53 protein-coding genes, 3 tRNA genes and 2 pseudogenes (2 of these 58 running past the window's edge) are annotated in these 54,643 nt (G+C 74.6%); 23 read left to right on the top strand and 35 right to left on the bottom strand.

The features are described from left to right. Positions 1 to 278, top strand: partial view of an ammonia-dependent NAD(+) synthetase gene (gene nadE, locus EQG70_RS03120; RefSeq protein WP_035925543.1) — the end only. 547 nt of this gene lie to the left of the window's left edge; 278 of the gene's 825 nt are visible here — the last part of the coding sequence; its start codon lies off the left edge, out of view; the stop codon is at positions 276 to 278. A 114-nt stretch (positions 279 to 392) separates the two neighbouring features. After that, positions 393 to 2,135 (top strand): HNH endonuclease signature motif containing protein, encoded by a 1,743-nt coding sequence (locus tag EQG70_RS03115; RefSeq protein WP_109221786.1) that lies wholly within the window; start codon positions 393 to 395, stop codon positions 2,133 to 2,135. 264 nt (positions 2,136 to 2,399) lie between these two features. Here the strand turns inward: EQG70_RS03115 and EQG70_RS03110 are convergent, their stop codons facing one another. The 4 genes from EQG70_RS03110 to EQG70_RS03095 form a co-directional block, all read right to left on the bottom strand. Continuing rightward, positions 2,400 to 3,692, bottom strand: a complete 1,293-nt coding sequence (locus tag EQG70_RS03110) for a CAP domain-containing protein (RefSeq protein WP_109268551.1) — start codon at positions 3,690 to 3,692, stop codon at positions 2,400 to 2,402. A 138-nt stretch (positions 3,693 to 3,830) separates the two neighbouring features. Beyond that, on the bottom strand, positions 3,831 to 4,556 hold the full coding sequence (locus EQG70_RS03105) for a hypothetical protein (protein WP_109221788.1): 726 nt from the start codon (positions 4,554 to 4,556) through the stop codon (positions 3,831 to 3,833). Between the two features lie 13 nt (positions 4,557 to 4,569). Beyond that, a complete protein-coding gene (locus tag EQG70_RS03100) occupies positions 4,570 to 5,493 on the bottom strand; it encodes an ATP-binding cassette domain-containing protein (protein ID WP_109268552.1) in 924 nt (307 codons plus the stop codon). Next, entirely contained in the window at positions 5,490 to 5,888 is a 399-nt protein-coding gene (locus EQG70_RS03095) for a GntR family transcriptional regulator (protein ID WP_017833036.1), read from the bottom strand. The genes EQG70_RS03100 and EQG70_RS03095 overlap by 4 nt, the downstream gene beginning before the upstream one ends. 112 nt (positions 5,889 to 6,000) lie before the next feature. Between EQG70_RS03095 and EQG70_RS03090 the strand changes: the two genes are divergently transcribed. From EQG70_RS03090 to EQG70_RS03070, 5 genes and pseudogenes are all read left to right on the top strand, one after another. Then, positions 6,001 to 6,807, top strand: coding sequence for an exodeoxyribonuclease III (locus tag EQG70_RS03090; RefSeq protein WP_017833035.1), 807 nt, complete (start codon positions 6,001 to 6,003; stop codon positions 6,805 to 6,807). A 6-nt stretch (positions 6,808 to 6,813) separates the two neighbouring features. After that, a complete protein-coding gene (locus EQG70_RS03085; RefSeq protein WP_229587641.1) occupies positions 6,814 to 7,686 on the top strand; it encodes a DUF8083 family protein in 873 nt (290 codons plus the stop codon). A 313-nt stretch (positions 7,687 to 7,999) separates the two neighbouring features. Next, the gene (locus tag EQG70_RS03080) at positions 8,000 to 8,305 is read left to right on the top strand and encodes a DUF4193 domain-containing protein (RefSeq protein WP_035925540.1); all 306 of its coding nucleotides are present in this window, start codon (positions 8,000 to 8,002) and stop codon (positions 8,303 to 8,305) included. 60 nt (positions 8,306 to 8,365) lie between these two features. Continuing rightward, positions 8,366 to 9,613, top strand: coding sequence for an MFS transporter (locus tag EQG70_RS03075; RefSeq protein ID WP_109268553.1), 1,248 nt, complete (start codon positions 8,366 to 8,368; stop codon positions 9,611 to 9,613). 60 nt (positions 9,614 to 9,673) lie between these two features. Next, a pseudogene (locus EQG70_RS03070) lies at positions 9,674 to 10,624 on the top strand (Gfo/Idh/MocA family protein); the annotation flags it as partial. Here EQG70_RS03070 and EQG70_RS03065 read toward each other — a convergent pair. After that, positions 10,567 to 12,093: a carboxylesterase family protein gene (locus EQG70_RS03065; protein WP_081994317.1), complete on the bottom strand. Its 1,527-nt coding sequence runs from the start codon at positions 12,091 to 12,093 to the stop codon at positions 10,567 to 10,569. The pseudogene EQG70_RS03070 and the gene EQG70_RS03065 overlap by 58 nt on opposite strands. Before the next feature lie 233 nt (positions 12,094 to 12,326). On the opposite strand from EQG70_RS03065, the pseudogene EQG70_RS03060 reads away from it, so the two are divergent. Next, a pseudogene (locus EQG70_RS03060) lies at positions 12,327 to 13,332 on the top strand (DMT family transporter). Between the two features lie 70 nt (positions 13,333 to 13,402). After that, positions 13,403 to 15,109, top strand: coding sequence for a glycoside hydrolase family 13 protein (locus tag EQG70_RS03055; RefSeq protein ID WP_109268554.1), 1,707 nt, complete (start codon positions 13,403 to 13,405; stop codon positions 15,107 to 15,109). A 142-nt stretch (positions 15,110 to 15,251) separates the two neighbouring features. On the opposite strand, the gene EQG70_RS03050 is transcribed toward EQG70_RS03055, so the two are convergent. The 6 genes from EQG70_RS03050 to EQG70_RS03030 all read right to left on the bottom strand — a co-directional run bounded on the left by EQG70_RS03050 (position 15,252) and on the right by EQG70_RS03030 (position 16,901). Beyond that, positions 15,252 to 15,749, bottom strand: a complete 498-nt coding sequence (locus EQG70_RS03050; RefSeq protein ID WP_109268555.1) for a hypothetical protein — start codon at positions 15,747 to 15,749, stop codon at positions 15,252 to 15,254. Further along, positions 15,746 to 15,904 (bottom strand): hypothetical protein, encoded by a 159-nt coding sequence (locus EQG70_RS18075; RefSeq protein WP_017833025.1) that lies wholly within the window; start codon positions 15,902 to 15,904, stop codon positions 15,746 to 15,748. The genes EQG70_RS03050 and EQG70_RS18075 overlap by 4 nt, the downstream gene beginning before the upstream one ends. A gap of 66 nt (positions 15,905 to 15,970) precedes the next feature. Then, entirely contained in the window at positions 15,971 to 16,432 is a 462-nt protein-coding gene (locus tag EQG70_RS03045; protein WP_109268556.1) for a hypothetical protein, read from the bottom strand. Positions 16,433 to 16,539: 107 nt separating this feature from the next. After that, positions 16,540 to 16,612, bottom strand: a tRNA-Phe gene (locus tag EQG70_RS03040). Positions 16,613 to 16,675: 63 nt separating this feature from the next. Further along, a tRNA-Asp gene (locus tag EQG70_RS03035) sits at positions 16,676 to 16,749 on the bottom strand. 79 nt (positions 16,750 to 16,828) lie between these two features. Further along, positions 16,829 to 16,901 (bottom strand) — tRNA-Glu (locus EQG70_RS03030). Between the two features lie 165 nt (positions 16,902 to 17,066). On the opposite strand from EQG70_RS03030, the gene EQG70_RS03025 reads away from it, so the two are divergent. Beyond that, the gene (locus EQG70_RS03025; RefSeq protein ID WP_172604431.1) at positions 17,067 to 17,411 is read left to right on the top strand and encodes a metallopeptidase family protein; all 345 of its coding nucleotides are present in this window, start codon (positions 17,067 to 17,069) and stop codon (positions 17,409 to 17,411) included. 10 nt (positions 17,412 to 17,421) lie between these two features. Here the strand turns inward: EQG70_RS03025 and EQG70_RS03020 are convergent, their stop codons facing one another. Continuing rightward, on the bottom strand, positions 17,422 to 18,501 hold the full coding sequence (locus EQG70_RS03020) for a universal stress protein (RefSeq protein ID WP_017833022.1): 1,080 nt from the start codon (positions 18,499 to 18,501) through the stop codon (positions 17,422 to 17,424). A gap of 180 nt (positions 18,502 to 18,681) precedes the next feature. On the opposite strand from EQG70_RS03020, the gene EQG70_RS03015 reads away from it, so the two are divergent. Beyond that, entirely contained in the window at positions 18,682 to 20,043 is a 1,362-nt protein-coding gene (locus tag EQG70_RS03015) for a D-arabinono-1,4-lactone oxidase (RefSeq protein ID WP_017833021.1), read from the top strand. A gap of 107 nt (positions 20,044 to 20,150) precedes the next feature. Here the strand turns inward: EQG70_RS03015 and EQG70_RS03010 are convergent, their stop codons facing one another. The 8 genes from EQG70_RS03010 to EQG70_RS02975 all read right to left on the bottom strand — a co-directional run bounded on the left by EQG70_RS03010 (position 20,151) and on the right by EQG70_RS02975 (position 29,370). Then, positions 20,151 to 21,578, bottom strand: coding sequence for an FAD-dependent oxidoreductase (locus EQG70_RS03010; RefSeq protein WP_017833020.1), 1,428 nt, complete (start codon positions 21,576 to 21,578; stop codon positions 20,151 to 20,153). A gap of 99 nt (positions 21,579 to 21,677) precedes the next feature. Continuing rightward, a complete protein-coding gene (locus tag EQG70_RS03005; protein WP_109268557.1) occupies positions 21,678 to 22,661 on the bottom strand; it encodes an ABC transporter permease in 984 nt (327 codons plus the stop codon). Continuing rightward, positions 22,651 to 23,424 (bottom strand): ABC transporter ATP-binding protein, encoded by a 774-nt coding sequence (locus EQG70_RS03000; protein ID WP_017833018.1) that lies wholly within the window; start codon positions 23,422 to 23,424, stop codon positions 22,651 to 22,653. Before EQG70_RS03000 ends, EQG70_RS03005 begins: the two co-directional genes overlap by 11 nt. Next, positions 23,421 to 24,557 (bottom strand): ABC transporter substrate-binding protein, encoded by a 1,137-nt coding sequence (locus EQG70_RS02995; RefSeq protein ID WP_017833017.1) that lies wholly within the window; start codon positions 24,555 to 24,557, stop codon positions 23,421 to 23,423. The genes EQG70_RS03000 and EQG70_RS02995 overlap by 4 nt, the downstream gene beginning before the upstream one ends. Before the next feature lies 1 nt (position 24,558). Further along, positions 24,559 to 25,950 carry a sulfate adenylyltransferase subunit 1 gene (locus EQG70_RS02990; protein WP_229587927.1) on the bottom strand — a complete coding sequence of 464 codons (1,392 nt, stop codon included), beginning with the start codon at positions 25,948 to 25,950 and terminating at the stop codon, positions 24,559 to 24,561. A gap of 2 nt (positions 25,951 to 25,952) precedes the next feature. Beyond that, positions 25,953 to 26,885 (bottom strand): sulfate adenylyltransferase subunit CysD, encoded by a 933-nt coding sequence (gene cysD / locus EQG70_RS02985; RefSeq protein ID WP_031282790.1) that lies wholly within the window; start codon positions 26,883 to 26,885, stop codon positions 25,953 to 25,955. A 26-nt stretch (positions 26,886 to 26,911) separates the two neighbouring features. Beyond that, on the bottom strand, positions 26,912 to 27,679 hold the full coding sequence (locus tag EQG70_RS02980; RefSeq protein ID WP_109268558.1) for a phosphoadenylyl-sulfate reductase: 768 nt from the start codon (positions 27,677 to 27,679) through the stop codon (positions 26,912 to 26,914). Further along, positions 27,676 to 29,370 carry a nitrite/sulfite reductase gene (locus EQG70_RS02975; RefSeq protein WP_017833013.1) on the bottom strand — a complete coding sequence of 565 codons (1,695 nt, stop codon included), beginning with the start codon at positions 29,368 to 29,370 and terminating at the stop codon, positions 27,676 to 27,678. The genes EQG70_RS02980 and EQG70_RS02975 overlap by 4 nt, the downstream gene beginning before the upstream one ends. A gap of 288 nt (positions 29,371 to 29,658) precedes the next feature. On the opposite strand from EQG70_RS02975, the gene EQG70_RS02970 reads away from it, so the two are divergent. After that, positions 29,659 to 31,128, top strand: a complete 1,470-nt coding sequence (locus EQG70_RS02970; RefSeq protein WP_017833012.1) for an NCS2 family permease — start codon at positions 29,659 to 29,661, stop codon at positions 31,126 to 31,128. After that, positions 31,125 to 31,514, top strand: coding sequence for a YchJ family protein (locus EQG70_RS02965; protein ID WP_109268559.1), 390 nt, complete (start codon positions 31,125 to 31,127; stop codon positions 31,512 to 31,514). Before EQG70_RS02970 ends, EQG70_RS02965 begins: the two co-directional genes overlap by 4 nt. Before the next feature lie 10 nt (positions 31,515 to 31,524). On the opposite strand, the gene EQG70_RS02960 is transcribed toward EQG70_RS02965, so the two are convergent. From EQG70_RS02960 to EQG70_RS02950, 3 genes are all read right to left on the bottom strand, one after another. Next, positions 31,525 to 31,890 carry a VOC family protein gene (locus EQG70_RS02960; RefSeq protein WP_017833010.1) on the bottom strand — a complete coding sequence of 122 codons (366 nt, stop codon included), beginning with the start codon at positions 31,888 to 31,890 and terminating at the stop codon, positions 31,525 to 31,527. Between the two features lie 9 nt (positions 31,891 to 31,899). Then, positions 31,900 to 32,784: an SDR family NAD(P)-dependent oxidoreductase gene (locus tag EQG70_RS02955; RefSeq protein ID WP_017833009.1), complete on the bottom strand. Its 885-nt coding sequence runs from the start codon at positions 32,782 to 32,784 to the stop codon at positions 31,900 to 31,902. A gap of 111 nt (positions 32,785 to 32,895) precedes the next feature. Then, a complete protein-coding gene (locus EQG70_RS02950) occupies positions 32,896 to 33,921 on the bottom strand; it encodes an AraC family transcriptional regulator (protein ID WP_109268578.1) in 1,026 nt (341 codons plus the stop codon). Positions 33,922 to 33,990: 69 nt separating this feature from the next. On the opposite strand from EQG70_RS02950, the gene EQG70_RS02945 reads away from it, so the two are divergent. Then, on the top strand, positions 33,991 to 35,538 hold the full coding sequence (locus tag EQG70_RS02945; RefSeq protein ID WP_109268560.1) for a flavin-containing monooxygenase: 1,548 nt from the start codon (positions 33,991 to 33,993) through the stop codon (positions 35,536 to 35,538). Continuing rightward, positions 35,535 to 36,470 (top strand): alpha/beta fold hydrolase, encoded by a 936-nt coding sequence (locus EQG70_RS02940; protein ID WP_109268561.1) that lies wholly within the window; start codon positions 35,535 to 35,537, stop codon positions 36,468 to 36,470. Before EQG70_RS02945 ends, EQG70_RS02940 begins: the two co-directional genes overlap by 4 nt. A gap of 330 nt (positions 36,471 to 36,800) precedes the next feature. Here EQG70_RS02940 and EQG70_RS02935 read toward each other — a convergent pair whose 3' ends face one another. The 6 genes from EQG70_RS02935 to EQG70_RS02910 form a co-directional block, all read right to left on the bottom strand. After that, positions 36,801 to 37,676, bottom strand: coding sequence for a helix-turn-helix domain-containing protein (locus EQG70_RS02935; RefSeq protein ID WP_095649856.1), 876 nt, complete (start codon positions 37,674 to 37,676; stop codon positions 36,801 to 36,803). Between the two features lie 43 nt (positions 37,677 to 37,719). Next, positions 37,720 to 38,619 carry a macrolide 2'-phosphotransferase gene (locus EQG70_RS02930; protein ID WP_109221803.1) on the bottom strand — a complete coding sequence of 300 codons (900 nt, stop codon included), beginning with the start codon at positions 38,617 to 38,619 and terminating at the stop codon, positions 37,720 to 37,722. Further along, a complete protein-coding gene (locus EQG70_RS02925; protein WP_017833003.1) occupies positions 38,609 to 39,508 on the bottom strand; it encodes a spermidine synthase in 900 nt (299 codons plus the stop codon). The genes EQG70_RS02930 and EQG70_RS02925 overlap by 11 nt, the downstream gene beginning before the upstream one ends. After that, positions 39,505 to 39,855 carry a GNAT family N-acetyltransferase gene (locus EQG70_RS02920; protein WP_017833002.1) on the bottom strand — a complete coding sequence of 117 codons (351 nt, stop codon included), beginning with the start codon at positions 39,853 to 39,855 and terminating at the stop codon, positions 39,505 to 39,507. The genes EQG70_RS02925 and EQG70_RS02920 overlap by 4 nt, the downstream gene beginning before the upstream one ends. Before the next feature lie 188 nt (positions 39,856 to 40,043). Next, on the bottom strand, positions 40,044 to 40,361 hold the full coding sequence (locus tag EQG70_RS02915; protein WP_017833001.1) for a thiamine-binding protein: 318 nt from the start codon (positions 40,359 to 40,361) through the stop codon (positions 40,044 to 40,046). 132 nt (positions 40,362 to 40,493) lie between these two features. Next, entirely contained in the window at positions 40,494 to 41,063 is a 570-nt protein-coding gene (locus EQG70_RS02910) for a rhodanese-like domain-containing protein (protein WP_035925495.1), read from the bottom strand. Positions 41,064 to 41,185: 122 nt separating this feature from the next. Here EQG70_RS02910 and EQG70_RS02905 point away from each other — a divergent pair, with 122 nt between their 5' ends. From EQG70_RS02905 to EQG70_RS02890, 4 genes are all read left to right on the top strand, one after another. Further along, a complete protein-coding gene (locus EQG70_RS02905) occupies positions 41,186 to 41,443 on the top strand; it encodes a metal-sensitive transcriptional regulator (protein WP_017832999.1) in 258 nt (85 codons plus the stop codon). A gap of 81 nt (positions 41,444 to 41,524) precedes the next feature. After that, positions 41,525 to 43,618: a phosphate acetyltransferase gene (gene pta / locus EQG70_RS02900; RefSeq protein WP_109268562.1), complete on the top strand. Its 2,094-nt coding sequence runs from the start codon at positions 41,525 to 41,527 to the stop codon at positions 43,616 to 43,618. Positions 43,619 to 43,685: 67 nt separating this feature from the next. After that, positions 43,686 to 44,843 carry an acetate/propionate family kinase gene (locus EQG70_RS02895; RefSeq protein WP_017832997.1) on the top strand — a complete coding sequence of 386 codons (1,158 nt, stop codon included), beginning with the start codon at positions 43,686 to 43,688 and terminating at the stop codon, positions 44,841 to 44,843. A gap of 143 nt (positions 44,844 to 44,986) precedes the next feature. Continuing rightward, complete coding sequence (locus tag EQG70_RS02890; protein ID WP_109268563.1) at positions 44,987 to 45,490, top strand: hypothetical protein; 504 nt, start codon at positions 44,987 to 44,989, stop codon at positions 45,488 to 45,490. A 31-nt stretch (positions 45,491 to 45,521) separates the two neighbouring features. On the opposite strand, the gene EQG70_RS02885 is transcribed toward EQG70_RS02890, so the two are convergent. The 3 genes from EQG70_RS02885 to EQG70_RS02875 are packed head-to-tail and all read right to left on the bottom strand — an operon-like array spanning position 45,522 to position 47,877. Next, positions 45,522 to 46,001, bottom strand: coding sequence for a MarR family winged helix-turn-helix transcriptional regulator (locus EQG70_RS02885; protein WP_232035245.1), 480 nt, complete (start codon positions 45,999 to 46,001; stop codon positions 45,522 to 45,524). Continuing rightward, entirely contained in the window at positions 45,998 to 46,693 is a 696-nt protein-coding gene (locus tag EQG70_RS02880; RefSeq protein WP_109268564.1) for a CE1759 family FMN reductase, read from the bottom strand. The genes EQG70_RS02885 and EQG70_RS02880 overlap by 4 nt, the downstream gene beginning before the upstream one ends. Next, complete coding sequence (locus tag EQG70_RS02875; protein WP_017832993.1) at positions 46,690 to 47,877, bottom strand: LLM class flavin-dependent oxidoreductase; 1,188 nt, start codon at positions 47,875 to 47,877, stop codon at positions 46,690 to 46,692. The genes EQG70_RS02880 and EQG70_RS02875 overlap by 4 nt, the downstream gene beginning before the upstream one ends. A gap of 126 nt (positions 47,878 to 48,003) precedes the next feature. Between EQG70_RS02875 and EQG70_RS02870 the strand changes: the two genes are divergently transcribed. After that, entirely contained in the window at positions 48,004 to 50,418 is a 2,415-nt protein-coding gene (locus EQG70_RS02870; RefSeq protein WP_109268565.1) for a glycoside hydrolase family 31 protein, read from the top strand. Positions 50,419 to 50,488: 70 nt separating this feature from the next. On the opposite strand, the gene EQG70_RS02865 is transcribed toward EQG70_RS02870, so the two are convergent. Then, positions 50,489 to 51,046 carry a hypothetical protein gene (locus EQG70_RS02865; RefSeq protein WP_109268566.1) on the bottom strand — a complete coding sequence of 186 codons (558 nt, stop codon included), beginning with the start codon at positions 51,044 to 51,046 and terminating at the stop codon, positions 50,489 to 50,491. Between the two features lie 126 nt (positions 51,047 to 51,172). Between EQG70_RS02865 and EQG70_RS02860 the strand changes: the two genes are divergently transcribed. Beyond that, entirely contained in the window at positions 51,173 to 51,637 is a 465-nt protein-coding gene (locus EQG70_RS02860; protein ID WP_109268567.1) for an OsmC family protein, read from the top strand. On the opposite strand, the gene EQG70_RS02855 is transcribed toward EQG70_RS02860, so the two are convergent. Continuing rightward, entirely contained in the window at positions 51,634 to 52,629 is a 996-nt protein-coding gene (locus tag EQG70_RS02855) for an IS481 family transposase (protein ID WP_126346899.1), read from the bottom strand. The two genes, EQG70_RS02860 and EQG70_RS02855, sit on opposite strands and share 4 nt — an antisense overlap. Positions 52,630 to 52,893: 264 nt before the next feature. Between EQG70_RS02855 and ppk2 the strand changes: the two genes are divergently transcribed. Both ppk2 and EQG70_RS02845 read left to right on the top strand, forming a co-directional pair. After that, the gene (gene ppk2, locus EQG70_RS02850) at positions 52,894 to 53,829 is read left to right on the top strand and encodes a polyphosphate kinase 2 (protein WP_095649865.1); all 936 of its coding nucleotides are present in this window, start codon (positions 52,894 to 52,896) and stop codon (positions 53,827 to 53,829) included. A gap of 10 nt (positions 53,830 to 53,839) precedes the next feature. Further along, positions 53,840 to 54,283, top strand: a complete 444-nt coding sequence (locus EQG70_RS02845) for an anthrone oxygenase family protein (RefSeq protein WP_109269243.1) — start codon at positions 53,840 to 53,842, stop codon at positions 54,281 to 54,283. A 94-nt stretch (positions 54,284 to 54,377) separates the two neighbouring features. Here EQG70_RS02845 and ppc read toward each other — a convergent pair whose 3' ends face one another. Further along, positions 54,378 to 54,643: the 3' end of a phosphoenolpyruvate carboxylase gene (gene ppc / locus EQG70_RS02840; RefSeq protein WP_109269242.1), read on the bottom strand. 2,551 nt of this gene lie beyond the right edge of the window; the window shows 266 of its 2,817 coding nt (coding positions 2,552-2,817); its start codon lies off the right edge, out of view; it ends in the stop codon at positions 54,378 to 54,380.

The following is a 54,643-nucleotide window of genomic DNA, read 5'->3' as shown; positions in this document are numbered from 1 at the left end:
TGTTCGGGCTCGACAAGCGGCAGAACCGGCTCCTCGCGAAGACCCTCGGCGCCGAGGAGCGGCTGTGGGCGAAGGCCCCCACCGCCGACCTGCTCGACGACGCCCCGGGCCAGACCGACGAGGCCGAGCTCGGGCTGTCCTACGACGACATCGACGACTACCTCGAGGGCCGCGAGGTCGCCGACGCCGTGGCCGAGCAGATCGAGCACCGCTGGCGCATCACCCGGCACAAGCGCACGACCCCCGCCACGATCCTCGACGACTGGTGGCGCTCCTGACGCCCGAAGCACCCGCACCACCACGGAGCCGCGCACCCCGATCGGGGTGCGCGGCTCCGTCGTCGTCGGGGCCCGTCGGCTTAGCGAGTCTGAGGTGCTGGGGAGAATGGTTCCATGACGGCGACGGCGCAGCGGCGGACCCGGACCCCGGTGGCCGGGGAGGAGTCTCCGGCGCGGCCGGTGCTCGCCGAGGTGCACGACACCGCGGTGCAGGGCGCTCCCGGGCCTGCCGCCGAGGTGCGGGCTGCCGCGGCGGGCCTGGTGGAGGCCGCGGCGGCGGAGGCGCGGGCGGTGGGCGCACAGGTGCGCTGCATCCACCGGTTGTGGCTGGCCGGGCAGGCGGCGCGCACGGCGGCCCGGTTCCAGGCGATGGCGCAGGCCGAGGCCGAGATCGCCGCCGGCGGGTTCCTCCGCCCGGACCCGCTGAGCCCGCTGGCCGAGGCGGAGCACCAGCTGCTCGTGGACGTCGCGGCCGAGGTCGGTCCGGCCCTGCGGCTGCCGGCGGGCACGGCCCGGCGGCGGGTGGAGGACGCCGTGCTGCTGGCCGAGATGCTCCCGGAGGTCCTCACCGCCCTGGAGGAGGGCCGGATCGGCTCGCCCCAGGCCGCGGTGCTGGTCGAGCAGTGGCGTGAGCTGATCACCCAGGCCCCGACCTGGGCCCCCGGCCGGTGCGACCCGCCGCCGGTGGCGGCCGTCGGCCGGCTGATCGCCGAGCTGCTGGACCGGGCCCCGCACGCCACCGCCGCGCAGCTGCGCGCGACCGCCCGCACCCGGCGGGCCGTGCTCGTGGCCGGCGCCGAGGAACGCGCCCGCCGCGCCGCGCGCAGGGCCCGGGCGGTGTGGGTGGAGCCGGCCGCCGACGGCACGGCCTGGCTGCACGCCCTGCTGGAGGCCCCGGTGGCCCTGGCCGTGCACGACCGGCTCGAGGACCTGGCCCGGCTGCTGGGCCAGGACGTCCCGGACCCCGCACGATCGGGGCGGCCGGGACCGCAGGATCAGGAAGAGTCCGTGCCGCGCTCGGTGTCGGAGCTGCGGGCCGACGTGCTGGCGGACCTGCTGCTGGACGGGGTCCTGCCGGAGGAGCCGGGCTTTCCGCGCGGGGTGCGGGCCCGGGTGAGCGTGCTGGTCCCGGTCTCGGTGCTGACGTGCGCCGGCACGGCCGGGGGCGAGTCGGCCGGGGACGGGGTTCCGGTGCTGTCGGGCTACGGGCCCATCAGCGCGGAGGTGGCCCGTCAGCTGGCCGCCGGGGCCGGGGCGTGGCACCGGGTGTTGACCCACCCCGTGACCGGAGTGGTCCTCGACCACGACCGGACCGTCTACGCCGTGCCCCGGGACCTGCGCCGGCTGGTCGAGCTGCGCGACGGGACCTGTCGCTTCCCCGGGTGCCGGCGCCGGTCCGAGGCCTGCGATCTCGACCACACGGTGGCCTGGGCCCGGGGCGGGCCCACGGCCGAGCACAACCTGGCCGCCCTGTGCCGCCACCACCACCGGGTCAAGCACCGCCACGGCCACCTCGGAGCCTGGTCGGTGCGGCGGATCACCCCCGGCCCGCACGACGGCACCGCCCCGGGCACGGACGGCAGCCCGCCCGGAGGAACGGCCGGGGGCGCGGCCGGGCACGCCGCGGTCCTGGAGTGGACCTCACCGGGCGGGCTCGTGCACCGCACCGCACCCGAGCACACGGCTGCCCGCCCCGAACCCGAGCACACCGCTGCCGGCACCGCACCCGACCGCCGGAGCGCCCCGGCCACCGGCCGGCCGCCCGGCAACCCTCCGCCCGTGGGTCCGGCCGCTGATCCTCCGCCCGGCGGCCTCCGGCTCGACGACCTCCCGCCCGATGACCCCCCGCCGTTCTGAGACCGGCGAGCCCGCGGCCTCCTGGGCCCGGCTCCCCGAGGCCGGTGTCGTGGTGAGGTGGTCCGGACCGGCCGCGCGAGCGCGCCTGTTGCCCACGGCCGGGAACGACCCGCAGCCGTTTCCCCTGAGCATCTCCTCAGGTCACCGGGGCCGGAACCGCGGTGGAACCGCCGGACGATCCGACGAACCGTGCGCGCCACGTCGGAACACCCCCGGCTCGGCCGGTCCCACCGCACGGAGAGACCGACCTCGACAGCTTCGGTCTCAGCGGGTGACCCAGGTGCGCCCCGCGGCGTAGTGGACGGTGACGCCCTTCGAGAAGCGCTGGCGCACCTCGGCGCCGTAGCGGTACTCGTCGGTGACGGGGAAGCCCCAGCCGCGCTCGGAGCCGGCGGCCTTCCAGGCCCGCCCGATGGCCCCGTACTGCTTGACCGCGCGGGAGCCCGTCCCGGGACTCCACAGGAGCATGGTGGAGCGACCGTCGCGGCGGAAGACCTGGTACGCCCCACCGGTGGCCGGGCGCTCGTCCGTGACGGGCAGGCCGAAGTGGTGCTCCCGGCCGGCCGCGACCCACCGGCCGCCGATGGATCCGTAGTTCTTCACGGCCATCGCGCCGTAGCCGGGGGCCCAGTAGACGGTGGTGGTGCGGGTGCCCTTCCGGAACTGCTGGTAGACGCCGCCCTCGATCAGGCCGCCGCGCTCGTTCATGGTGGGCTCCCCGAGCACGGCCGCCCCGCCCAGACGGTGGTACTTGGTGCCGATCGCCCCCCGGACGGCGTAGGACGGCGCCGTCACCGGGGGTGCGGTCACCGGCGGCACGAACCCCTGCGCCGGGCTCGCGACCGTCCCGGGCACGGCCTGCCCGGCCGGATAGGCGTAGTAGTAGATCGTCAGGTAGGTCTCCCACCCGGGACCGCCCGAGCCCGACGTGGCGACGTGACTCACCCCGACCCCGAGATGGGTCAGGTCCCGGGCGAACTGGTCGGTCCCGTTGCGGGGGAAGAAGTCCAGCAGGTAGTGCGCGAGCGCCTCGACCGCCTCGACGCCCTCGAAGGGGCCGGTGAAGACGCCCTTCCCGTAGTACTGGTCCATCCGGATCCCGCCGGCAGGGGCGCCCGCCCAGGGGTCCGGGTTGCGGGACTCCTTGCGGGCCCCGGCCATGGTCTCCGCCCACTGCTGGGCGTTGCGGGACAGCGCGGTGTTGTAGACCAGCGGGGCGCGCCTCGCCTGGCCGCGGTGGTCGTTGACGATCTTGAAGGCCTCGGTGATGTCCTCGACCGTGGTCGGGTGGGCGCCGGCCGACGCCGCCCCGGCCAGGCCGCCGGCGGCCCGGTCCTCCGCGGCCGCCGGCGCCGGAACCCCGGCCGGGGCGGCGTCGGTGCCCGAGCCGCCGTGCAGACTCAGGGCGGGCGCGCCCGCGGTGGCGGCCGGCTCGGCCGGACCGGACAGCTCGGGCAGATCGGCCGGAGGAGTCGGGGCTGCGAGCGCCGCCGGGACTCCGCCGAGGAGGAGGGCGAAGGTGGTGGACACGACGAGCGCGGTCCGTGCGAGGTTCATGGGGGTCTCTCCCTGCTGGGGGCGGCGCCGCCGGGGGCACGGGCCAGCAGGAAATTAGCATGTGCAACCACCCGGTGGAAGGGCGCGCGGGGAAACCCCTGGTCCCCCGGCGCGGCGGCGCTGGCCGCGCCGGGGTGCTCAGCGGACGGAGACCCGGCGGTACAGGCCCCAGCCCAGCAGCGCGAGCAGCACGGGCGCCGCCGCGGCCAGGAGCACGAGTCCCGCCGGGACCCCCGCGGAACCCGCGCCGACGGCCGCGGCGGAGCCCGCTCCGGTCGCGGCGGCCCACACCAGCACGGCCAGGGTCGTCACGACGGTCCCGATGATGGACAGCGTCAGCGCCACGGGGCCGCCCCGGACGTACACCGTGGCGAAGACCGCCCCGACCAGCTGCGCCCCGAGGTAGACCAGGAACGCCACGAGGAGGGCCCACGCCGGGGACCCTCCGGCGAAGACGCGGATGTCGAAGGCGGGCAGGCCCAGGAACCAGCCGCCGGTGGCGCGCTCCAGGAGCAGGAACACGGTGAGGACGGCCGCGGCCAGCAGGGCGTGGAGCACGAACGTCAGCACCGAGCCCCACCACATCGACCGGCGGGTGGCCCCCAGCGCCAGGGCGAGGGGCGTGCTCGTGCCGATCACCTGGGCGGCGTGGACGAGCAGGGCGATCCCGGGCCACCAGAGCAGGACCTGGTTGTAGCGCAGGCCCTCGGCCACGGCGCCCAGCGGGGCGCCCAGGACCACGTGCAGCACGACCCCGGCGAGCAGGCTGAGCAGCCCGGACACCGTGATCACGCCCACGACCATCCAGACCCCGGCGGACCGGTTGACGGTGTTGAGCTTGAGGACAGGGGTGAGTCGTGACATGGCGGAGGTCCTCTCAGGCGTTCTGGAGCTGGTCGGCGGGCACCGGGACGAGCCCGTGGGCGGCCACGGCCGACTGCAGGGAGACGGCGTCGATCTCGATCCCGTGGCGCGCGGCGGCCGCCCGGGCGTCGTCGTCGTGGGGCGCCGCCACGGTCACGGTGCGCAGCGCCCCGATCCGCTGCTCGCGGGAGACCTGCTGCTCGAGGCGCCGCTCGGCCAGGTAGCCGGCGACGTCGGCGGCGGGCCCCGCGACCGTGTGGGCGCTGGCGCGGGCGGTCTCGAGACCGGCGTCCAGCACGAGCCGCCCGCGGTCGAGGAGCAGGACGTGGTCGAGGAGGTTGGCGACCTCGTCGACCAGGTGCGTGGAGATCACCACGGTGCGCGGGTGCCGCGCGAAGTCCTCGAGGAGCCGGTCGTAGAACAGCTCCCGGGCCACCGGGTCCAGCCCGCCGTAGGGCTCGTCCAGCATCGTGAGCTCCGCGCGGGACGCGAGGCCCAGGACGATGCCGAGGGCCGTGTGCTGACCCGTGGAGAGCTTCTTGATCCTGGTCCGCGACGGGAGCCGGAGGTCCTCGGCGAGACCGCGGGCGAGCTCCTCGTCCCAGCCGGGGTAGAACGCCGGCGCGGCGTCGAGGACGTGGCGGACCCGGAACTCCTCGGGGTAGCGCTGCCGGTCCCGCAGCAGCACCGTGCGGGAGAGCGCCTCGGGGTTCTCCCACCCGGGGCGGCCGAACAGCTCGACCCGCCCGCCCCGGTCGGGGCGGACCTGCTGGCCGATCACGGACAGCAGGGTGGTCTTGCCGGAGCCGTTGCGCCCCACGAGTCCGTAGATCCGGTCCGGGGCGAGGTCGAGGTCGACGCCGTCGAGGGCCCGGGTCTCCCGGTAGGTGCGGGAGACGCCGCGCAGGGCGACGACGGGGGCTGGCGTGCCGTTCATGGGGTGGACTCCTGACGGGTCGGTGCGGCGGCCTCGGACCGGCCGAGGGCGGAGCGGACGAGGTCGAGGACGTCCCCCGGCGGGAGCCGGAGGGAGTGCGCCTCGGTGACGAGCGGTGCCACGTAGCGGTCGGCGAACTCCTGCCGCCGCTGCTCGAGGAGCCGTTCCCGGGCGCCGGCGGCGACGAACATGCCGATGCCGCGGCGCTTGTAGAGGATCCCCCGGTCCACGAGCCGGTTGACGCCCTTGCCGGCGGTGGCCGGGTTGATCCGGTAGAAGGCGGCGAACTCGTTGGTGGACGGGACCTGGGTCTCCTCCGGATAGGCGCCCGCGAGGATGTCGGCGCAGATCCGTTCGGCGATCTGCTGGAAGATCGGGCGGTCGTCGGCGATCACGGCCCTCCCCCTCACTGGTTCATTAGTTATGTAACTAACCATGTCACCTGGACCGGTGCTGCGCAAGGGGTGCTGAAAATTCCCGTCCGGGGCAGCCGGTAACGTGGGGCCCATGAGGATCGCCACCTGGAACGTGAACTCCGTCCGCGCCCGCGCCGACCGTGTGGAGGCGTGGCTGCAGCGCTCGGACGTGGACGTCCTGGCCATGCAGGAGACCAAGGCGAAGGACGACAACTTCCCCTGGGAGCTCTTCGAGTACATGGGCTACGACGTCGCCCACTTCGGCCTCAGCCAGTGGAACGGCGTGGCGATCGCCTCCCGGGTGGGCCTCGAGGACGTCGAGCGCACCTTCCCGGACCAGCCGGCCTTCGGCAAGCCCGGCGAGGAGCCCGTGCAGGAGGCCCGGGCGATCGGCGCCACGTGCGCCGGCGTGCGCGTCTGGTCCCTCTACGTCCCCAACGGCCGCGGCCTGGAGGACCCGCACATGCCCTACAAGCTGGAGTGGCTGCGCGTGCTCAAGGACCACGCCAAGCAGTGGGTCGACGAGGACTCCACGGCGCAGGTCGCCCTGGTGGGCGACTGGAACGTGGCCCCGCAGGACGAGGACGTGTGGGACATGCAGTTCTTCCTCGACAACGGCCTGACCCATGTCAGCGCGCCCGAGCGCGCCGCCTTCCGCGCCTTCCTCGAGGAGGCCGGCTACCTGGACGTGGTCCGCCCCCGGCACCCCGGCCCGGGCGTCTACACGTACTGGGACTACAAGGGCCTGCGCTTCCCGAAGAAGGAGGGCATGCGCATCGACTTCCAGCTCTACTCCCCCGCCCTGGCCGGCCGCGTCACCGACGCGTCGATCGACCGCGAGGAGCGCAAGGGCAAGGGCGCCTCGGACCACGCCCCCGTCGTCGTCGAGATCGCCTGAGCCGCCGTGGCCCAGCTGCTGCAGGTCGGCCGGACGTTCCGCTCGGCCACCGGGATCCCCCACCAGTTCGCCCTGCGGGTGTACGTGCCCGCCGAGGAGCTCGACGCCGTGTACGCCCCGCTGGTGCCCCGGGCCCTGTCCCCCGAGGAGGCCGGGGTCAACGAGCTGACCGAGCAGCTCGCCCGCCTGGCCGAGCCGGGCCAGGAGCCCCTGCCCCCGGCCGTGGAGCCGCTGTGGACCCTGCCGTTCTCCGCGGCGCCCCGGGGCCGGGACATGCTCGCGGCGGGGGTCGGGGACTTCCCCGTCTACCACCCCCCGCAGCGGCTGCGGCGCTCGCTGCGGCTCGTGGCGCTCGCCGAGGAGGAGGGCGGCCAGCCCCTGCCCAACCTGCTCATCCCCGAGGACGCCGTCCGGGCCGCGGGCGATCGCGTGAGCCGGGAGCACTTCGTGCCCGTCCACGCGCGCCAGTCGGCGTTCACCGTCCCCATGGCGTGGTTCTCCCTCTTCACCGCCCAGGACCACACCGAGAGCTTCCACCACGGCAACCGCGTGCACCGGTGCGCGGTGCCGGTGGACCTCGCGACCCGTCGCGTGGTGCGCGCCGCGCAGGTGGTGGAGGACGCGGGCGGCGAGGACCTCGAGGACCTCGCCGAGGACCTCACGCACCTGGGCCGGTGGCTCGGGGCGTTCTCCGCCAACTCCCTCGTGGTCCTGCACTACGGCTCGCTCGCTGACCCGTTCCAGCCGGACGAGAGCCCGCAGGACTTCTCGGACGCCGTGGAGCTGCTGGCCGCGCGGGACGCCCACGGCGCCGCCGTGGCGTTCCGCCGGCTCATGCACCGCTGGCTGCGCCTCGCGCACCTGGAGAGCGCCAGCTGACACCGGACCAGGGCCGGGCGGCGTCCTGCGCGGCGCGCCGGATGGCGTGCAACGCACCCAGGGCCATCTCGTCGAAGTGGCCCTGGACGGCGGTGAGGAGGTCACGGACGCTGAGCGGGTGCTCCGTGCTCGGCGCACCAGGGACCGATCCGGGCCCCTCCGGGGTGCGACGAGGATCACGCCCGAGACGCCGCACTTCGCCGGGACGCGCGGGGACTCGACAGTTGCCCATGTCGTAGGGGTACACTCTGGTCCTTCCGTGCAGGGCACCCTCTGCACAGCACCACCCCGTTCCAGGAGGACGCACCACATCATGGCCACCGATTACGACGCCCCGCGCACCCGGCCCGAGGACGAGCCGGCCAACGAGTCCCTGGAGGCGATCCAGGTCCAGCGCAGCGCCACCACCCAGACCGCGGTCATCGACGCCGAGGACTTCGACACCGCCGAGGGCATCGACCTGCCCGGCGCCGACCTCTCCCACGAAGAGCTCACCGTGGCCGTCATCCCGGAACAGGTCGACGAGTTCACCTGCGCCTCCTGCTTCCTGGTCCGGCACCGCTCCCAGCTGGCCCGCCAGTCCGGCGAGACGCGGTACTGCACCGACTGCGAGGGCTGAGCGGACCGCTCCGTCCGGCCCGCGCCCCGGTGCCGCCGCACCCCGTGATAGAACAGGCCGGTGCGCCCGTCCACCCCGCCCCCTGACCGTTCCGCCGTCCCGCCCCGCGTGCCGGGGTGGCTGGTGGTGCTCGCGGTGGCGGTCGTGGCGGTCAATCTCCGCCCCGGGGCCACCTCCGTGGGGCCCGTGCTCGCGGAGGTGCAGCAGGGACTGGGGCTGAGCCCCACGATGGCCGGGGTGCTGACCGCCCTGCCCGGGCTCACGTTCGCCGCGGCGGGGGCGTGCGCGGCCGCGCTCTCGCGCAGGACCGGCATCAGCGGTGCCGTCACCGCCGGTCTGGTCCTGGTCGCCGCCGGGCTGCTGGCCCGGCCGGTCACGGGATCGGTGCCGGTGTTCCTGCTCCTGTCCGTGCTGGGCTTCGCCGGCATGGCCGTCGGCAACATCCTGGTGCCGGCGTTCATCAAGCGCCACGGGGGCCGGCGCACGGCGGCGCTGAACTCCCTCTACACGACCGGCCTGGCCGTCGGCGCCACGCTGCCCCTGCTGGCGGCCGGGCCGCTGGCCGCGAGCGGGCCCGACGGGTGGCGTGCCGCACTGGGCCTCTGGGGCCTCGTGGCCCTGGCCGCCGTGGTCCCCTGGGTCCTGGTCACCGTCCGCGACCGGCGCGAGCCCGCCACGACCCCCGGCCGCGCCCTGCGTCCCGGCCGCGGCACCTCGATCCTCCGCTCCCGCACCGCCGTGGCGCTGTGCGTCTACTTCGGCATCCAGTCGATGCACGCCTACGTCCAGTTCGGCTGGGTGGCCCAGATCTACCGCGACGGCGGCCTGGGCCAGGCCCAGGCCGGGCTGATGGCCGCCCTCATCGCCGCCATGGGCATCCCGGGAGGGCTCCTCATGCCCGTCCTGGTGGCCCGCTCACCGCGCCTGCGGCGGTGGATCGTGGGCCTGGGCGTCTGCATGGTCGCCGGCTACTCCGGCCTGCTGCTGGCGCCCGCCACCACACCCTGGGCCTGGGCCCTGCTCCTGGGGGTGGGCGGCTTCGCGTTCCCCACCGCCCTGGCGCTGCTCACGGCCCGCTCCCGGGACCCCCGGGTGACCGCGCAGCTGTCCGGGTTCACGCAGCCGGTGGGCTACCTGCTCGCGGCGGCCGGGCCCTTCGCCGTCGGCGCCCTGCACGAGGCCACCGGCAGCTGGACCGCTCCCCTGCTGCTGCTGATGGGCACCGCGGTGCTCCTCGTCGTCGCCGGCGGCGTCGCGGCCGCGCCCCGCTTCGTCGACGACGAGATCGCGGGCCCGGACGGGCCGTAGCGGCCCGGTGCGGCCCGGTGCGGCCCGGTGCGGCCCGGTGCCAGGGGCTATCGTGACCGCATGACTGATCAGGGTGCAGGACGAGTGCTCACCGCCGGACTCGTCGGGTACGGCATGGCCGGGCGGGACTTCCACGGGGACCTGCTGCGGCGGGCCGGCGGGCGGGTCACCGACGTCGTCACCGGCGACCCGGAGCGGGCCGCCCGCGCGGGCGCCGACTGGCCCGGGGTGCAGGTGCACCGGGACCTGCCCGGGCTGCTCGAGCGCTCGCGGCCCGACGTGCTGGTCGTCGCCTCGCCCACGGGGCTGCACGTGGAGCACGCGCTGGCCGGCCTGGAGGCCGGGATCCCTGTGGTGGTCGACAAGCCGCTGGCCATGGACCACGAGGGCGCGGTGGCCGTGGTCCGCCGCGCCGAGGAGACCGGGACCCCGCTGACGGTCTTCCACAACCGGCGCTGGGACAGCGAGCAGCTGACCCTGGCCCGGGTGCTCGCCGAGGGGCACCTCGGGGACGTGCACCGGTTCGAGCGCCGCTGGGAGCGGTGGCGCCCGGTGCCCAAGGACCGGTGGCGGGAGAACGCGGTCGGCCGGGGCGGCGGGCTGCTGCTCGACCTCGGTCCGCACCTCGTGGACGCGGCGATCCAGCTGTTCGGGCCGGTGGCCGCGGTGCGGGCCGAGCTGCGCGCGCTGACGACCCCGGCCGAGGACGACGTCTTCCTGGCCCTGGACCACGCCTCGGGCACGATCAGCCACCTGTGGGCCGGGAGCCTCGTGGGGGCGCCGGGGCCCCGGACCCGGGTGCTCGGCTCGGCCGGCGCCTACCTCGTGGCCGGGCACGCCGACAGCCCCGGCCCCTTCGACCTGCTGGACCCCGGGGAGGGCATGACGGGTCTGCTCGTCCGGGGCACCGGGACCGACCCCGTGCCCACCGCCCCCGGCGAGCCCGCCGACTTCTACCGGGCCGTGGCCCGGTGGCTCCTCGGCGACGACGAGGCCCCCGTGGACCCGTGGGACGCCGTGGCCGTCGCCGCCGTGCTGGACGCGGCCCGGCGCAGCGCCCGCACCGGGGCGCGGGAGGTGCCCGCAGCGCCCTGAGCGCGGCGCACCGCGCCGAGGACACAGCCGAGGACGCGCTCGAGGGGTCGTGCACCCGTGGCCGCGCGGTAGCGCAGGACGCCGGGGACCGCCCCGGCGTCCGCCAGCGGCTCCCCACGGGCGAAGCCGGCCCACAGCCGCCGGAGGCGCCGGCCGTGGCCCTGGACGCCCTCCCACGGGGCCCCGGCGAGCAGCCCGGTGCCGGCCCATGCGGCCTCGTCGCCGAACAGGAGCGGGAGGTCGACCGTGTGGGCGGATCCGTACGGGCTGCCCGGCGCGCTCCAGGTGAGCAGGTAGGTGTGGGCGCGGCCTCCGGCCCGGGCGTGCCGGGCGGCGAACCGGCGGACGGCCCGGCCGTGGACGGCCGCGGTCACCTGCCCCACGACGGCGCGGCGGAGCACGGGGCCGAGCAGCGGGACGCGGGTGACCCGGTGGAGGAGGGGCAGCGTGGGCAGGTAGAGCCGGGCCTCCTCGGCGGTGTGGCCGATGAGCACGTCGATGTGCGGGGCCACGCGGTCCCAGGCCGCCTCGACGCCCTCCTCGGCGGGCAGGGGGTGGTGGCCGTACTGGGTGCCGAACGGCATCCGGCCCCGGAGCCCGAAGGAGGACGCACCGGCCTCGACCTCGGCCTGCAGCGCCACCACCTCCGCGGCCGGCGTCCCCGCGGTGACGGCACCGGCCGCGCCCGCCATCGCCGCGGTCATCGCCGCCCGGCCGCGGGCGATGCCCAGCGGAGGGCTCTGCAGGATGGCCCGGCGGAACAGCAGCTCCGCGCCCGGGACGGCCATGAGATGGGCCACGGCGTCGCCCCCGGCGGACTGGCCGAACACGGTCACCCGGTCCGGGTCGCCGCCGAAGGCCGCGATGTTGCGCCGCACCCAGCGCAGGGCCTCTAGCTGGTCGAGCAGACCGAGGTTGGCGGGGCGGCCCCGGCCCGCGCCGAGGTAGCCGAACAGTCCCAACCGGTAGGTGACGCTCACGACCACGACCCGCTGCTCGGCGACCAGGGGGCGGGGATCCATGATCGGGGCGTCCCCGGCCCCGGTGGTGTAGGAGCCGCCGTGGATCCAGACCATCACTGGCAGCCGTTCCGCCGGCCCCCGCTCGAGGGGCAGGGTCACCGACAGCCGCTGGCAGTGCTCGTCCCGCGGGAGCCCGGCGAGGGTGTCGCCGAGGACCCCGGTGAGGAAGGGTGAGTGCGCCTGGGGGCAGGCCGGGGCCGGGCGGGTGGCGTCGAACGGTTCCTCCCGGTCCGCGACCGGGACGGGCGCGGCGAACCGGTCCGCCGTGGCGTACGGGATCCCGGTCGCCCGGACGACGTCGCCGTCGACCCGGCCGCGCACCGGCCCGCAGGGAGGCGCGAACGCGCGCGTCGGAGTGGTCATGCCCTCTTCTACCACGCGGCCCGCCCGGGACGGGGGCGGGCCGGCTTCCGCGAACGCGGCTGCGCCCGGCGCACCGCGCCCGGGGCGCCCGTCGCCCGCCCTGGGTAGATTGGACCGTCGACCAACAGGAACCCGCCCATGACCGCACACCCGCAGCGCCCGGCGCCGCTCCGCGTCCGCGCGCACGCCCGCACGACGACCACCGACGTGCCGGTCGCACCGTGAGCGGCACCGTGAACGGCACCGTGAGCCGCGCCGTGGGGCGCACGGGGCGCCACGCCGGCCTCGGCGTCGCGGCCATCCTGCTCACCGCGGTCCTGTGGGGGCACGACCGGGACCGCGGCGACCTTCGCCCCCGGCGCGGGTCCGCTGGCGATCGGGGCCGCCGCCCTGGGCGTGGGCGGGCTGCTGCAGGCGGCGATCGCCCTGCCCGCCCTGCGCCGCTCGCGGCGGTCGCTGCGCTCGCACGCCGGGCTGGTGGCGGCCGGGGCTGCGGCCGTGGCCGTCTATCCGCTGGCGTTCTACAGCTCGATGCACCTGGGCGGCGTCGCGATCGGCACGGTCGTCTCCCTGGCCTCCGCGCCGCTGGCCTCGGGCGTCCTGGAGCGCGTCCTCGAGCGCCGCCCCCTGAGCCGGTGGTGGATGACCGCCGCGCTCCTGGGCGTCCTCGGCAGCGGCCTGCTGTGCCTGTCGAGGGACGGCCGGTCCGGGGCCTCGGCCGCGGACACCGCCGCCGGCATCGGGCTCGGACTGGTGGCCGGGGCGACGTACGCGCTCTACTCGTGGGTGGTGCACCGGCTGATGGGCCACGGGGTGGGGCGCGCGGCCTCGATGGGCGCCGTCTTCGGCGCCGGCGGGGCGCTCCTGCTCCCGGTCCTCGCCCTCACGGGGGCGCCCCTGCTGGCCTCGGGGCAGGCGTTCGCCGTGGCCGCGTACATGGCGCTGGTGCCGATGTTCCTCGGGTACTTCCTGTTCGGCGTGGGACTCGCCCGGGTGCGCCCGAGCACGGCGACGACCCTCACCCTGACCGAACCGGCCGTCGCGGCGGTCCTGGCCGTCGTCGTCGTCGGCGAACGGCTGACGGGCGCCGGCTGGACCGGGCTGGCGGTCCTCGCCGCCGCGCTCGTCGTCCTGGCCCTCGCCCCCACCAACGTGGTCGTGCACCGGCCGGGCGGTCCCGGCCGGACACCGGCCGCCCCAGCGCCGGCCGCCGTGACACCGCGCCCGGGGACTGACTAGGTTGGGGACGCCCCCGCACCGGAGCCGCCCGCACCGGACACCCCCGACGAAGCACCCGAGGAGCACCCCCATGACGCAGCAGGTCAGCCAGTCCCCCACCACCGAGGAGGGCGAGTGGTGGCGCTCCGCGGTGATCTACCAGATCTATCCCCGGTCCTTCAACGACTCCGACGGTGACGGTCTGGGCGACCTGCCCGGGATCGTCGACCGGCTGGACTACCTCGCGGACCTCGGCGTGGACGCCCTGTGGCTGTCCCCGTTCTACGTCTCGCCGCAGCACGACGCCGGCTACGACGTCTCCGACTACCGGGACGTCGACCCCCGCTTCGGCACCCTGGAGGACTTCGACCGGATGCGCGCCCGGATGGCGGAGCTCGGGATGCGGCTGATCGTGGACCTGGTGCCCAACCACACCTCGAGCGAGCACGAGTGGTTCCGGGCCGCCGTGGCCGCCGGGCCCGGCAGCCCGGAGCGGGACCGGTACATGTTCCGGGACGGCCGGGGCGAGCACGGGGAGCTGCCGCCGAACAACTGGCGCTCCGTGTTCGGCGGCGAGGCCTGGACCCGGCTGCCGGACGGGCAGTGGTACCTGCACCTGTTCGACAGCACCCAGCCGGACCTCAACTGGGAGAACCCGGAGGTGTGGGAGGAGTTCCGCTCCGTCCTGCGCTTCTGGCTGGACCGGGGCGCGGACGGCTTCCGCGTGGACGTGGCCCACGGCCTCGTGAAGGCCGAGGGGCTGCCGGACTGGGACCACCAGGTGCACATGGTCGAGGGCGAGCACGACGCGCGGGAGCACGACGCCCCGGACACCCCGCTGAGCACCGGCAGCCCCTACTTCGACCAGGACGGCGTGCACGAGGTCTACCGCGACTGGCACCGGGTGCTCGCCGAGTACGACGGCGACCGGATGCTGGTGGCCGAGGCGTGGGTCGAGCCGGCGCACCGGCTGGCGATGTACGTCCGCTCCGACGAGATGCACCAGGCGTTCAACTTCGACTTCCTGGTGGCCGGGTGGGACTGGGCCCGGATGTCCCGGGCCATCGAGGACTCTCTGGCGGAGTCGGCGAACGTCGGCGCGCCCACCACGTGGGTGCTGTCCAACCACGACACCGTCCGGCACGTCTCCCGCTTCGGGCTCACGGATCCCATCGCCTACCCCAAGGGGATCGACGCGGACGGCGAGCAGCCGGACCACGAGCAGGGCCTCGCCCGCGGCCGCGCCGCCGCGCTGGTGGAGCTGGCCCTGCCCGGCTCCGCCTACCTGTACCAGGGGGACGAGCTGGGCCTGCCCGACCACACGCGCCTGCCCGCCGAGCTGCGCCAGGACCCGGCGTTCGCCCGGACCGGGGGCGAGGAGATCGGCCGCGACGGCTGCCGGGTCCCGCTGCCCTGGGCCGCGGGAGAGCCCGGCCACGGCTTCGGGGCCGACCCGTGGCTGCCGCAGCCCGAGGAGTTCGCGCAGCTCGCGGCGGACCGGCAGGTGGGGGTCCCCGACTCCACGCACACGGTGTACCGCACGGCGCTGCGGGTGCGCCGGGAGCTCGGTCTCGGCCGCGGCTCCTTCGCGTGGCACGCGAGCCACGACGCCGCGACGGGCCGGCTGTCCTTCGTGAACACCACCGGCGCCGGGGAGCGGGTCCTCGTGGCGGCGAACCTGGGCGGCGCCCCGGTCCCCCTGCCCGCCGGAGAGCCGCTCGTGCTCAGCAGCCGGGACGCCGTGCAGGACGGCGTCCTGCGGCCCGAGCGGGCCGTGTGGTGGCGTCTGGCCCCCTGAGCCGTCCTGCCGGCCCTCGGGGCCCCGGCCTCGGGGGCCCCGGCCTCGGAGATCCCGGCGGTCCTGGCGCACGGCGTGCGGCGCCGCACGCCGGCACGCCGCGGACGACCGCTCGTCGCGGACGCCCGGTCCGGCGCGCCGGTCAGTGGCTGGTGCGCCCCCGGCCCGACACGAGCACCGGCGCCACCAGCCGGTCCGCGAGCACGCCGGTGACCACGGAGTACACCGTCTTGTGCAGGACGTCCACGGCCTGCTCACCGGCCGGCCAGGTCGACGGCGGGGCGCCGACCCCCGTCGCGTTCTCCACGGTCTGGTCGAAGGCCAGCCGCACCACCGTGTGCCAGGCGTTCGCGTGCGGACCCCGGATGCCGGTCACGGCCCACACGCCGCGCAGGGCGCCGAGGGCGGCGCCCGTGCCGTAGTGCATGGCGGAGTTCCAGCCCGTGGGCTGCTCGCGGTCCCCGGGGTGCCGCCCCAGCAGGGTGAGCAGGGCGCGCGCGGGGACGTAGGAGTCCGGCCGGTGGGTGAGCGCCTGCTCCGCCTTCTCCCCCAGCACCATCAGAGCGGCCCCGGCGATCCCCGCCGCGGCGCCGGTCGCCGCGGCCCGTCCGAGCGCGCTCGTCCGCGCGGGGCCGGTCACGGCCGCCCCTGCTCGTCGCCGGGCCGCTCGGCACCCAGTCCCTGCTGCTCCAGGTCGCGGTCGAGCTCGGCGCCGGGCTCGACGACCACGCCGTCCTCGCGCTGGTCGTCGACCGGCCCGTGCCCCGGTTCCTGCTCGCGTCGGTGCTCGGTCATGTCGGCTCCTCCCGTCGGGGCCACCCGGGCCGGGCGACCTGCCCCCCAGTCCAGGCAGGCTGCTGATCAGTTCGAGGGGGTGGGCTCCGCGCACGCCCGGCGGAGCCAGTCGCCGACCGGCGCGAGCGTCCGCTGCAGATCGGCCAGCTCGGCGGGCTGCACGGACGGGCCCGCGGCGTCCAAGGCGGCCACGGCGTCCTCGAACGCGGGGCGCAGCTCGGCGGGCAGCCGGGAGGTGAGGTCCCGCACGGAGGCAGCCGCCCTCTGGGGGCGGAAGTGGGGGTCCGGCTCGTCGCCGGACAGCGGCACGAGGGTCAGCGCCGTGTAGGCACTCGCCACGTCGAAGCAGGCCTCCGGTTCCGCGGTGGGCCCGGCCGGCACCGGGGCGGGCGAGCCCGCGGTCGGCTCGAGGACGAGCCCGGAGGACTGCGGGCCGGCGCCGCAGCCAGTGAGCGCCAGCAGGCTCAGGGCGGTCAGCGCGGCCGCTGCTGCCCCGCGGGGGCTCGGGCGACGGGGATACCGGATCACGGCTCCCAGGGTAGGGAGCGAACCTCCGTGTCCGCTGGCAGCGGGCGGCAGGACCTCCCGGCACGAAGAAACCGCCGGCCCCTCGAGGGGACCGGCGGTTTCCGCAGTGGCTCCGACCGGCGTCGATCCGGTGACCTTACGATTTTCAGTCGTACGCTCTACCAACTGAGCTACAGAGCCCCGGCACATCCGCAGCGGATATGCCGCGACGGCGCCGCATCGACTCGATGAACGCCGTCTGAGCGACCCTGACGGGACTTGAACCCGCGACCTCCGCCGTGACAGGGCGGCACGCTAACCAGCTGCGCTACAGGGCCTTGCTGTTTCCAACGAGGACTGATCTTACCAGCATTCCTCGCCGGTTGTGCAAATCGGCGGGCGGACCCTCTGATCGCGTACCCCCAACGGGATTCGAACCCGTGTCGCCGCCGTGAAAGGGCGGTGTCCTAGGCCACTAGACGATGGGGGCCGGACACCCGCGTCGACGACCACGACCTCGGGGACCGAGGACCGTGACACGGGAGAAACCGAGTACAGCTTAGAGGCTCGCGCGGATCCCGCACAATTCCCGGCCCGCTCCCGGGGACCCAGCCGGCGCCCGGGCTCGTGGGGTAGGAAGGGGAGCGTGATCGAGATGACCCGCGAGGAGTTCGACGGCGCCGTCGACGACGCCATCGACCTGATCCCGGACGCGCTGTTCCGGGCGATGGACAACGTGGTGATCCTGGTCGAGGAGGAGCCGCCGGAGCACTCCCCCGGGCTGCTCGGCCTCTACGAGGGCGTGCCCCTGACCGCCCGGGACGGCGGGTGGGGTGCCGGCTCCCTGCCGGACCGGATCTTCGTCTACCGGGGTCCGCTGCAGCGCATGTGCGCGGAGCGCGAGGAGCTCGTGGAGGAGATCACGGTGACCGTCATCCACGAGGTCGCCCACCACTTCGGCATCGACGACGAGCGCCTGCACGAACTGGGGTGGGGCTGAGCCGGCCCGCTCAGGCGTCCCAGGGGCGGATGTCGTCGGAGTCGAAGTCCTTGCGGGTCTCGATCCGCTCGTCGTAGCGGTCCGGGACGATCAGCACGGGTCCCGCGGCGTTGTGCAGCACGCCCTGCGAGGTGGAGCCCAGGAGCATCCCCGCGAAGCCGCCCCGGCCGCGCGTGCCCATCACCACGAGCCCGTTGCGCCGGGTCTGCTCGACCAGCACCTGCACCGGCGCGCCGTCCGCGAGCTCCGAGCCGATCTGCAGGTCGGGGAACCAGCTCTCGAGCCAGGCGACGCCGCCGTTGAGCGCCCGCGCGACGTCGTCGTACATCACCTCGAAGTCCACCGCCGTGGGCATCCACGCGAGCGCCCCGCTCACGGGCGGGAGCGCGCACAGCACCGTCAGGGGCACGCCGAGCAGGCGCGCCTCCTCCGCGGCGTAGAGCATGGCCGCCCGGGCCTGGGTGGAGCCGTCCGAGCCGACGACCACGCGGTCCACGAGGGCCCGGGTGCTCGTGAGCTCCTCCGCGCCCAGGTGCTGCTGCGCCCACGGCAGGGGGACCACGCCCGTGGGGCACTTCGAGTGCGCCGGCACCGCCGTGGAGACCGTGCCGAGCAGCCGGCCCAGCAGACCGCCCCGGCCGCGGGAGCCGAGGACCAGCAGCTCCGCCGTGCGGCTCAGCTCGAGCAGGGCCCCGGAGGGGTCCCCGGTCTCGACGGTCGCCCGCAGCTCGACCCCCACGTCACGGACCTGGTCCGCCGCGTGGTTCAGCAGCTCCTCGACGCCCTGGGTGAGGGCGGCCTCGTCCACGGTGGCGTAGCCGGTGTCGAACCCAGAGCCGGAGAACACGGGCAGGCTGTACGCGGTGACCAGCCGCACCGGACGACCGCGGCGGCGGGCCTCCCGGGCCGCCCACCGCAGCGCCCCGAGGCTCTGCTCGGAGCCGTCGATGCCCACGACGATCTCCCCCGTGGCGTCGAGGGACCGGCTCTGCCCGCCGCCCGAGGGGACGCGGTCGCGCACCGCCTCCTCGCCCAGCGTGGTCTCGTGGGGCTCCTCGCGCTCCCGGTCCGGGGACGGGTGGTCGGTCATGGTGCTGCCTCCTGTGCGCGTCCTCGGTCCGCGGTGCTCCGGATCCCGCCGCGGGCTTCGCCTCCGATGGTACGCGCGGCGGGGCCGCAGGACGGGGTCGTCGAGGGCGCCGGAGCGCCCTCGGGATGACATGATGAGGGCGCACTGTGCACCTGCCTGCGAGGAAGGACGGTCCCGCCGATGAGCGAGGTCTCGCTGCCCGACGCCCTGCCCGGCGAGACCGGGACGAGAGAGTGGGCCACGTGGGGCAGGACGCACTCCGTCACCCCCCGGCACGTGCTGCGCCCCACCTCCGTCCCGGAGCTCGCGGAGGGCGTCGCCGCCGCCGTGCGCCGCGGACTGGGCGTGCGCGCGGTGGGCTCCGGGTGCAGCTTCTCGGCCCTGCCCCTGGCCCCCGACGTCATGGTCGACCTCTCCGGGCTGTCCGGGCTGCCGGCCGTCGACCGGGAGAACCAGCGGGTCACGGTCCTCGCGGGCACCACGATCCGTGACCTGAACCAGGAGCTGGACGCCCACGGGCTGGCCGTGACCAACCTGCCGGACAGCGACTGGCAGACGGTCGCCGGCGCCGTCTCGACCGGCACCCACGGGACCGGCTTGGCCTTCGGCTCCCTCTCCCAGCAGGTGGTGGCCCTGAGCCTGGTCACGGCCGACGGCGAGCTGGTGGAGTGCTCCGCCGAGCAGCGCCCCGAGCTGTTCCAGGCCGCGCGCGTGGGCCTGGGCGCCATGGGGGTCCTCGCGAGCGTCACCCTGGTGTGCGAGCCGACGTTCCGGCTGCACGCGGCGGAGCTCAAGGAGCCCCTCGGCCAGCTCGTGGACACCCTGGGCAGCCGGATGGCCGGGGCCGACCACTTCGAGTTCTTCTGGACGCCGGGCACCGCCACCGCCCAGACCCGGATCCTCACGCGCCTGCACAAGCTCCCGGACTCCTACACCCGGCCCGGCTCCCCCGTGGCCCGCACCGTGCGCCGGCTCGACGACGCCCTGCTGCGCAACACCCTCACCGCGGGGCTCAACCAGCTGGCCACGGCCCTGCCGCGCTCCACGCCGGGGCTCAACCGGCTCGACGCCCTCACGAACAGCCCGCGGCAGTACAGCGACCTGTCCTTCCGGGTGTTCACCGTGCCGCGCCGGACCCGGTTCGTCTCCTCCGAGTACGCCCTGCCGGTCGAGGAGCTCGTCGTGGCCTTCCGGGAGCTGCAGACGCTCATCGAGCGGCGCGACTACTCGTTCTCGCTCCCGGTGGACGTGCGCTGCGCCGCGGCCGAGGACGCCTGGCTCGCCCCCGCCCACGGCCGGGAGACCGGCTGGATCGCGCTGCGGCAGTACTGGCGCCGGTACGACCCGAAGGTGTTCGCCGCGGCCGAGGAGATCTTCGTGGCCCACGGCGGCCGCCCCCACTGGGGCACCGTGCACACGCAGGACGCCGAGTACCTGCGCTCCGTGTACCCGCGGTTCCAGGACTTCCTCGACGCCCGGGCGTCCGTGGACCCGGACGGGGTGTTCCTCAACGACCACGTCCGCGGGCTGCTGGGCCTGTAGGCCCGGAGTCCGGCGGCGCGAGGGATCCGGCGGCGCGAGGGGCCGCGTCCGGCAGGACGCGGCCCCTCGCGGCACGGCGGCGCGGTGCCGCGGTGCGGTGCTGTGGCTCAGACGGGCGAGGAGACCGGCTCCGCCACACCCTCGCGGGAGACGCTGACCATCTCCTCGCGCTCGACCACCTTGACGCGCTCGCGCGGGTTGCCCTCGGCGTCGTGCGAGGACTGGCCGAGGCCCTGCTCGTACTCGTCGAGGGCCAGCCATCCCTCCCAGGTGGTGTACTCGACGCCGCGGGCCTCGAGCACGTCGTTGACGGACGCGGGGTCCGGGCGGGTGGCGCCCGGCAGCACGGCGCGGTCCTCCAGGAGGTGGGTGACCGTCTCGAGGGCGTCGGACTTGGTGGCGCCGATCAGCCCGACCGGACCGCGCTTGATCCACCCGGTCGCGTAGAGGCCGTGCAGCACGGTCCCGTCCTCGGCCAGCACGCGGCCCTCGGCGTTGGGGATCACGCCGCGGCCGTCGTCGAACGGCAGCTCGGGCAGGCGGGAGCCGAGGTAGCCCACCGCGTGGTAGACGGCCTGCACCGGGTAGTCGACGTACTCGCCGGTCCCGGACACGGAGCCGTCGCCGTTGAGGCGCGTCCGCTCCATGCGCAGCCCCGTGACCCGGCCGTCCTCCCCCAGCACCTCGCGGGGACTCTGCAGGAAGTGCAGGTGCAGCCGCCGGGAGGCGGTCTTCGGGGAGTCGTCGGCCCGCCACTTCTCGAGGGTCTTGACCATGACCTTGACCTGGTTGTTCTCGGCGATCGCCAGCTCGGAGCCCTCGTCGTACTGGAAGTCCTCGTCGTAGACGACGATGTCGACGTCCCGCGACTTGGCGAGCTCGCGCAGCTCGAGGGGGGTGAACTTCACCTGGGCGGGGCCGCGGCGGCCGAAGATGTGCACGTCCGTGACCGGGGACGCCTTGAGCCCCTGGTAGACGTTGCCGGGGATCTCGGTGAGGAGCATGTCGTCGGCGTGCTTGGACAGCACGCGGGCGACGTCGAGGGCCACGTTGCCGTTGCCGATGACCGCGATCTCGCGGGCCTCGAGCGGCCAGGTGCGCGGGAAGTCCGGGTGGCCGTCGTACCAGGCCACGAACTCGGCGGCCCCGTGCACGCCCCGGAGGTCGTTGCCGGGGATGTTCAGCGGGGCGTCGTAGACGGCTCCGGTGGCGAAGATCACGGCGTCGTAGTGGGCACCGAAGTCGGCGAGGGTCAGGTCCCGGCCGAACTCCACGTTGCCGAAGAAGCGGATGTCACCGCGCCCCAGGATGGCGCGCAGCGCGGTGATGATGCCCTTGATCCGGGGGTGGTCGGGGGCCACGCCGTAGCGGATGAGGCCGAACGGGGTCGGGTAGCGGTCGAACAGGTCGATGCTGACCTCGAGCTCCCCGTTCTTCACGGGCTCGGACTTGGTGAGCATGTCCGCGGCGTAGATGCCGGCCGGACCGGCGCCGATGATGGCGACGCGCAGGGGGCGGGTGGTGGTGTCAGCCACGTGGCTTCCTTTCGATTGCGCGCACGGCGTCCGCCGCGCGCATCGTAGACCGGGTACAAGGGTAGTGAATCCGGCGCAGAATCTCCTGGGTGCGGAGGCTCACGAGCGGTGGCCGAGCAGCCCTCGCCCGCGCAGCAGGCGCCGTTCCACGGGGTTGAAGAACAGCAGCTCCACGAGGATGCCCACGACGAGGATGGACAGCACGGCGACCATCACCACCGCCATGTTGGAGACCGTCCGGCCCTGCTCCAGCAGGGAGCCGAGGCCGAACCCGATGGAGCCGCCGATCGCGATGAGCTCGGCGCCCATGAGCGAGCGCCAGGAGAAGGCCCACCCCTGCTTGAGCCCGGCGAGGTACCCGGGCAGGGCGGCGGGGAGCACGACCTTGCTGGCCATGGTCCACCCCCGGGCGCCGAGCACGTGCCCGGCGCGGCGCAGCTGCGGCGGGATCTGGTCCACGCCCGCGAGCATGCCGTTGATGATGGAGGGGATGGCGCCCATGAGCACCACGAAGTACACCGTGGCGTCGGACAGGCCGAACCAGATGATCGCGGCGGGCACCCAGGCGATCGAGGGCAGCACCTGGAGCCCGGAGATGATCGGGCCCACGGCGTCGCGCAGCCCTCGCCACTGGGCGATGAGCAGCCCCAGCGGCGTGGCGACCGCCGCCGCCACCAGGAAGCCGCTGATCCCCCGCCACAGGCTCGTTCCCAGGGCGCCCAGCACGGTGCCGTCGCCGACCAGCGCGCCGAACTGCCGCGCGACGTCCAGCGGGCCGGGCACGACGTCGGGGCGGGTGCCCAGGAGCGCGACGAGCAGCTGCCACAGCAGCAGGCCGGCCACCAGGGCGACCAGGGGCGGGGCGACCTTGGTGCGCAGCACTTCGCCCACCGAGGTCTTCCGGGTGCGCTCGGTCTGCAGCGCGTCGAGTCCGGCGAGCTCCTCACCGGTCCCGGCCGGGTCGCCGGACCGGTCCGGGGCGGGTCCGGGGACGGCCCGTTCCGCGCCGCGGCGGGGTGCCGGGGGCGCGGGCGCCACCGGCGGCGCGGCCGGGACGCCGGACAGGGCGGTGTCATTTCGCATGGCGGCTGATCTCCTCGCGCAGACGTGCGGTGATGGTGCGGGTCAGCTCGCCGAGGGTGTCGTCGAGCGACTGCGCGCTGCCCTCGAAGCCGTAGGACTCGGGGTCCTTCCACGGGCGGGTGTCCCACTCCTGGACCACCTGACCGGGGCGGGAGGACATCAGCAGCACCCGCTGGCCCAGCCGCACGGCCTCGGCGACGTTGTGCGTGATGAACACGATCGTCCGGCCGGTGGTGCGCCAGACGCGCAGCAGCTCCTCGTGCAGCAGGTCCCGGGTGATGGCGTCGAGCGCGGAGAACGGCTCGTCCATGAGCAGGACCTCCCGGTCCTGGGCCAGGGCCCGGGCCAGGGCCACCCGCTGGCGCATCCCCCCGGAGAGCTCGTGCGGGCGCTTGTCCGCCGCGTGCGGCAGCCGGACCAGCTCGAGCAGCTCCCCGGCCTGGTCCCGCCGCCGGGCGGTGGGGACCCCGCGCAGCTCGAGGGCCAGCTCGACGTTGCGCCGCGCCGTGAGCCAGGGGAACAGCGCGGCGTCCTGGAACATCAGGGCCGCGCCCTCCGCGGGGACCGTCACGGAGCCCTCCGTCGGCTCCTCGAGGCCCGCGACGATGTTCAGCAGGGTGGACTTCCCGCAGCCGGAGGCGCCGAGCAGCGCGACGAACTGCCCGCGCTCGACGTCGAGGTCCACGTCCTGCAGGACGGGGCCGTCCTCGGGGGCGAAGCTCTTGCCGAGGCCGCGGAGCCGGATCGCGGTGGTGGTGCTCATGCGCCCCCCTCCGAGCCGGCGCGGACCCGGTCCAGGACCGTGGTGTCCACGAGCCCCTCGAGCGGGGCCTCCTCCGTGGTCCCCGCCGCCACGCCGTCGGCGAGCAGCTGCGGGTAGGTGTCCGCGAGGGGGTCGGTGGTCCACTCGACGGCCTCGAGCGCACCCGCGACCGTCGCCTCGGGCAGCGTCTCGGTCTGCGCGCTCTCCAGGCCCTCGTTCAGGGTGGAGGCCAGCAGCTCGGGCTCCGCCTCGTGCTCGTGCAGCCAGTCCACGGACCGCTGCAGACCGCGCACGAGCTCCTCGACGGTCTCCGGGTGGCGCTCGAGGTAGTCCTTGCGCACCACCAGGACGGTCGTGGGATAGCGCCCGTCCGCCCAGAGGTCCCGCTCGTCCACGAGGACCCGGGCGCCGTCCTGGACGGCACGGGTGGCCCAGGGCTGGGGCAGCCAGGCGCCGTCCACGCGGCCCTGCCGGAGCATCGAGATGGTCTGGCCGTTGGCCATGGGCGTGATCGCCACGGCGCGGTCCCCCTCGCCGTCGGCGTCGTACTCCTGCTCGGCGAGCCAGGTGCGCAGGGCCACGTCCTGGGTGCCGCCGAACTCGGGACTCGCCACGGTGCGCCCGGCCAGGTCCTCCGGGCCCGTGACGGCGGGGCGCACCACGAACTGCGCGCCGCCGGAGGCGGCGCCCGCGACCACGGCCAGCGAGCGGCCCTGGGAGCGGACGAAGGAGTTGATCGCCGGGTTGGGGCCCACGAACGCGGCGTCGATCGACCCGGCGTTCATGGCCTCCACCGCTGTGGGGCCGCTGTTGAAGACCTGCGCGGACAGCGCGGTGTCCCCCAGCTCCTGGGCGAAGTAGTCGTTCTCCAGTCCGACGAGGGCGGGGCCGTGCGTGAGGTTGCCGAAGTAGCCCAGCCGCAGCTCGGCGGCGTCCGAGGTCTCGACCGCGTCCGCCTCCCAGGCCGCGAGCGTCCCGTTGTCGCGCAGCGCGGTGGCGGCGACCGTCAGGGCGGCCAGTAGCGCCAGCGCGGTCAGCACCAGCGGCCATCCCCGGCGGCGGCGGCCCGAGGCGGCGCGCCCTCCGTCACCGGCGGTCACCGTGACGAGGGCGGGCGGCTGCTGCCCGCCCACCTCAGGCGTCCTGCACGAGCCCGGCGGCGAGCGTGTTGCCCGTGGCCGGGTCCACGACCAGGAAGGCGCCGGTGCGCCGCAGCCGGTCGTAGGGGTCGACGGGCAGCGGGGAGGCCAGCCGCAGCCGGACCCGCCCGATGTCGTTGAGCTCGAGGGTGCCGGCGTCCCGCAGCACCAGCTCCTCGAGGTCCAGCCGCCCCTCGAGCTCGACGACCATGGCCTGGACCGTGGCGGCGCCGTGCTTGACGAGCACGCGGGCGCGGGGCTGCAGGGGCCGCTCGCCCAGCCAGGCCACGGAGGCCACGAGGTCCCGGACGGGCTCCGGCAGCTCGTCGTCGGCGCTCGCGACGAGGTCGCCGCGGGCGATGTCGATGTCGTCGGCCAGCCGCAGCGTCACGGACAGCGGCGCCGCGGCCTCCGTGAGCTGCTCGCCGGGCAGGGGCGCTCCGGGGGCGGGCGCGGTGCCCGCCACGTCGATGCCGGTGACCGTGGTGCGCCGGCCCGCGGGCAGGACCACGACCTCGTCCCCGACCGCCACGGTGCCCGAGGCGATCTGGCCCGCGTAGCCGCGGTAGTCCCGCAGCCGCTCGGCGTCCGCGCCCGGGGCCGTGCCGCCCTGGGGGCGGATGACGTACTGGACGGGGAAGCGGAAGGGGCGGGCGGTGCCGCGGCCGGACTCGTCCACCGTGGGCAGCTCCTCGAGCACCCGCAGCAGCGGCCGCCCGGAGTACCAGGGGGTCCGCGCGGAGGGCTCCACCACGTTGTCGCCCTCGAGGGCGGAGACGGGCACCACGTGCACGTCCTCGACCCCCAGCCGGGCGGCGATGCCCGTGGCGTCCGCCGCGACCCGGTCGAAGACCTCCTGGTCGTAGTCGACGAGGTCGATCTTGTTCACGGCGACCACCACGTGCGGCACGCGCAGCAGGGACACGACGGCCAGGTGCCGCCGGGTCTGCTCGACCACGCCGTGCCGGGCGTCCACGAGGAGCACGACGGCGTCGGCCGTCGAGGCGCCCGTGACCGTGTTCTTCGTGTACTGCACGTGGCCGGGGCAGTCCGCGAGGATGAAGGAGCGGCGGTCCGTGGCGAAGTAGCGGTAGGCCACGTCGATCGTGATCCCCTGCTCCCGCTCGGCGCGCAGGCCGTCGGTGAGCAGGGCGAGGTCGAGCCGGCCCGTGCCGCCGCCGAAGCCGCGCTCGGCGGAGGTCCGGCCCACGGCCTCGAGCTGGTCGGCGAGGATCGCCTTGGCGTCGTGCAGCAGCCGGCCCACCAGGGTGGACTTGCCGTCGTCGACGGAGCCGGCGGTCGCGAAGCGGAACAGCGAGCCGGGATCGATCGTGGGGACCTGCTCGGCCGCGGGGGCGTGCCCGGTCACGGTGCTGGGGGAAGTCATGTCTAGAAGTACCCGTCCTTCTTGCGGTCCTCCATGGCGGCCTCGGAGATCCTGTCGTCCGCGCGGGTGGCCCCGCGCTCGGTGAGCGTGGACACGGCGACCTCGGCCACCACGTCGGCCACGGTGCGCGCCCCGGAGAGCACGGCGCCGGTGCAGGACATGTCCCCCACGGTGCGGTAGCGCACGGTCTGCCGCTCCACGGCCTCGGCCCCGGCCGGCGCCGAGAACTCGCCCACGGCCATCCACATCCCGTCGCGGCGGAAGACGTCCCGCTCGTGGGCGTAGTAGATGGGCGGCAGCTCGATGTTCTCGCGCTCGATGTAGCGCCAGATGTCCAGCTCGGTCCAGTTGCTGATGGGGAACGCCCGCACGTGCTGGCCGGGGGTGTGCCGGCCGTTGTAGAGGTTCCACAGCTCGGGGCGCTGGTTGCGGGGGTCCCACTGGCCGAACTCGTCGCGCAGGGACAGGATCCGCTCCTTCGCGCGGGCCTTGTCCTCGTCGCGGCGGCCGCCGCCGAACACGGCGTCGAACCGGTGCTCCGCGATGGCGTCCAGCAGCGGGAGGGTCTGCAGCGGGTTGCGGGTGCCGTCGGCGCGCTCGAGCAGCCGGCCGTCGTCGAGGTAGTCCTGCACGCTCGCCACGACCAGCCGCAGGCCGAGCCGCTCCACGGTGCGGTCCCGGAACTCCAGCACCTCCGGGAAGTTGTGGCCCGTGTCCACGTGCAGCACGGGGAAGGGGATCCGGCCGGGCCAGAAGGCCTTGGCGGCCAGGTGCAGCATGACCACCGAGTCCTTGCCGCCGGAGAACAGCATGGCCGGGCGGTCGAACTCCGCCACGACCTCGCGCAGGATGTGGATGGACTCGGCCTCGAGCGCGTCGAGGCTGCTGTGCACGCCGGCCTCCGCGGGGGCCGGGGCGGTGGTGGGGGTGGTCACGTTCGCCTCCGTCGTGGTGGGTGCGCTCACAGGTGGATACCGCACTCGATCTTGTCCTGGCCGGCCCAGCGGCCCGCGCGCGGGTCCTCGCCCGGGGCGGTGGGCCGCGTGCAGGGGGCGCAGCCGATGGAGAGGTAGCCCTCCGCCATCAGCGGGTTCGTCGGCACGCCGTGGTCCTGCGACCACTCGACGAGGTCGTCGAGGCTCCAGCGCACCATGGGGTTGACCTTGACGAGCTTGTGGGTCTCGTCGAAGGTCACCATCGGGGCGTTGGTGCGGGTCCAGGACTCGTCCCGGCGCACGCCGGTGAACCACACCTCGTAGCCCTCCAGGGACTTCTTGAGCGGGGCCCCCTTGCGGATCGCGCAGCACAGGCCGGGGTCGCGGGCGAAGAGGTCCTTGCCGTGCTTCTCGTCCTGCTCGGCCACGGTCAGCTCCGGGAGGGCGTCGACCACGGTGATGTCGAGCATGTGCGCCACGGCGTCCCGGGTGCCGATGGTCTCCGGGAAGTGGTAGCCGGTCTCGAGGAACAGCACGTCCACGCCGGGCAGCTGCTCGGCGACCAGGGCCGGGAGCACGGCGTCGGCCATCGAGCAGGCCACGGTGACGCTGCGCAGGTCGAAGTTCTCCGCGACCCAGCGGATGGCCTCCTCCGTGGAGGCCTCCCCCTCGGCCGGGACCCGGCCCTCGGCGTCCAGCTCGGCGTGCAGCGCGGCGGCGCCGGCCGCCGCCAGGTCGCGCAGCTGCTGCTCGTCCCGCAGCGCGGGGCGGGTGCCCGTGTCCGTGCCGGTCATGCCAGTTCACTCTCCTCGACCCGGTGGGTCCACTCGGCGAAGCTCTCGTCCTCGGTGCGCTGGGCCAGGAAGCGCCGGACCAGCCGCTCCACGTAGTCGGCGAGGTCGTCCTGGAAGACCTTCAGCCCGCGCACGGTCCGGCCCAGGCCGGCCTCCGCACGGTCGTCCGCGGCGAGCCCACCGCCCAGGTGGACCTGGTAGCCGGGCTTCTGCCCGCCGTCCTCGGTGGGCAGCAGCTGGCCCTTGAGCCCGATGTCCGCGGTCTGGATGCGGGCGCACGAGTTGGGGCAGCCGTTGACGTGCATCGAGATGGGGTGGGGCAGCTCCACGCCGTCGAGCCGCCGTTCGAGCTCGTCGATGGTGTCCGAGGCGGTCTGCTTGGTCTCGACGATCGCGAGCTTGCAGTACTCGATGCCGGTGCACGCCACGGTCGAGCGGCGGAACGCGGAGGGCCGCGCCTGCAGGTCCAGGGCGTCGAGGTCGGCGACGGCGTTCTCGACGTCGGCCTCCTCGATGTCGAGCAGCACGAGCTTCTGGTGCGGGGTGGTGCGCAGCCGGTCGGAGCCGTACTTCGCCATCACGTCGGCGAGGGCCAGCAGCTTCGCCCCGGAGACGCGGCCCACGCGCGGGGCCACGCCGATGTAGAACCGGCCGTCCTTCTGCCGGTGCACGCCGATGTGGTCGCCGGGGACGGCCGCCTTCTCCGGCGCGGGGCCGTCCGCGAGCGCGTAGCCGAGGTACTCGTCCTGGAGCACCTGCCGGAACTTCTCCGGGCCCCAGTCCTGGACCAGGAACTTCAGCCGGGCGCGGTTGCGCAGCCGCCGGTAGCCGTAGTCGCGGAAGATGCTCGTGACGCCCTTCCACACCTCGGGGGCCTGCTCCTCGGTCACGAACGCGCCGAGGCGCTTGCCGAGGAACGGCACCACGGACAGGGCGCCGCCGACCCACAGGTCGTAGCCGGGGCCGAGCTCGGGGTGGACCACGCCCACGAGGGCGCAGTCGTTGATCTCGTGCACCACGTCCAGGGACGGGTGGCCGGTGATCGCGGTCTTGTACTTGCGCGGCAGGTTGGAGAACTCCGGGGAGCCGATCCAGGTGGACTTGATCCGCTCGATCACCGGGGTGGGGTCGATGATCTCGTCCTCGGCGATCCCGGCGAGCGGGGAGCCCAGGATCACGCGCGGCACGTCCCCGCAGGCCTCGACGGTGTCCAGTCCCGCGTCCTCGAGCCGGCGCCAGATCTCGGGGACGTCCTCCACCCGGATCCAGTGGTACTGGATGTTCTGCCGGTCCGTGATGTCGGCCGAGTCCCGCGCGAAGTCCGCGGAGATCTGCCCGAGCACCCGCAGCTGCTCGCGGGTCAGGGCCCCGCCGTCGAGCCGGACGCGCATCATGAAGTACTCGTCCTCGATCTCGGCGTCGGACAGCGAGCCCGTCCGCCCGCCGTCGATGCCCGGCCGGCGCTGGGTGTAGAGGCCCCACCAGCGGAAGCGCCCGTGCAGGTCCTGGGGGTCGATCGAGGCGAAGCCGTGCTTCGAGTAGACCTCCTCGATCCGGGTGCGCACGTTGAGCCCGTCGTCGGCCTGCTTGAAGACCTCGTTGGGGTTCAGGGGGTCCCGGCCGTCGACCTTCCACTGCCCCTCGGCCTTCGGCTTCCGGGCAGCGCGGGGCGCGCGCGTCGTCTGTGTCATGCGCTCGATTGTTCGCGCGTCCCGCTGGACAGTCACGCCGGTCGTCACAAACCGCCACGAACCGTCGTGACGGGACACAGGGGTGGACACGGGGCCCGGCGTGTGCAAGGACACCGGGCCCGCGGCCCGGCGTCGTCCCGGCGGCGTCCCGTCCCGGCGGGGACGGGCCCCGGCGCGCCCGGACGCGGGGAGGTAGTGTCGTCCCGGTGGCACGCCGGTGCCGCCGTCAGCCCGGGAGCGTCCCCTGTGGAGTCGTGCTCCCTCCCGTCGAGTGCCTGAAGGACCGCCATGGCATCCTCCGCTTCCGTCTCCACCGAGACCCCCTCCGGTCCGCCGCGCAACGGCCTGGACCGCTTCTTCAAGATCAGCGAGCGCGGCTCCTCGGTGGCGAGCGAGGTCCGCGGCGGCGTGGCGACGTTCATCGCGATGAGCTACATCGTGGTCCTCAACCCGCTGATCCTCGGCTACGGCCCGGACGGCGCCGGCAACATCCTGGGCGGTGAGCGGGTCGCGGCCGTGACGGCGCTCGTCGCCGGGGTGCTGACCATCCTCATGGGCGTCGTGGCCCGCGCGCCCTTCGCGATCGCCACGGGCCTGGGCGTCAACGCGTTCCTCGCCGTGACGATCGTGACCACCCCGCAGCTCACGTGGCCCCAGGTGATGGGGCTGGTCGTGTGGGCGGGCCTGATCATGTTCGTCCTGGTGCTCACCGGCTTCCGCACCGCCGTGTTCAACGCCGTGCCGGCGTCCCTGAAGACCGCCATCGTGGTGGGGATCGGCCTGTTCATCGCCCTGATCGGCTTCGTGAACGCCGGCTTCGTGCGCCGCATCCCGGACGCCGCCGGCACCACCGTGCCCGTGCAGCTCGGCGACGGCGGGACGCTGCTGGGCTGGCCCATGCTCACGTTCGTGGTCGGCCTGCTCCTGACCGTGGCCCTCATCGTCCGCAACGTCCGCGGCGCGATCCTGATCGCCGTGGTCGCCACCACGATCCTCGCCCACGTGCTCGAGGCGGTCGTCCCGTCCGGCTCCTCCGTGGACGCCCCCACCGGGTGGTCGCTCGTCGTGCCCGCCGCCCCCACCTCCTTCGTGGCGCTGCCGGACCTCTCCCTCGTGGGCTCGGCCGCCCCGCTCGAGGCGTTCCGGAGCCTCGGGGCGCTCGCCGCGGCGCTGCTGATCTTCACGATCCTGCTCTCCATCTTCTTCGACGCGATGGGCACGATGGTCGGGCTCTCCCAGCAGGCCGGGCTCGTGGGCCGCAACGGGCAGATCCAGAACGTGGACAAGATCCTGCTGGTGGACGCCGCCGGCGCGATCGCCGGCGGCGCGGGCTCCGTGTCCTCCAACCAGATCTTCGTGGAGTCCTCCACCGGCATCGCCGACGGCGCCCGCACCGGCCTGGCCAACGTGGTCACCGGCGTGCTGTTCCTGCTCGCCATGTTCATCACCCCGCTGGTCAACGTGGTGCCGTTCGAGGCCGTGGCCCCGGCCATGGTCGTGGTGGGCTTCCTCATGGCCAAGCAGGTCGTGCGCATCGAGTGGGACGACTGGGGCCTGTCCGTGCCGTCCTTCCTGACGTTCGCCGTCATGCCGTTCACCTACTCGATCGCGGACGGCATCGGCGCGGGCTTCGTCTCCTACGTCTTCATCCGCCTCGTGCAGGGCCGCGGCAAGGAGGTCCACCCGCTCATGTACGTGGTGGCGGCGGCCTTCGTGGTGTTCTTCGGCAAGGGCGTGGTCGAGGGCTGGATGGCGTGATCGACGACGACGCCCGCTGCCCCTGCGGCACCGGGGACACCTACGGCGCCTGCTGCGGGCGCTTCCACGGCGGCCGCCCGGCGCCCACGGCCGAGCTGCTGATGCGCTCGCGGTTCAGCGCCTTAGCCGCCGGGGACGATGCCTATCTGCTGGCCACGTGGCACCCGGGCACGCGCCCGGGGTCCGTGGACCTGGACCCCGCGCTGCGCTGGACCCGGCTCGACGTCCACGGGGTGACGGGCGGCGGCCCCTTCGACGACGAGGGGTGGGTGGACTTCACCGCGCACCGGCGCGGCCCGCACGGGGCCCGGGGGGCCCAGCGGGAGAACTCCCGGTTCCGGCGCGAGGACGGCCGGTGGTACTACGTGGACGGCGTGCTCGCCTGAGCCCGCCGGCTCAGTCCTCCTCGAGGTCGGAGAGCACGCAGAACTCGTTGCCCTCCGGGTCGGCCAGCACCACCCAGGTCACCTCGGGCCCCTGGCCCACGTCCACGCGGCGGGCGCCGATGGACTCCAGGCGGGCGACCTCGGAGTCCCGGTCGGTGTCCACGGCGCGCAGGTCGAGGTGCAGCCGGTTCTTGACGGTCCGGGGCTCGGGGACGACCACGAAGTCGAGGTGCGGGCCGCTGCCCTCCGCGGGCACGATGCCCACGAACCCCTCGGCCTCCGCGTGGACGACGTAGCCCAGGGCGGCGCACCAGAAGCGGGCGAGGGTCTCGGGATCGCGGCAGTCGACGACGACGGCGGACAGGGTGCTGGTCATGCGCTCAGCCTAGGCCCGGCGCCGCCGCCCGGGAAGACGCCGCAGGACCCGGGGCGCATGCTTCAGGACCCGGGGCGCGTGCCGCAGGACCGGCCAGTAGGAGCCCGGGAGGACTCGCGCCACGAGGTCCGGCAGCACGGCGCTGGGCGCCACGAGCAGCCGGTTCCGGCGCCGCTCCACCGCCCCCAGGATGTCGGCGGCCGCACGCTCCGCCGGATAGCTGAGCAGCGCCGCGAAGTCCTCCCGGTCCTTCCGCGCCCGCTCCTCCGACACCCCGGCCGGGGTGCGGGCGGTCTCGGCGATCCTGGTCCGGACCCCGCCCGGGTGCACCACGGTGACCCCCACCCGGCCCGCCAGCTCGTGGCGCAGGCCCTCGGAGAACCCGCGCAGGGCGTACTTGCTCGCGGAGTACGCCACCTGCCCGGGCGGGGCGATGAGGCCGAACAGGCTGGAGAGGTTGACCAGGTGGCTGCCGGGGGCGGCGAGCAGGGCGGGCAGCAGCTCGCGGGTGAGCACCACCGGCGCCCGGAAGTTGATGTCCATGAGCCAGTCGAACTCCTCGGCGGAGACCTGCTCGAAGGTCCCGCCCAGGCCCACCCCGGCGTTGTTGACCAGCAGGTCGATCCGCGGGTGCTCGGCCCGGATCCGCTCGGCCACGCCCGGCAGCGCGGACAGCTCGGCGAGGTCGGCCACGACCGTGCGCACCGGCAGGTCCGGGTGCCCCGCGCGGATCGCCCCGGCGACGGTCTCGAGTCCCGCGGCGTCCCGGTCGAGGAGCACCAGGTGGGTGCCGCGGGCGGCGAGGCCGTGGGCCAGCTGCTCGCCGATGCCGGAGGCGGCGCCGGTGAGCACCGCGGTGGCGCCGGCGAAGCGGAAGGGTGCGGACGGGGACACGGGCTGCTCCTGGGGTCGGGGTCGTGGATCGGGGCCTGCTGTCCAGTGTGCGGGCGGGCACCGGGCACCGCTTGACCCACCGCGACAGGAAGTTGACGCGCGGCGACACCCTCAGCCGGCGGGGACGCCCCGGCGGCGGACGTCCCGCGGCGGGGCGCTCCACCAGCGGCGGGCGCACCGGGTGAGCGCCGAGGACTCCGAGAGCCCCACGAGCCCGGCGATCTGGCCGAGGGGGACGTCGGTGGTGGTGAGCCAGCGCAGGGCCGCGCTGCGCCGGGTCCCGTCCAGGACGGCGCCGAAGGTGGTGCCCTCCTCGGCGAGCCGGCGCTGCAGGGTGCGGGGGTGCAGGTCCAGCACCCGGGCCACGGCCTCGATCTCCGGGGCCGCGGTGCCGAGCAGCTGCACCAGCACGCCCCGGACCCGGGGCGCCCACGCGGAGCCGGGCCCGGGGAGCTGGGTGTCGAGGAAGGCGAGCGCCACCTGCCGGACCCCGGCGTCCCCGTGCAGCGGGCGGGCGAGCGTGCTGGTGGGGATCCGCAGGAGGACGTCGGGGCGGCCGGTGCGCACGGGTGCCCCGAAGAACTCCTCGTAGACCCGCAGCGGCGCCGCCGGCCGGTGGGCCAGCTCGACCGTGCGCAGCCCGTAGCGGCCCCCCACCAGGGAGCTCAGGGCCCGGTGCAGCAGGCCCAGGCCCAGGTCGGTGCCCTGCGGGCTGCCGCGCCCGGGGTCCCGGGCGGTCGCGGCGGAGCCGCCGTAGCGCACCGCCGTCACCCCGCGGGCCCGGTAGGGGTCCGGCACCAGCGCCAGCTCGAGGGACGGGGCGTGGACGAAGAGGTAGCGGGAGGTGCACTCGAGGGCGTCGCGCACCGTCTCCGAGTGGCGGGCGGCGAGCGCGAGGGGGCCGAGGACGCCCGGGTCCTGCCGGGCGGCGACCCGCAGGCCCAGGTCGGGGCAGTCCAGCTCCCGGGCGGCGGTCTCCAGCACCCGTGCGACGGCCCGCTCGGGGACCAGGAGGTCGTCGGTGTCCAGGGCCGACCGGGGCAGGCCGGCGGCGTCGGCCAGGGCCTCGGCGTTCCCGCCGAGCTCCGCGACCGCGGCGCGGAAGCCGCGCAGACCTGCGGACCGGATGACCGTCATGTCGCCCAGGGTCAAGCAATCGTCGCGTAGCGTCAAGTCCTGGCGGGCGCGCCGGGCGATCCTGGAAGCATGCGAGCACCTTCCACCGCCAGCGAGCCGCCCCGCGAGATCCCCGGCGGCACCGACCACCGGGACGTCGTCGTCGTCGGAGCCGGCCTGTCCGGCATCGGCGCGGCCTACCGCCTGCAGACCGAGCGCCCCGAGCTGTCCTACGCCGTGCTGGAGGCCCGGGACGACCTCGGCGGGACCTGGGACCTGTTCCGCTACCCGGGCGTGCGCTCCGACTCGGACATGTTCACGCTCGGCTACTCCTTCAAGCCGTGGCGGGACCCGCAGGCGCTCGCGGACGGCCCGTCGATCCTCGCGTACATCCACGAGACGGCGGAGGAGTTCGGCATCGACCGGCACCTCCGCCTCCGCACCCGGGTGGTCTCGGCCGACTGGTCCGGCGCCGAGCAGCGCTGGAGCCTGGGCCTCGAGGTGCGGGACGAGGACGGTGCCGTCCACCGGCGCAGCATGACGTGCTCGTTCCTGTACTCGTGCGCCGGCTACTACGACTACGACCGCGGCCACGACGCCGCGCTGCCCGGCCTGGAGGACTTCGGCGGCCGGGTGGTGCACCCGCAGTTCTGGCCCGAGGACCTGGACTGGACGGGCCGGCGCGTGCTGGTGGTCGGCAGCGGCGCCACCGCCGTGACCCTCGTGCCGGCCATGGCGCGGACCGCCGCGGGCGTGACCATGCTGCAGCGCTCCCCCACGTGGATCAGCGCCGTGCCCGGCCGGGACCGGCGGGCCGACGCGCTGCGCCGGCTCCTGCCCGCGGGGCTCGCCCACCGGGTCATCCGCGCCAAGAACATCCTGTTCAGCACGGCCGTGTACCAGTTCTGCCGCCGCCGCCCGGCCGCGGCCCGGGCGTTCTTCACGTCCCGGGCCGCGCGCATCCTCGGCTCCGAGGAGCTCGTGGCCGAGCACTTCACGCCGTCCTACGACCCCTGGGACCAGCGGTTGTGCGCCGTTCCGGACGCGGACCTGTTCAAGGCGCTGAAGCGGGGGCGGGCCGAGGTGGTCACCGGCACGATCGACACGTTCGTGCCCGAGGGGGTCCGGCTGAGCGGGGGCCGGGTCCTCGAGGCCGACCTCGTGGTCACCGCCACGGGTCTGCGGCTGCTCCCCTTCGGCGGGATCGTCCTGACCGTGGACGGGACGCCGGTGGAGCTCGCCGAGCAGTTCGTGTGGAACGGGGCGATGCTGACCGGCGTGCCGAACTTCGCGCTGTGCATCGGCTACACGAACGCGTCCTGGACCCTGCGCGCGGACCTCACCCACCGGCTGGTGTGCAGGGTGCTGCGGCACCTGGAGCGCCACGACGCCGGGGCCGTGGTGCCGCGCGCCCCCCGGGGCATGGCCGAGCAGCCGCTGCTGGACCTCAGCTCCGGCTACGTCCGGCGCGCGATCGGCGCCTTCCCGCGCCAGGGCGACCGGCACCCGTGGCGGGTGCGGCAGAACTACCTGCTGGACTCCGCGACCACCCTGCGCACCCCGCTCTCCTGCACCCTCGACCTGATCCCCCGCACCGCGGCCCGCCGCGGCGCCCGCCCGCAGGAGGCCCACGCATGACCGACCGGCACGCCCCCGTCCCCGCCGCGGACTCCCCCGCCGGCACCCCGGAGGCCACGACGACGACGGTGGAGGTCGCCGGCCGGCCCGTGCGCATCCGCCGCTCCGGGCCCGCGCAGGCGCCGCCGGTCGTGCTGCTGCACGGCATCGGCCGGAGCCTCGAGGACTGGTCGGCCGCCCACGACCTGCTGGCGCGGGACCACTGCGTGCTGAGCATGGACCTCCCCGGCTTCGGGCTCACCACCGCCGGCGCGGACCGGCCGGGGCTCGGGACGTTCGCCCGCGCCGTGGTCGGCGTGCTCGACGCGCTCGGCGAGCAGCGGCCGGTGCACCTCATGGGCAACTCCCTGGGCGGCGCCGTAGCCATGACCGTGGCCGCCGAGCACCCCGGGCGGGTCGCGGGGCTGCTGCTCGCCAACAGCGCCGGGTTCGGCCGGGAGGCCAACGTCTCCCCCCTGCCCATGGTGTGGGCGGGGCTGTCCCGGCTGCCCGTGGTGGGCCGCCGGTTCCGGCCGCTGGCGCGGGCCGCCGCGGTGCGGTCGAACCAGAACTGCTTCTTCGACCCGGCCCTGGCCACCCCGGAGCTGCTGCGGCACGCGGCGCGGGTGGGCGCCCAGCCGGACTTCCGGGCCACGTTCCTGGGCACCTACCGGAGCATCGGGCTGCCGGTGATCGGCGTCCTGCCCGGCTGGCGGAGGGCCCTGCTGGAGAAGGTGCGGGCCTCGGGCCTGCCCGTGCTCGTGGTGTGGGGCGAGGCCGACGCCGTGCTGCCGGCCCACCACGCCGAGGCCGCGGCCGCCGCCCTGCCCGGCGCCCGGCTGCACGTCTTCCCGGACACCGGGCACATGCCGCAGATCGAGCGCACCCAGGAGCTGGTGGAGCTGGCCCGGGAGTTCGTGGCGTCGGTCGAGGCCTCGCGCGCCTCCCGCTGATCCCCGAGCCCACCGGAACGCCGCCGCGGGGTCGCCTCCGCGCCGAGCGCACGCGGCGGGTCGCGTTCCGTCGCTCAGCACACGCGGCGGGTCGCGTTCCGTCGTTCAGCACACGCGGCGGGTCGCGTTCCGACGTTCAGCGCGGCATGTTCTCGCCGATGGCGACCCCTCGACCGACAGGGGCGCGACGACGGGTGGGCGCCGCAGCTGGCGGGCACGGCGGCCGACAGCACGGCGCTGCTCGCGCTGCAGGACTGACCCAGGATGCGCGCGGCACCGGTGCGAGCGGCTCGCACCGGTGCCGCGCCGGGCACGTGCCGCAGCCGCGGATCAGCGCTCGGGGACGGCGGCGTGCCGGTCGGCCGCCCAGGATCCGAGCAGCCGGAGCCGCTCGGCCGAGGGCGAGCCCGGTTCGGCGGTGTAGATCATGAGGACCTGCCCGGGCTCGGCGGTGACGGCCAGCTCCTCGTAGGCCAGCGTCAGCTCCCCCACCACCGGGTGGCGGAAGCGCTTGGTGCCGGTGCCGTGGGTGCGCACGTCGTGGGCGGCCCACAGGGTGCGGAAGGTCTCGCTGCGGGTGGACAGCTCCCCGACCAGGTCCTGCATCGCCCGGTCGTGCGGGTCGCGGCCGGCCTCGGCGCGCATGATCGCCACGCACATGCTCGCGAACACCTCCCAGTCCGGGTAGAACTCCCGGGAGGCCGGATCCAGGAACTGGAACCGGGCCAGGTTGGGGGTGCGTCCGCCGTCCCCGAGCAGCGGGGCGTAGAAGGCGCGCCCCAGGGCGTTGGTGGCCAGCAGGTCCTGGTGCTGGTTCCGCACGAACGCCACCCCGCCGGTGATCGCCTCCAGCGCCCACTGCAGCCCCGGCCGGGAGCTCGCCTGCCGCGACGCCCGGCGGCGCGGGCGCCGTGCGGCGGACACGCCGTCGGCCGCCCGCGCCAGGTCGAGCAGGTGCGCCCGCTCGGTCTCGTCCAGGCGCAGGGCGGCGGCGACCGCCTCCAGCACCGAGGCCGAGGCCCCGGCGACCGCCCCGCGCTCGAGCTTGGCGTAGTACTCCACGCTCACCCCGGCCAGGGCCGCCACCTCGGAGCGGCGCAGCCCCGGCACCCGGCGGTTGCCCCCGGCCGGCAGACCGGCCTGGGCCGGGGTGAGCTTGGCCCGGCGCGAGACGAGGAAGTCGCGGACCTCGGTGCGGTTGTCCATCCCGCCAGGATAGGGCGCGGCCGGACGGTGGAGCGTGGGGACCTCAGGGACGCAGCTGCGCGGCGGCGGCCTCGCGGTGGCCCGGTTCCCCGGACGCCAGGGCGAAGAGGGCGTAGTTGAGGGGTCCTGCGGCCACGAGGGCCTCGCAGCGGTCGGCGAGGCGGGGTTCGTGGCGGCCGGTGAGCTCCTCGTAGGCGCGGACGGTCGCCGCGAAGGACTCGGGCGGGGCGATGAGGTGCTGGTACATGAGGTCCAGGGCCGGGTCGCCGACGCCGGCCGTCGTCCAGTCCAGGACGGACAGGATGCGGCTGCTGTCGTCGAGCAGCAGGTGGGCGGGATAGAGCTCGCCGTGCGTGAGGACGGTGCGGCGCGGCCACAGCCCGTCGTCGTCGAGCCAGGCCCGCCACCGGGCCGCGAACTCCGCGGCGACGTCGAACTCCCCGAGCACCCGCTCGAGGTCGGCCGCCCACCGCCGGCGCACCTGCTCGGGGGTCTCGGCGGAGACCCCCGCCGCCGCGGCGGCGGCGGGGTCGAGGCGGTGGAGGGACGCGACGACCTCCGCCAGGGACCGGGCGTGCTCCGGGGAGGCGGTGTCGTAGTGCCAGACCGGCTGCCCCGCGGCGTCGAGGGTGAGACCGGGCCGGCCGGGCAGCAGCGGATAGGCGACGAGCTCCGGCCCCGCGATCCGCCAGTCCGGCACGGCGACCGGGAGCCGCGGGCGCACGAAGTCCAGGATCCGCAGCTCGTCGGCCACCTTCGCCGCGACGTCGGGGCGGCGCGGGATCCGCAGCACCCACTGCTCGCCGCTCCCGGAGGCGGCGGCGAACGCCACCCGGTAGTCCAGACCCGCCTCCTCGAACCGGACGGTCCCCGGTTCCAGGTCCAGGCCGTGCCGCCGGGCGAGGCCGCGCACGTCCTGCTCGGTCGCGGGCTCAGGCGCCATCGCGCGCCCCCTCGGCGACGGGGTCGTGGCGCGGCGGGGTGCCGCCCACGAAGGAGCGCACCCACGCCTCGTCCTTGTACTGGGCGGGCACCGCGCCGCCGAGCAGCTCCCGGCCGAGCGCGGCCGCCCCGGGCGAGCCCTCCAGCGGCAGCGGGGCGGAGGAGGCGGCCAGCACGATGTTGCCGTAGCGGCGGCCCTTGAGCATCGCCGGGTCCGCCACGGCGGCGACGTGCTCGAACACCTCGGACAGCGCGGCGAGCTCGGCGCGCGCCCCGGCGAGGTCCCGGGTGTCGCCGCAGTTGAGCACGTACAGCCCGCCGGGGGCCAGGACGCGCCGCACGTGCCGGGCGAACTCCACCGTGGTGAGCGGCTCGGGGGTCACGGCCCCGGCGAAGACGTCGCGGACCACGACGTCCCGGGTGGCCGGGCTCAGCGACTCCGTGACGGCGCGGGCCTCCCCCACCCGGATCCGCAGCAGGGGGGCGCGCGGGAGGTCGAACCACTCCCGGACCAGCTCGGCGAGCCGCCCGTCGAGCTCGACGACGACCTGCCGCGCGGCCGGGTGCGCGTGGGCGAGGTAGCGGGCGAGCGAGCAGGCGCCGCCGCCGAGGTGCAGCACCCGCAGCCGCTCCGGGTCCGGGTGGGCGGCGAGGTGGGCGTCCACGACCGCGGCGATCCAGCGCATGTACTCGAAGTCCAGCCGCTCGGGGTGCTCCGGGTCCACGTGGGAGGAGGGGACGCCGTTGACGTGCAGCACCCAGGAGCCGGGGGCGTAGGCGTCCGGGACGAGCTCGGCGGTGCCGGTCGAGATCTCGTAGCTCCCGGCCGCGGGGCCGGTGGGCCCGGCGGGCGCCGGCGCCGTGCGCGAGCGGCGGGACGCCCGGCTCACGCGGTCCCCGTCCGCAGCATGCGGTGCATGCGCTGCCCGGTCCAGGGCCCGCCGGCGGGGAAGGACTCGGCCAGGGCCCGGAAGCCGTGCCTGGCGTAGAAGCGCTCCGCGCGGGCGTTGCCGTCCATGATCCACAGGTACGCGTCCGCGGAGCCGATCGCGGCCTCCTGCAGGGCGGCGCCGAGGCCCGTGCCGTGGGCGGCCCGCAGCACGTAGAGCTGGAACAGCTGCAGCGGGACGAGCGGGGCGGGCACCCCGGCCCGCCCCTCCCACGCGGCGGGGGCCGGGCCGGCGGAGACCAGCCCGAGGGCGGCCCCGTCGTCGTCGACCGCGAGGAGGGTGCGCACGTGCGGGTCCGCGAGGAGGGCGAGGTCGTAGCCGGCGGTGCGCTCGGCCGCGGCCTGCTGCCGGTCGGCGAAGGCGTCCCCGAAGAGCGGACGGTAGGTCTCGTCGAGGCAGCGCAGGTGCAGGGCGGACCAGACCCCGGCGTCGGACGGTCCTGCGGTCCGCAGGCGGACCGCCGCGGGGGCAGCGCTCAGGACTCTATGGCCTGCCGCTGGATCGCGGCCTCGAGGCGTTCGACCTTGCCCTGCAGCTCACCGGTGTGGCCGGGGCGGATGTCGGCCTTGAGCACGAGCGAGACCCGGGGCCCGTAGCGGCCCACGGCCTCGGTGGCGCGCTTGACGACGTCCATGACCTCGTCCCACTCGCCCTCGATCGTGGTGAACATGGCGTCGGTCTCGTGCGGCAGTCCGGACTCGCGGACCACGCGGACGGCGGCGGCGACGGCGTCGTGGACGGAACCGCTCGGGTTCTCGCCGCCGGACGGGGAGACGGAGAAGGCAACCAGCATGCCCCCATCCTCCCACCCGGCGGCGTCCGGGTGAACCCCGGGGACGACGACGGCCCCGCCGCCACGCGAACGGCGTGGCGGCGGGGCCGGCGGATCAGTCCGCGGGGTCGACCCGGCGGATCACTGGACGGATCACTGGGCGGTGAGCTGCTCCAGCACGGCGTCCTTGGAGGGATCCTTGGCGCCCTGGTTCCAGGGCATCTTCGAGAGCACGTTGGCCATGGCGCAGGTGTTGGACAGCGCGGAGTACGCGAGCCCGCCGCCGACGCCCGCGGCGACGGCGCGCAGCTTCGGGGAGACCAGCTGCCCGCCCACCACGCTCGCCAGCACGAGCGAGCCGGCGACCATGCGGACCTGACGGTCCATGGCCCAGGTCGAGGCGCCGCGGACGACCGCGCCGCCGGCCTTCTCGAAGTCGTCGACGGTGCCGTCGACGACGTAGGTGTTCTCGGTGCCGGCCGAGGAGAGGATGTCCTGGGCGCGGGTGGCCCGGGCGCCGGAGCGGCAGATCAGGGCGACCTTGCCGCCGAGGGCCGCGGCGATGTCCTGCGCGTGGTCGGCCACGAGGTCGACGGGGACGTTGTAGGCGCCGTCGATGTGCTCGGCGGCGAACTCGGCGGCGGAGCGCACATCGAGGACGGCGACCTCCTCTCCGGACTCGATCCAGGACTTCAGCTCGGCGGGGGCGACTTTCGAGGTCATGCGGCAGTTCCTTCCGGGTGACGGTGGGTGTGACTCCATGATGCACTATACCCCCCTGGGTATGCAAGATCCCCCAGGGGGTATAGAATCGTCGGAGCAACCACCACACCCAGGAGCGCCCCGTGCAACTCGACCCCCAGGACCTCACCCCCACCATCAACCGGCTCAAGCGGGCCCAGGGCCAGCTCGGCGCCGTCATCCGCATGCTCGAGGAGAGCCGCGAGTGCAAGGACGTGGTGACGCAGCTCTCCGCGGTCTCCCGCGCCCTCGACAAGGCCGGCTTCTCCATCATCGCCACGGGCCTGGACCAGTGCCTGCGCTCGGAGGACCCGAGCCTCGACAAGGCCGAGCTGGAGAAGATGTTCCTCTCCCTCGCCTGAGCGGCCCCGCACCCGGTCCTGCGGCGGGCGGGCCCTAGACTGGGCACGGACCCAGCCCGACCGTCGGAGGACCCCGCCACCATGACCCAAGGCATCTACGTCAGCGCCATGACGCCGCAGTCCGGCAAGTCGCTCGTGGCCCTCGGCCTGGCCGACTCGCTGTTCCGCAAGACGGACCGCCTGGGCTACTTCCGGCCCGTCCACCTCGGGGAGACCCCGGCGGAGGACCCGATGGTGCAGCTGATGAAGCGCAACTTCGACCTCCCGGACGAGCGCTGCCGCGGCGGCATCTCCCTGGCGCGCACCCGGGAGCTGCTCGCCGCGGGGGACCACGACGAGCTCGACGCGATGGCCGTGACCGTCTACGGCGAGATGGCCCGGCACTGCGACGTGATCGTGGTGGACGGCACCGACCTCCTGGCGCACAACGCGGCCACCGCCGAGTTCGACATGAACGCCCGGATGGCCAACAACCTGGGCGCCTCCGTGCTGGCCGTGATCGGCGCCGACGAGTCCGAGAGCCCCGAGGACGTGCTCAACGCGGTCGAGGTCACCCGGGCCGAGCTGAACCAGGTGCGGTGCGACATCTTCGCGGTCATCGTCAACCGCGCCCGCCCCGACTGGGTGGAGCAGATCGAGCACAACGCCGCCCGCGGCGTGCGGGGCCTGCCCGTGTACGTCATCGCCGAGAACGAGGCGGTGGCCGCGCCGACCGTCGCCGAGCTGCGGGACCGGCACGGGTTCGGGGACGGCCCGTCCGCGGTCTCCCTGGACCGGGACGTCAAGGGCGTGAAGATCGCCGCGATGACCGTGGGCCACTACCTCGAGCAGCTCGCCGACGGCGACTTCGTCATCACGCCGGGGGACCGCTCCGACATCGTCGTCGCGTCCCTGGCCTCCGCCCTCTCCCCCGCCCTGCCCGTCCCCTCCGGGATGCTGCTCACGGGCGGCTTCGAGACCGAGGGGCGGATCCGGGAGCTCACCGCCGCGGCGCCGTTCCCCGTGCTGACCACCGGGCTGGACACCTACCGGGCCGCCCGGGAGGTGTCCCGGACCCGGGGCACCCTCTCCGGGGCGCACCCGCGCAAGGTCGCGGCCGCGCTCGGCGAGTGGGCCCGGCGGGTGGACGGCGAGGAGCTCGTGAGCCGGCTCGACCTGCCGCGCCCGGCCAAGCGCACGCCCCTGCGCTTCCTGCACGAGCTCGTCGAGACGGCCCGGGCGGACCGGAAGAACATCGTGCTGCCCGAGGGCGAGGACCCCCGCATCCTGCGGGCCGCCGAGATGATCCACCGCCGCAATTTCTGCGACCTCACGGTCCTGGGCGACCCCGGGCGGATCGCCCAGCTGTGCCAGACGGAGGGCATCAACCTCGACTTCGCCGAGGACGGGCTGACCCTCGTGGACTTCGAGCACGACGACGCGCTGCGCGAGAAGTACGCCGGGGAGTACGTGCGGCTGCGCGCCCACAAGGGCGTGCAGCCGGAGACGGCACTGGAGCGGATGCTCGACGGCTCCTACTTCGGCACCATGATGGTGCAGATGGGGGACGTGGACGGCATGGTCTCCGGCGCCGCGCACACCACCGCCAACACGATCCGCCCCGCCCTGGAGTTCGTGAAGACCTCCGAGGGCGTGAAGATCGTCTCCTCCGTGTTCTTCATGCTCCTCGAGGACCGCGTCCTGGTCTACGGCGACTGCGCCGTGAACCCCAACCCGGACGCCCAGCAGCTGGCGGACATCGCGCTCGCCTCCGCCCGCACCGCCCGCCAGTTCGGGGTGGAGCCCAGGGTGGCGATGCTGTCCTACTCGACCGGCGGGTCCGGCTCCGGCGAGGACGTGGACAAGGTCCGGACGGCCACCGAGATCGTGCGCGGCGCGGACCCGGGGCTCGAGGTGGAGGGCCCCATCCAGTACGACGCCGCGGTGGACGCCTCGATCGCGGCCTCCAAGCTGCCCGGCTCCGCCGTGGCCGGCCGGGCGACCGTGTTCGTCTTCCCGGACCTCAACACCGGCAACAACACCTACAAGGCCGTCCAGCAGTCGGCCGGCGCCGTGGCCGTGGGCCCGGTGCTGCAGGGGCTGCGCAAGCCCGTCAACGACCTCTCGCGCGGGTGCACCGTGGACGACATCGTCAACACGGTCGCGATCACCGCGATCCAGGCGCAGGGCATGTGACCCACCGGCCCACCGCTCGCACCGTCCCCGTCCCCATGCCCGTCGCCACAGCCCCAGGGAGTCCTCCATGCTCGTGCTCGTCGTCAACTGCGGCTCGTCCTCGCTCAAGTACCAGGTCCGGGAGCTCGAGGCCGGTGCGGACGGCGGGACGGTGCTGGCCTCCGGGCTGATCGAGAACATCGGCAGCTCGCGGATCGCGGACCACACGCAGGCGCTCGAGCTGCTCGCGGAGCGGCTCGAGGCCGAGCTGGAGGGGCGCACGATCGACGCCGCGGGCCACCGCGTGGTCCACGGCGGCGAGCGCTTCTCCGCGCCGGTGCTCGCGACCAACGAGATCATCCGCGACATCGAGCGGCTGGTCCCGCTGGCTCCCCTGCACAACCCCGCCGCCGTCCTGGGCCTGCGGGCCGTGCAGAAGACGTGGCCGCACCTGCCCCAGATCTGCGTGTTCGACACCGCCTTCCACCGCACCATGCCCGAGCACGTGTGGCGCTACGCCGTGCCGGAGGAGTTCTACGAGCGCTGGGGGATCCGCCGCTACGGGTTCCACGGCACGTCCCACGACTGGGTGACGGGTCAGGCGGCGCAGTTCCTGGGCGTCCCGCGCGAGCGGTTCAGCTGCGTGGTGGCGCACCTGGGCAACGGCGCGTCGGTGACGGCGGTCAAGGACGGCGCCTCCTACGACACGTCGATGGGCTACACCCCCCTGGCGGGCCTGGTGATGGGCACCCGCACCGGGGACCTGGACCCGTCCGTGGTCACCGCCGTCCTGCGCCGGGACCCCGGGATGACCCCCGAGCGGCTCGACGCCGTGCTCAACAAGGAGTCCGGCCTGCGGGCCATCGCCGGCGACCACGACATGCGCGCCGTCCAGGAGGCCGCCGACCGCGGCGACGAGCGCGCCGAGCTGGCCCTGGAGATGGCCGCCCACCGCCTGGCGAAGTACGTGGGCGGCTACCACGTGGCCGTGGACGGCGCGCAGGCGCTGGTCTTCACGGCCGGGATCGGGGAGAACGCCTCGGCCTTCCGCGCCCGCGTCTGCGGGCGGCTGGGCGCCCTCGGGGTCGTGCTCGACGACGACGCCAACGCCGCCCGCTCGCGGGAGGTCCGCCGGATCTCCGCGCCGGGATCCGCACTGGAGGTCCTCGTGGTGCCCACCGACGAGGAGCAGGCGATCGCGGCGGCGACCGCGGCGCTCGTCGCGGCCGGGACCTCCCCCGCCTGAGCGGATCCGGGCGTCACGCTCCGCCGCACCGGGGCCATGGGGCCGCCAGGTGTTCGCGAATGCGATTCCAACGGATAGGTTCGGTGCTGGGCCCTGCGCAGGGCCCTCCCCGTGTCAGGCCCGTGCGTCAGGAGGCACCGACGATGTCCCAGCAGCCCCACCAGCCCCGGGGCCACGGCGGCCCGCCGCCGCCCGGCGCTCCTCCCTACGCGAAGGCCCGCCCGCCCCGGCCCCCGGTGACGGCCGATCTGCGGCTGCTGCTCCGGCTCACCGTGGCGTCCTTCGTGGTCGCGGTCCTCGGCAGCGCGGTGGGGTACCTGGCGGCGCCCGAGCAGTACACCGGCCTGCCCGCAGGGGCGTTCGGGACGGTCGTCCTCGCCATCTCGCTCCTGTTCGGCCTCGGGTTCACCGCCGGGCTCTACGCCCTGGTGTACTTCCCGCTGCGCGAGCAGCGGCAGTGGGCGTGGATCCTCGGCATCGTCTTCGCGTCCATGGCGCTCCTGACCACCGTGGCCAACGCCGTGCTGCTGCTCGTGGTCCCGGCGGGCACGTCGATCGGACTCGCGACGGGCGCGCTCAAGGCCGTCGTGGACGTGGCCTGGCTCGTGGTGGCCGCCCGGCCGGGCGTGCGGGCGGCACTGCGCTGAGCTCGCGGACCGGGACGCCGCAGCCCCGTCCTCAGGCCAGCCGGCGGGCCAGCCGGTCCATGACGGCGGCCAGCCGGTCGGCGTCGTCGCCCTCGAGCGCACGGAGGAACAGCTCCTCGACGTCGCGGGCGTGGGCGGGCCGCAGGCGCCGGAAGGCGCGCAGCCCCTCCTCCGTGAGCTCGGCCTCGAGGCCGCGCGCGTCCTCGGCGCAGCGCCGGCGCCGCACCCAGCCGCGCTTCTCCAGCACGCCGATCTGGTAGCTGAGCCGGCTCGGGGAGAAGACCAGCCGCTGGGCCAGCTCCCCCATCCGCAGCCGGTGGTCGTCGGCGTTGCGCAGCAGCAGGAGCACCTGGTAGTCCATGAGCGAGCAGCCGTGCTCCTTGAGCCGCGCCTCGATCTCCGTGGTCAGCCGGGCGGTGGTCTCGAAGAACAGCTGCCACACGTCCCACGGGCGGGCGGCGGGCTCCGGCGCGGCCGCGGGCTCCGGCGCGGCCGCCGGGTGGCCGGTCACCGGCCGGCCCGGGCGAGCAGGTCCGCGAAGTCGGGGACCCCGTCGAACCCGCCGCCCCGCCCGGGCGCGGCCGCACCGGCCGGGACCTCGCCGGCCGCCCGTCCGGCCGGCTGCGCTCCCGGCGCGATCGAGCGCGCCAGCTGCGCGCCGGCGCGCCGGATGCGCGACTCGAGCGATCCGCCGGCCCAGTCCTCGGTGGCGGCGTAGACCCCCAGGGGCAGCACCAGCGCCTTGAGGTGGGTGAACAGGGGGCGCATGGCGGTGTCGAGCATCAGGGAGTGGCGTGCCGTGCCCCCGGTCGCGGCCACCAGCACGGGCACGTCCTCCAGCGCGGCGTCGTCGACGAGGTCGAAGAAGGACTTGAACAGCCCCGAGTAGGAGGCCTTGTACGTCGGGGTGGCCGCGATCAGGGCGTCCGCCCCGGCGACCGTGTCCAGGGCGGTCCGCAGCTCCGGACCGGGGAACCCGGTGAGCAGGTGGTCGGCGACGGCGTGGGCCAGCGGGCGCAGGTCCACGCGCTCGATCCGCACCGGCGTCTCGGCCAGTCCGTCCCGGGCGGCCTCGGCGAGCCGGTCGGCCAGCAGCGAGGTGGAGGAGGCGTCGGACATCCCCGCCGACACCACGGCCACGGTGAGCGGGCGCGCCGCGGTGGGGTCCGGCGTCGTCGTCCCGGTGGGGTTCCGGACGCTCATCGGTGGGCCTTCTCCGTGGTCCGCCCCGTGGTCGGCTCCGCGGCCTGCGCGGCGCGGGCCCGCCCGGCGGGCGAGTCCTCGGCGCCGCCGGGCACCGGGTCCTGGCCGGCGCGGTGGCGTTCCAGCAGCGAGGCGTGGGTCGGGGCCTCCGGCACGTGGGCGGGCCTGAGCGCGGCGAACTCCTTGCGCAGCACCGGCACGACCTCCTCGCCCAGCAGGTCGAGCTGCTCCAGGACGGTCTTGAGCGGCAGGCCGGCGTGGTCCATCAGGAACAGCTGGCGCTGGTAGTCGCCCGCGTAGTCGCGGAACCCGAGGGTCTTCTCGATGACCTGCTGCGGGGAGCCGACGGTCAGCGGCGTCTGCGTGGTGAAGTCCTCCAGGGACGGCCCGTGCCCGTAGACGGGGGCGTTGTCGAAGTAGGGGCGGAACTCCCGCACGGCGTCCTGGGAGTTCCGGCGCATGAACACCTGGCCGCCGAGGCCCACGATGGCCTGGTCGGCCGAGCCGTGGCCGTAGTGCTCGAAGCGCGTCCGGTAGAACTCCACCATCCGTCGGGTGTGCTCGGCGGGCCAGAAGATGTTGTTGTGGAAGAACCCGTCGCCGTAGTAGGCGGCCTGCTCCGGAATCTCGGGGGAGCGGATCGAGCCGTGCCACACGAAGGGGGCCACGCCGTCGAGCGGGCGCGGGGTCGAGGTGAAACCCTGCAGGGCGCCGCGGAACCGGCCCTGCCAGTTGACCACGTCCTCCCGCCACAGCCGGTGGAGCAGGCTGTAGTGCTCGATCGCCAGCGGGATGCCCTGGCGGATGTCCTGGCCGAACCACGGATAGACCGGGCCGGTGTTGCCCCGCCCCATGGTGAGGTCCACGCGGCCGTCGGTCAGGTGCTGCAGGTAGGCGTAGTCCTCCGCGATGCGCACCGGGTCGGTGGTGGTGATCAGGGTGGTGGCCGTGGACAGCTGCAGCCGCTCGGTCTGCGCCGCGATGCTCGCCAGCAGGACGGGCGGGTTCCCCGGCGCCACGAACGGCGGGTTGTGGTGCTGGCCCGTGGCGAAGACGTCCAGGCCCACCTCCTCCGCCTTCTTCGCGATCTCGACGGTGGCCCTGATCCGCTCGTGCTCGGTGGGGGTGCGTCCCGTGGTGGGGTCCTCGGTGACGTCCCCGATGGTGAAGATGCCGAACTGCATGTGGTCCTCCTGCTCCGCGGCGGCGTCCGGCCGGACGGCCCGCCCTGTTCTTTCAAATTTGAACTACTACCGTCAAGCGGCGCCCGTCCCGGATTATTCCCGCCCCGGTCCGCCTAGGGTGGACGCATGCCCCTCCCCCACTTCCGTCCCACCGGCGCCGGCACCGCGGACCCGGGCGCCGTCGTCGCCGGCGAGCACTACCGCATCAGCGTGCTGAGCCCCGGGCTGCTGCGCCTGGAGTACAGTCCCGCCGGCCGCTTCGAGGACCGTCCGTCCGCGTTCGCCGTCGACCGCCGGTTCCCGGTGCCGGACTTCCGGGTGCGGCGCACGGCGGCCGGGCTGGAGCTGAGCACGGAGCGGATCCACCTCAGCTACGACGAGCGGGCCTTCAGCCCGACGGGACTGTCCGCGCAGATCCGCGGCGGCGTGACCAGCTACCACAGCGTGTGGCGCTACGGCGTGCCCGCCCCCACCCTGGGCGGGACCGCGCGCACCCTGGACGAGGCCGACGGCCCGATCCCGCTCGAGCCGGGCATCACGTCCCGCGAGGGCTTCGGGGTGATCGACGACTCCGCCTCGGTGCTGCTCACGGACGACGGCTGGTACGCGCCGCGCGCGCCCGAGGAGGGCGCCGTGGACCTCTACCTCTTCGGCTGGGGCCACGACCACCGGCAGGCGCTGCGCGACCTCTACGCCCTGTCCGGGCCGCAGCCCGTCCTGCCGCGCTGGGCGCTCGGCAACTGGTGGAGCCGGTACCACGCCTACGACGAGGCCGAGTACCGGGAGCTGGTCGCCGAGTTCGACCGGCGCCGCCTGCCGTTCTCCGTGCTGGTGGTGGACATGGACTGGCACCTCACGGACGAGCACGTGGAGCGCCGGCACGGCTCGGGCTGGACGGGCTACACCTGGAACCGGGAGCTGTTCCCGGACCCGCGGGGCTTCCTCGCGTGGGCGCACGAGCACGGCTACCGGGTCACGCTCAACCTGCACCCGGCCGACGGGGTGCGCTCCTTCGAGGACGCGCACCCCGCGATGCTCGAGGCCCTGGGGCGCGAGCCGGGCTCGGAAGAGCCCGTGGCCTTCGACGTCACCGACCGGGACTTCGTGGCCGCGTACTTCGAGGTCCTGCACCGCGGCCTGGAGGCCGACGGCGTGGACTTCTGGTGGGTCGACTGGCAGTCCGGGCCGCACTCGCGGCTGCCCGGGGTCGACCCCCTGTGGGTGCTCAACCACTACCACTTCCTGGACTCGGGCGCGGACGGGTCCCGCCCGCTGACGCTCTCCCGCTACGCCGGGCCCGGCAGCCACCGCTACCCGGTCGGCTTCTCCGGCGACACCGTCATCTCCTGGGCCTCGCTGGCGTTCCAGCCGTACTTCACGGCGACGGCGGCGAACATCGGCTTCGGCTGGTGGAGCCACGACATCGGCGGGCACGTCTTCGGCGCCCGCGACGACGAGCTGGCCACCCGCTGGCTGCAGTTCGGGGTGTTCTCCCCGATCCTGCGCCTGCACTCGGGCGACAACGACTTCATCGCCAAGGAGCCGTGGCGCTACCGCTCCCCCTATGCGGAGGCCATGGAGCGCGGCCTCCGGCTGCGGCACCGGCTGGTCCCCTACCTGCACACCGCCAACCGGGCCGCCGCCGTGGAGGGCGTCCCCCTGGTCCGGCCCCTGTACCACGAGCACCCGGAGGCGGAGCAGGCCTACCGGTACGGCCACCAGTACCTGTTCGGGCCCGAGCTGATGGTCGCCCCGGTCACCTCCCCCGCGGACCCCGTGGTCACCCGCGCGGCGGTGCCGGTGTGGTTGCCGGAGGGGTCCTGGACGGACCTGTTCACGGGCACCGTCTACGACGGCGGGCGGGAGCTCGTGCTGCACCGGGGCCTCGACGACGTGCCCGTCCTGGCCCGCTCCGGCGCGATCGTGCCCCTCGCGGGGTCCGACGACGACGCCGCGCCGGACCCCGGCAATCCCGGGGAGCTGGAGGTCCTGGTGGTCGCCGGCGCCTCGCACCGCACCGTCCTGGACGAGGACGACGACAGCGGCGACGGCCTCGACCCGGCCCGCTGGGCGCGCACCCCGCTCGCCCTCGACGCCGCCGCCGGGGAGTTCACGGTCGGCCCGGCACAGGGCCACCTCGGCTGCCTGCCGGCGGCGCGCACCTGGACCCTCACCTTCATCGGCCTCGAGGAGCCGGCGGAGCCGACCGTGACCGTGGATGGGAGGGCCGTCCCGGTCCGCACCGCCCGGCGGGGGAACGGTGTGCGCGGGCACCGCACCTCGGTCACCGTCGAGGGGGTCGCCCCCGGGGCGCGCCTCGTGGTGCGGTCGGCGGGACTGGGCGCCGTGGCCGCCCAGGATCCCGCGGACCGCGTCTTCGACCTGCTCAACGACGCCCAGATCGGCTACGAGGTCAAGCGGCGGGTGCACGAGGCCGTGCGGCGCGATCCCGTGGGGGCGCTCGGGCAGGCACCCGCCCTGGGCGTGGAGGGGCCGCTGCTCAGCGCGCTCACGGAGCTGGTGCTGGCGACGCGGACCTGACCCCTGGTCGCCGGAGGTCGACCCGTCGTGGCGTGCCCCGCGCACCCGGCCGCCGCCCGCGGCGGAGAGCTCACCCGGGGCAGGGGCCCTCCTCGTCCAGGCCGAGCTCGACGACCAGGATGGGCAGCCTCAGCCGTTCCGCGGTGAAGGACACCACGCGGGCGTGCGGGATGCCCTTCTCCCGGACGAAGCGGCAGGCGACCAGTCCGTGGTCACGGTTCTGGCCGATCATGAGCACCCAGTTCCGGCCCGCGGCGTCCAGCGCGTGCGCCTGGCGCTCCAGGTCCCTTCCCGCCGGGTCGTTCTCGGTGCTGCGCCGGGCGAAACGGGCCGCGTAGGCCCTCATGTCCTCCTCGGTGCGCAGCAGCCCGGCGGCGACCCGCCGCGCGTCCTGGACCCTCAGCGCGGGCGCGATCTGCTCCTCGCGGATCTCGCCGGCACGGTCCCCGCCCTCCTCCTCGGCGGACCGGTGGGCGGCGTGGATGATGCGCTCGATCCGGCGCAGACGGGCGTCGTCCTGGTGCAGCCGGCGGTAGTCGGCGATCAGCGCCTCGAGCTCGGCGTCCAGGTGGCTCCGCTCGGGCTCCTCGGGCTCGCGGCCGTCGTGCGCCGGTCGTGATGGGGACAAGCCGGCCTCCTGGGCGCTGGACGGTGACGTTCCCACGTCAACGGCGACGGCCGCAGCGCCTATTCCGCCGGCCCCCGGGGGCGGTGCCGGGACCGCCGACGCGAGCGGGGTTGGCATCATGGGTGCATGAGTGAGATCAACGACCCCGCCCCGCGTTCCGTCGAGCTGACCCGCACCGCCACCGGCCACTACACCGCCCGCAACGCCGAGGGGGCCGAGATCGCCTTCGGCCGCGGTGAGGGCCTGCTGTCCCCCGTGGAGCTCCTGCTGGCCGCCATCGCCGGGTGCTCGGCCATCGACGTGGACGTCGCGACCTCCCGCAGCTCGGAGACCTCGGAGTTCCGCGTCGAGGCGACCGGACGGAAGATCCTCGAGGAGAACGGGGCGAACCGTCTGGAGGACCTGCACCTCTCCTTCCACCTCGCGTTCCCCGACGACGATGCCGGCCGCAAGGCCGCCGGCATGGTCCAACGCCTCGTCACCCTGTCCCACGACAAGTACTGCACGGTCTCGCGGACGGTGGAGCACGGCACCGCCGTCGGCCACGACGTGAGCGTCGGCGTCGACGGTGCCGCGGGCGAGACCCCCTAGCTGTGACGTCCAGGGAGGTTGGTCAGGCGGGTGACCGGTGGCTGGCCTCCAAGTGCGGAGTGGGCTCGATGATGATTGTAGAAGTGCAGCCAGCCCGGTAGGGCATCGTCGCGCTCTGCCGTGGAGGGGTAGAACCGGGCGTAGGCCCAGCCATCGGCCAGGGTGCGGTGGAAGCGTTCGATCTTGCCGTTGGTCTGGGGCCGGTAGGGGCGGGTGCGTTTGGTCTTGATGCTCAGCTCGGCGCAGGCCTGGGCCCAGGCATGGGAGCGGTAGCAGGATCCGTTGTCCGAGAGCACCCGCTCCACGGTGACGCCCTGGTCGGCGAACCACGCCCTGGCTCGGCGCAGCACCCCGATCGCGGTGGCAGCCTTCTCATCGGTGCAGATCTCCGCGTACGCCATCCGGGAGTGGTCATCGATCACGGTATGCACGAAGGCGGTCCCGATCAGGGGGCCACGTACTGGGCCTTTGCGGCGTTGAGTATCGGTGGTGGCGCGGTTGCGGTCGCCTTGCTGCTTACCGAGGTAGCGCCAGCCACCTCCGTCGGGGATGTTGCCGAACTTGGTGACGTCGACGTGGATCAGTGATCCGGGATGGTCGTGTTCGTAGCGGCGCAGGGGTTCGCCGGTGACCCGGTCGATGCGGGAGAGCCGGTTGATCCGGCAGCGCACCAGCACCGCATGCACGGTCGAGGCCGGCATTCCGAGTCGGCCGGCGATCTGCACTGGGCCCAGCCGGTGTCGCCACCGCAGGGCCACGATCCTCCGGACCACCCCGGGGGCGGTCTTGGTCGGGCTGGTGCGCGGGCGAGAGCTGCGATCAGCCATCCCGGCTTGGCCTTCGGCCCGGTAGCGGTCGGCCCATTTCTTGGCCGTGCGGGCAGAGACCATGAACATCTTGGCCGCCGCGGCGTAGGTCCACTGATCCTCGACGATCAGCCGGGCCAGGCGTAGGCGTGTACGAGGGGTCAGGACGGCGTTAACGTGGGACATGAAGGCCTCCGGTGGGTGAAGCGGTGAACTAGACAGCTCCACTTCACTACCGGAGGCCTTCCCGTGTCAGCCCGACTCACCGCCTTGCGGCGGGACAACCTCCCTGGACATCACACCTAGCCGACCGCACGGGGTTCCGCACGGTCGGCCCGGCACGGCCGGACCCCGGTGTTCACCGGGCGGTCATGTGCCCGCCGCCCGGGCGGGTCAGGATGAGCACGCCTACACTGCGCTCAAGAGACCCTGACCGGAGAGGAACGGCCGATGCCCGACGGAAAACGGCAGTGGATGCCCGCCGACCAGTGGGCCGTGCGGGAGAACCTGCGGGAGTTCATCGACCACCTCACGCAGATGGGCTACACCGTGCCCCACGGGCACGAGGAGGACCCGGACCTCATCGACCCGGGGGGCTCGGCCGTGGAGACCTGGCGGGAGGACCACCCCTACGACGAGCTGATGAGCCGGGAGGAGTACGAGCTGGAGAAGTACAAGCTCCAGATCGAGCTGCTGAAGTTCCAGTACTGGGGCCAGGACCACGACCTCCAGCACGTCATCGTGTTCGAGGGCCGGGACGCCGCCGGCAAGGGCGGGACGATCAAGCGGTTCACCGAGTACCTCAACCCGCGCGCCGCCCGGGTCGTGGCCCTGACCAAGCCCTCGGACCGCGAGGCCGGGCAGTGGTACTTCCAGCGCTACATCCGCCACCTGCCCACCGCCGGGGAGATGGTGCTCTTCGACCGCTCCTGGTACAACCGCGCGGTGGTGGAACCCGTGATGGGCTTCTGCACCCCGCAGGACTACGCGTGGTTCATGGACCAGGCCCCGGTGTTCGAGAAGATGCTCGTGGACTCCGGCATCCACCTCACCAAGCTCTGGTTCTCCGTGACCCAGCAGGAGCAGCGGACCCGGTTCGCGATCCGCCAGATCGACCCCGTGCGCCGGTGGAAGCTGTCCCCGCAGGACCTCGCCTCCCTGGACCGGTGGGAGGACTACACCGAGGCCAAGGAGGAGATGTTCCTGCGCACGGACACCGACCACGCCCCGTGGACCACGGTGAAGTCCAACGACAAGAAGCGGGCGAGGATCAACGCGCTGCGCTTCTTCCTGGACCAGTTCGACTACGAGGACAAGGACCCGTCCGTGGTCCACCCGGCCGATCCGCTGATCGTGCGCCGCGGCCGCGACGCCGTCGGCGACTGAGTCCCGCGGCGTGGAGACGTGGCCGGCGCTGGTCGCCGGGATCGGCTCGGGACTGGTCGGCGGGTTCTACCTGGCGTTCTCCCTGGTGGTGATGCCGGCGCTGCGGCGCCTTCCCGGCGGTGCGGCGGCCTCGGCGATGATCGCCGTCAACCGGGCCGCGGTGCGGGCGCCGTTCCTGGTGCTGTTCTTCGGCACCGCCCTGGCCTGTCTGGTCGTGGTCGGCACGAGCCTCTCCGCACCCGGCGGGCCGCTGCGCGTGCTGGGTGCGCTGGCCTCCCTGGCGGGCTGGGTCCTGACCGTGGCGGTCAACGTCCCGCTCAACGCCCGGCTGGCCGGCACCGATCGCCGGACCGTGGTGTGGTCCGCCTACGCGCGGCCGTGGACGCGGGCCAACCACCTCCGAGCGGGACTGTCCGTGCTCGGCGCCGTCGCCCTGCTGCTGCCCGTCCCCTGATCCGGGCCCCGGTCCGGCCGGGCCGCGGACCTCTTCCCGCCCGCGGACCGGGCCGGGCGGCCGCGCCCTCCGCGCCGCCGCCCGGCCCGGGCGGTCAGCCGGTGTTGCGCAGGCCGGCGGCCACCCCGTTGATGGTGATGAGCAGGGCCCGCTGCAGGCCCTCGTCGACCTCCCGGCCCTCGGCGTCCTGCTCCCGGATCCGGCGGAGCAGCTCCACCTGCAGGTAGGAGATGGGGTCGAGGTACTGGTCCCGCACCTCGAGCGTCTGCTTCAGGGTGGGGTTGCCGTCCAGCAGCTCCGCCTGCCCGGTGAGCCGGGCGAGCTCGTCGAGGGTGAGCTCGTACTCGCGGCGGATCACCT

Source organism: Kocuria rosea (genome assembly GCF_006094695.1).
Classification (GTDB): domain Bacteria; phylum Actinomycetota; class Actinomycetes; order Actinomycetales; family Micrococcaceae; genus Kocuria; species Kocuria rosea.
The sequence above is the reverse complement of the archived record's forward strand: the minus strand, read 5'-3'. Positions and strand labels throughout refer to the sequence as shown.

What these genes read in the sequence shown, in the direction of transcription:
- EQG70_RS03115 (WP_109221786.1), top strand. Translation starts at nt 393, where the DNA reads ATGACGGCGACGGCGCAGCGGCGGACCCGGACCCCGGTGGCCGGGGAG.
- EQG70_RS03110 (WP_109268551.1), bottom strand. Translation starts at nt 3,692, where the DNA reads ATGAACCTCGCACGGACCGCGCTCGTCGTGTCCACCACCTTCGCCCTC.
- EQG70_RS03105 (WP_109221788.1), bottom strand. Translation starts at nt 4,556, where the DNA reads ATGTCACGACTCACCCCTGTCCTCAAGCTCAACACCGTCAACCGGTCC.
- EQG70_RS03100 (WP_109268552.1), bottom strand. Translation starts at nt 5,493, where the DNA reads ATGAACGGCACGCCAGCCCCCGTCGTCGCCCTGCGCGGCGTCTCCCGC.
- EQG70_RS03090 (WP_017833035.1), top strand. Translation starts at nt 6,001, where the DNA reads ATGAGGATCGCCACCTGGAACGTGAACTCCGTCCGCGCCCGCGCCGAC.
- EQG70_RS03080 (WP_035925540.1), top strand. Translation starts at nt 8,000, where the DNA reads ATGGCCACCGATTACGACGCCCCGCGCACCCGGCCCGAGGACGAGCCG.
- EQG70_RS03065 (WP_081994317.1), bottom strand. Translation starts at nt 12,093, where the DNA reads ATGACCACTCCGACGCGCGCGTTCGCGCCTCCCTGCGGGCCGGTGCGC.
- EQG70_RS03055 (WP_109268554.1), top strand. Translation starts at nt 13,403, where the DNA reads ATGACGCAGCAGGTCAGCCAGTCCCCCACCACCGAGGAGGGCGAGTGG.
- EQG70_RS18075 (WP_017833025.1), bottom strand. Translation starts at nt 15,904, where the DNA reads ATGACCGAGCACCGACGCGAGCAGGAACCGGGGCACGGGCCGGTCGAC.
- EQG70_RS03025 (WP_172604431.1), top strand. Translation starts at nt 17,067, where the DNA reads ATGACCCGCGAGGAGTTCGACGGCGCCGTCGACGACGCCATCGACCTG.
- EQG70_RS03020 (WP_017833022.1), bottom strand. Translation starts at nt 18,501, where the DNA reads ATGACCGACCACCCGTCCCCGGACCGGGAGCGCGAGGAGCCCCACGAG.
- EQG70_RS03015 (WP_017833021.1), top strand. Translation starts at nt 18,682, where the DNA reads ATGAGCGAGGTCTCGCTGCCCGACGCCCTGCCCGGCGAGACCGGGACG.
- EQG70_RS03005 (WP_109268557.1), bottom strand. Translation starts at nt 22,661, where the DNA reads ATGCGAAATGACACCGCCCTGTCCGGCGTCCCGGCCGCGCCGCCGGTG.
- EQG70_RS03000 (WP_017833018.1), bottom strand. Translation starts at nt 23,424, where the DNA reads ATGAGCACCACCACCGCGATCCGGCTCCGCGGCCTCGGCAAGAGCTTC.
- EQG70_RS02990 (WP_229587927.1), bottom strand. Translation starts at nt 25,950, where the DNA reads ATGACTTCCCCCAGCACCGTGACCGGGCACGCCCCCGCGGCCGAGCAG.
- EQG70_RS02980 (WP_109268558.1), bottom strand. Translation starts at nt 27,679, where the DNA reads ATGACCGGCACGGACACGGGCACCCGCCCCGCGCTGCGGGACGAGCAG.
- EQG70_RS02975 (WP_017833013.1), bottom strand. Translation starts at nt 29,370, where the DNA reads ATGACACAGACGACGCGCGCGCCCCGCGCTGCCCGGAAGCCGAAGGCC.
- EQG70_RS02970 (WP_017833012.1), top strand. Translation starts at nt 29,659, where the DNA reads ATGGCATCCTCCGCTTCCGTCTCCACCGAGACCCCCTCCGGTCCGCCG.
- EQG70_RS02960 (WP_017833010.1), bottom strand. Translation starts at nt 31,890, where the DNA reads ATGACCAGCACCCTGTCCGCCGTCGTCGTCGACTGCCGCGATCCCGAG.
- EQG70_RS02950 (WP_109268578.1), bottom strand. Translation starts at nt 33,921, where the DNA reads ATGACGGTCATCCGGTCCGCAGGTCTGCGCGGCTTCCGCGCCGCGGTC.
- EQG70_RS02945 (WP_109268560.1), top strand. Translation starts at nt 33,991, where the DNA reads ATGCGAGCACCTTCCACCGCCAGCGAGCCGCCCCGCGAGATCCCCGGC.
- EQG70_RS02940 (WP_109268561.1), top strand. Translation starts at nt 35,535, where the DNA reads ATGACCGACCGGCACGCCCCCGTCCCCGCCGCGGACTCCCCCGCCGGC.
- EQG70_RS02935 (WP_095649856.1), bottom strand. Translation starts at nt 37,676, where the DNA reads ATGGACAACCGCACCGAGGTCCGCGACTTCCTCGTCTCGCGCCGGGCC.
- EQG70_RS02930 (WP_109221803.1), bottom strand. Translation starts at nt 38,619, where the DNA reads ATGGCGCCTGAGCCCGCGACCGAGCAGGACGTGCGCGGCCTCGCCCGG.
- EQG70_RS02915 (WP_017833001.1), bottom strand. Translation starts at nt 40,361, where the DNA reads ATGCTGGTTGCCTTCTCCGTCTCCCCGTCCGGCGGCGAGAACCCGAGC.
- EQG70_RS02910 (WP_035925495.1), bottom strand. Translation starts at nt 41,063, where the DNA reads ATGACCTCGAAAGTCGCCCCCGCCGAGCTGAAGTCCTGGATCGAGTCC.
- pta (WP_109268562.1), top strand. Translation starts at nt 41,525, where the DNA reads ATGACCCAAGGCATCTACGTCAGCGCCATGACGCCGCAGTCCGGCAAG.
- EQG70_RS02895 (WP_017832997.1), top strand. Translation starts at nt 43,686, where the DNA reads ATGCTCGTGCTCGTCGTCAACTGCGGCTCGTCCTCGCTCAAGTACCAG.
- EQG70_RS02890 (WP_109268563.1), top strand. Translation starts at nt 44,987, where the DNA reads ATGTCCCAGCAGCCCCACCAGCCCCGGGGCCACGGCGGCCCGCCGCCG.
- EQG70_RS02880 (WP_109268564.1), bottom strand. Translation starts at nt 46,693, where the DNA reads ATGAGCGTCCGGAACCCCACCGGGACGACGACGCCGGACCCCACCGCG.
- EQG70_RS02875 (WP_017832993.1), bottom strand. Translation starts at nt 47,877, where the DNA reads ATGCAGTTCGGCATCTTCACCATCGGGGACGTCACCGAGGACCCCACC.
- EQG70_RS02870 (WP_109268565.1), top strand. Translation starts at nt 48,004, where the DNA reads ATGCCCCTCCCCCACTTCCGTCCCACCGGCGCCGGCACCGCGGACCCG.
- EQG70_RS02860 (WP_109268567.1), top strand. Translation starts at nt 51,173, where the DNA reads ATGAGTGAGATCAACGACCCCGCCCCGCGTTCCGTCGAGCTGACCCGC.
- EQG70_RS02855 (WP_126346899.1), bottom strand. Translation starts at nt 52,629, where the DNA reads ATGTCCCACGTTAACGCCGTCCTGACCCCTCGTACACGCCTACGCCTG.
- ppk2 (WP_095649865.1), top strand. Translation starts at nt 52,894, where the DNA reads ATGCCCGACGGAAAACGGCAGTGGATGCCCGCCGACCAGTGGGCCGTG.